General features: G+C 54.9%; 66 protein-coding genes, 1 tRNA gene and 1 pseudogene (1 of these 68 only partly in view). 17 read left to right on the plus strand and 51 right to left on the minus strand.

The window, feature by feature from the left end; all coding sequences use genetic code 11:
• Positions 1-188: hypothetical protein (locus tag Q1A43_RS20865; protein ID WP_299938534.1), on the minus strand; the 188-nt coding region annotated here is incomplete at its 3' end.
• A gap of 1,951 nt (positions 189-2,139) precedes the next feature.
• On the opposite strand from Q1A43_RS20865, the gene Q1A43_RS20870 reads away from it, so the two are divergent.
• On the plus strand, positions 2,140-3,111 hold the full coding sequence (locus Q1A43_RS20870; protein WP_299938536.1) for a toll/interleukin-1 receptor domain-containing protein: 972 nt from the start codon (positions 2,140-2,142) through the stop codon (positions 3,109-3,111).
• Positions 3,112-3,172: 61 nt separating this feature from the next.
• Here Q1A43_RS20870 and Q1A43_RS20875 read toward each other — a convergent pair.
• A pseudogene (locus tag Q1A43_RS20875) lies at positions 3,173-3,570 on the minus strand (IS5/IS1182 family transposase); the annotation flags it as partial.
• Between the two features lie 319 nt (positions 3,571-3,889).
• Here Q1A43_RS20875 and Q1A43_RS20880 point away from each other — a divergent pair.
• Together Q1A43_RS20880 and Q1A43_RS20885 are read left to right on the plus strand one after the other, a co-directional pair.
• Positions 3,890-4,789 (plus strand): DUF1837 domain-containing protein, encoded by a 900-nt coding sequence (locus Q1A43_RS20880; RefSeq protein ID WP_299938538.1) that lies wholly within the window; start codon positions 3,890-3,892, stop codon positions 4,787-4,789.
• Positions 4,786-7,284, plus strand: a complete 2,499-nt coding sequence (locus Q1A43_RS20885) for a DEAD/DEAH box helicase (protein ID WP_299938540.1) — start codon at positions 4,786-4,788, stop codon at positions 7,282-7,284. The genes Q1A43_RS20880 and Q1A43_RS20885 overlap by 4 nt, the downstream gene beginning before the upstream one ends.
• A 2-nt stretch (positions 7,285-7,286) precedes the next feature.
• Here the strand turns inward: Q1A43_RS20885 and Q1A43_RS20890 are convergent, their stop codons facing one another.
• From Q1A43_RS20890 to Q1A43_RS21070, 37 genes are all read right to left on the minus strand, one after another.
• The gene (locus Q1A43_RS20890) at positions 7,287-8,147 is read right to left on the minus strand and encodes a hypothetical protein (RefSeq protein ID WP_299938542.1); all 861 of its coding nucleotides are present in this window, start codon (positions 8,145-8,147) and stop codon (positions 7,287-7,289) included.
• Between the two features lie 336 nt (positions 8,148-8,483).
• Positions 8,484-8,852 (minus strand): thermonuclease family protein, encoded by a 369-nt coding sequence (locus Q1A43_RS20895; protein ID WP_299938544.1) that lies wholly within the window; start codon positions 8,850-8,852, stop codon positions 8,484-8,486.
• 141 nt (positions 8,853-8,993) lie between these two features.
• The gene (locus Q1A43_RS20900; RefSeq protein WP_299938710.1) at positions 8,994-9,800 is read right to left on the minus strand and encodes a DNA adenine methylase; all 807 of its coding nucleotides are present in this window, start codon (positions 9,798-9,800) and stop codon (positions 8,994-8,996) included.
• Positions 9,801-9,965: 165 nt separating this feature from the next.
• Positions 9,966-10,982, minus strand: a complete 1,017-nt coding sequence (locus tag Q1A43_RS20905; protein WP_299938546.1) for a DUF6456 domain-containing protein — start codon at positions 10,980-10,982, stop codon at positions 9,966-9,968.
• A complete protein-coding gene (locus tag Q1A43_RS20910) occupies positions 10,979-11,650 on the minus strand; it encodes a response regulator transcription factor (RefSeq protein ID WP_299938548.1) in 672 nt (223 codons plus the stop codon). Before Q1A43_RS20910 ends, Q1A43_RS20905 begins: the two co-directional genes overlap by 4 nt.
• A 2-nt stretch (positions 11,651-11,652) precedes the next feature.
• Positions 11,653-12,300: a hypothetical protein gene (locus Q1A43_RS20915; protein WP_299938551.1), complete on the minus strand. Its 648-nt coding sequence runs from the start codon at positions 12,298-12,300 to the stop codon at positions 11,653-11,655.
• Positions 12,293-12,589 carry a hypothetical protein gene (locus Q1A43_RS20920; protein WP_299938553.1) on the minus strand — a complete coding sequence of 99 codons (297 nt, stop codon included), beginning with the start codon at positions 12,587-12,589 and terminating at the stop codon, positions 12,293-12,295. Before Q1A43_RS20920 ends, Q1A43_RS20915 begins: the two co-directional genes overlap by 8 nt.
• A gap of 2 nt (positions 12,590-12,591) precedes the next feature.
• Positions 12,592-12,804 carry a hypothetical protein gene (locus Q1A43_RS20925; protein ID WP_299938554.1) on the minus strand — a complete coding sequence of 71 codons (213 nt, stop codon included), beginning with the start codon at positions 12,802-12,804 and terminating at the stop codon, positions 12,592-12,594.
• The gene (locus Q1A43_RS20930; protein ID WP_299938556.1) at positions 12,767-12,994 is read right to left on the minus strand and encodes a hypothetical protein; all 228 of its coding nucleotides are present in this window, start codon (positions 12,992-12,994) and stop codon (positions 12,767-12,769) included. Before Q1A43_RS20930 ends, Q1A43_RS20925 begins: the two co-directional genes overlap by 38 nt.
• A complete protein-coding gene (locus tag Q1A43_RS20935; RefSeq protein WP_299938558.1) occupies positions 12,991-13,473 on the minus strand; it encodes a lysozyme in 483 nt (160 codons plus the stop codon). The genes Q1A43_RS20930 and Q1A43_RS20935 overlap by 4 nt, the downstream gene beginning before the upstream one ends.
• 4 nt (positions 13,474-13,477) lie before the next feature.
• A complete protein-coding gene (locus Q1A43_RS20940) occupies positions 13,478-13,687 on the minus strand; it encodes an HP1 family phage holin (RefSeq protein ID WP_299938560.1) in 210 nt (69 codons plus the stop codon).
• A 93-nt stretch (positions 13,688-13,780) separates the two neighbouring features.
• Complete coding sequence (locus tag Q1A43_RS20945) at positions 13,781-14,749, minus strand: DUF2793 domain-containing protein (RefSeq protein ID WP_299938562.1); 969 nt, start codon at positions 14,747-14,749, stop codon at positions 13,781-13,783.
• A gap of 10 nt (positions 14,750-14,759) precedes the next feature.
• A complete protein-coding gene (locus tag Q1A43_RS20950) occupies positions 14,760-18,740 on the minus strand; it encodes a glycoside hydrolase/phage tail family protein (RefSeq protein WP_299938564.1) in 3,981 nt (1,326 codons plus the stop codon).
• 1 nt (position 18,741) lies between these two features.
• Positions 18,742-19,170, minus strand: a complete 429-nt coding sequence (locus Q1A43_RS20955; RefSeq protein WP_299938566.1) for a peptidase — start codon at positions 19,168-19,170, stop codon at positions 18,742-18,744.
• Complete coding sequence (locus Q1A43_RS20960; RefSeq protein ID WP_299938568.1) at positions 19,167-20,027, minus strand: DUF2163 domain-containing protein; 861 nt, start codon at positions 20,025-20,027, stop codon at positions 19,167-19,169. Before Q1A43_RS20960 ends, Q1A43_RS20955 begins: the two co-directional genes overlap by 4 nt.
• Positions 20,027-20,653, minus strand: a complete 627-nt coding sequence (locus tag Q1A43_RS20965) for a DUF2460 domain-containing protein (RefSeq protein WP_299938570.1) — start codon at positions 20,651-20,653, stop codon at positions 20,027-20,029. The genes Q1A43_RS20960 and Q1A43_RS20965 overlap by 1 nt, the downstream gene beginning before the upstream one ends.
• Positions 20,650-22,851, minus strand: a complete 2,202-nt coding sequence (locus tag Q1A43_RS20970; protein WP_299938572.1) for a hypothetical protein — start codon at positions 22,849-22,851, stop codon at positions 20,650-20,652. Before Q1A43_RS20970 ends, Q1A43_RS20965 begins: the two co-directional genes overlap by 4 nt.
• The gene (locus tag Q1A43_RS20975) at positions 22,848-23,102 is read right to left on the minus strand and encodes a hypothetical protein (RefSeq protein ID WP_299938574.1); all 255 of its coding nucleotides are present in this window, start codon (positions 23,100-23,102) and stop codon (positions 22,848-22,850) included. The genes Q1A43_RS20970 and Q1A43_RS20975 overlap by 4 nt, the downstream gene beginning before the upstream one ends.
• A gap of 62 nt (positions 23,103-23,164) precedes the next feature.
• Complete coding sequence (locus Q1A43_RS20980) at positions 23,165-23,530, minus strand: hypothetical protein (protein WP_299938576.1); 366 nt, start codon at positions 23,528-23,530, stop codon at positions 23,165-23,167.
• 12 nt (positions 23,531-23,542) lie between these two features.
• Positions 23,543-23,962: a phage tail tube protein gene (locus Q1A43_RS20985; RefSeq protein WP_299938578.1), complete on the minus strand. Its 420-nt coding sequence runs from the start codon at positions 23,960-23,962 to the stop codon at positions 23,543-23,545.
• A 2-nt stretch (positions 23,963-23,964) separates the two neighbouring features.
• Complete coding sequence (locus Q1A43_RS20990) at positions 23,965-24,369, minus strand: DUF3168 domain-containing protein (protein ID WP_299938580.1); 405 nt, start codon at positions 24,367-24,369, stop codon at positions 23,965-23,967.
• Positions 24,369-24,806: an HK97-gp10 family putative phage morphogenesis protein gene (locus tag Q1A43_RS20995; protein ID WP_299938581.1), complete on the minus strand. Its 438-nt coding sequence runs from the start codon at positions 24,804-24,806 to the stop codon at positions 24,369-24,371. Before Q1A43_RS20995 ends, Q1A43_RS20990 begins: the two co-directional genes overlap by 1 nt.
• Positions 24,803-25,183, minus strand: coding sequence for a head-tail adaptor protein (locus Q1A43_RS21000; protein WP_299938583.1), 381 nt, complete (start codon positions 25,181-25,183; stop codon positions 24,803-24,805). Before Q1A43_RS21000 ends, Q1A43_RS20995 begins: the two co-directional genes overlap by 4 nt.
• Entirely contained in the window at positions 25,183-25,770 is a 588-nt protein-coding gene (locus Q1A43_RS21005; RefSeq protein WP_299938585.1) for a head-tail connector protein, read from the minus strand. Before Q1A43_RS21005 ends, Q1A43_RS21000 begins: the two co-directional genes overlap by 1 nt.
• Before the next feature lie 6 nt (positions 25,771-25,776).
• Positions 25,777-26,082 carry a hypothetical protein gene (locus Q1A43_RS21010; protein ID WP_299938587.1) on the minus strand — a complete coding sequence of 102 codons (306 nt, stop codon included), beginning with the start codon at positions 26,080-26,082 and terminating at the stop codon, positions 25,777-25,779.
• A gap of 57 nt (positions 26,083-26,139) precedes the next feature.
• Positions 26,140-27,348, minus strand: a complete 1,209-nt coding sequence (locus tag Q1A43_RS21015; protein ID WP_299938589.1) for a phage major capsid protein — start codon at positions 27,346-27,348, stop codon at positions 26,140-26,142.
• A 34-nt stretch (positions 27,349-27,382) separates the two neighbouring features.
• Positions 27,383-28,045, minus strand: a complete 663-nt coding sequence (locus Q1A43_RS21020) for an HK97 family phage prohead protease (protein ID WP_299938591.1) — start codon at positions 28,043-28,045, stop codon at positions 27,383-27,385.
• Entirely contained in the window at positions 28,035-29,264 is a 1,230-nt protein-coding gene (locus tag Q1A43_RS21025) for a phage portal protein (RefSeq protein ID WP_299938593.1), read from the minus strand. The genes Q1A43_RS21020 and Q1A43_RS21025 overlap by 11 nt, the downstream gene beginning before the upstream one ends.
• Positions 29,261-31,030 carry a terminase TerL endonuclease subunit gene (locus Q1A43_RS21030; protein ID WP_299938595.1) on the minus strand — a complete coding sequence of 590 codons (1,770 nt, stop codon included), beginning with the start codon at positions 31,028-31,030 and terminating at the stop codon, positions 29,261-29,263. The genes Q1A43_RS21025 and Q1A43_RS21030 overlap by 4 nt, the downstream gene beginning before the upstream one ends.
• Before the next feature lie 3 nt (positions 31,031-31,033).
• On the minus strand, positions 31,034-31,501 hold the full coding sequence (locus Q1A43_RS21035) for a hypothetical protein (RefSeq protein ID WP_299938597.1): 468 nt from the start codon (positions 31,499-31,501) through the stop codon (positions 31,034-31,036).
• A 36-nt stretch (positions 31,502-31,537) separates the two neighbouring features.
• Positions 31,538-31,969, minus strand: a complete 432-nt coding sequence (locus Q1A43_RS21040; RefSeq protein ID WP_299938599.1) for an HNH endonuclease — start codon at positions 31,967-31,969, stop codon at positions 31,538-31,540.
• 94 nt (positions 31,970-32,063) lie between these two features.
• Positions 32,064-32,714, minus strand: a complete 651-nt coding sequence (locus Q1A43_RS21045; RefSeq protein ID WP_299938601.1) for a hypothetical protein — start codon at positions 32,712-32,714, stop codon at positions 32,064-32,066.
• A 307-nt stretch (positions 32,715-33,021) separates the two neighbouring features.
• Complete coding sequence (locus tag Q1A43_RS21050) at positions 33,022-34,905, minus strand: hypothetical protein (protein ID WP_299938604.1); 1,884 nt, start codon at positions 34,903-34,905, stop codon at positions 33,022-33,024.
• Positions 34,906-34,938: 33 nt separating this feature from the next.
• The gene (locus Q1A43_RS21055; RefSeq protein ID WP_299938608.1) at positions 34,939-36,108 is read right to left on the minus strand and encodes a hypothetical protein; all 1,170 of its coding nucleotides are present in this window, start codon (positions 36,106-36,108) and stop codon (positions 34,939-34,941) included.
• Positions 36,108-36,944 (minus strand): DUF6551 family protein, encoded by an 837-nt coding sequence (locus Q1A43_RS21060; RefSeq protein ID WP_299938610.1) that lies wholly within the window; start codon positions 36,942-36,944, stop codon positions 36,108-36,110. Before Q1A43_RS21060 ends, Q1A43_RS21055 begins: the two co-directional genes overlap by 1 nt.
• Positions 36,941-37,297, minus strand: coding sequence for a hypothetical protein (locus Q1A43_RS21065; protein WP_299938612.1), 357 nt, complete (start codon positions 37,295-37,297; stop codon positions 36,941-36,943). The genes Q1A43_RS21060 and Q1A43_RS21065 overlap by 4 nt, the downstream gene beginning before the upstream one ends.
• Positions 37,290-37,826: a hypothetical protein gene (locus tag Q1A43_RS21070; RefSeq protein ID WP_299938615.1), complete on the minus strand. Its 537-nt coding sequence runs from the start codon at positions 37,824-37,826 to the stop codon at positions 37,290-37,292. Before Q1A43_RS21070 ends, Q1A43_RS21065 begins: the two co-directional genes overlap by 8 nt.
• Positions 37,827-38,320: 494 nt before the next feature.
• Here Q1A43_RS21070 and Q1A43_RS21075 point away from each other — a divergent pair, with 494 nt between their 5' ends.
• The 9 genes from Q1A43_RS21075 to Q1A43_RS21115 all read left to right on the plus strand — a co-directional run bounded on the left by Q1A43_RS21075 (position 38,321) and on the right by Q1A43_RS21115 (position 43,958).
• Positions 38,321-38,656 carry a hypothetical protein gene (locus tag Q1A43_RS21075; RefSeq protein WP_299938616.1) on the plus strand — a complete coding sequence of 112 codons (336 nt, stop codon included), beginning with the start codon at positions 38,321-38,323 and terminating at the stop codon, positions 38,654-38,656.
• A 156-nt stretch (positions 38,657-38,812) separates the two neighbouring features.
• Entirely contained in the window at positions 38,813-39,583 is a 771-nt protein-coding gene (locus Q1A43_RS21080) for a hypothetical protein (RefSeq protein ID WP_299938619.1), read from the plus strand.
• An 858-nt stretch (positions 39,584-40,441) separates the two neighbouring features.
• On the plus strand, positions 40,442-40,759 hold the full coding sequence (locus Q1A43_RS21085) for a hypothetical protein (protein ID WP_299938622.1): 318 nt from the start codon (positions 40,442-40,444) through the stop codon (positions 40,757-40,759).
• A complete protein-coding gene (locus tag Q1A43_RS21090; protein ID WP_299938625.1) occupies positions 40,756-41,106 on the plus strand; it encodes a helix-turn-helix transcriptional regulator in 351 nt (116 codons plus the stop codon). Before Q1A43_RS21085 ends, Q1A43_RS21090 begins: the two co-directional genes overlap by 4 nt.
• On the plus strand, positions 41,103-41,441 hold the full coding sequence (locus Q1A43_RS21095) for a hypothetical protein (protein WP_299938628.1): 339 nt from the start codon (positions 41,103-41,105) through the stop codon (positions 41,439-41,441). Before Q1A43_RS21090 ends, Q1A43_RS21095 begins: the two co-directional genes overlap by 4 nt.
• 217 nt (positions 41,442-41,658) lie before the next feature.
• On the plus strand, positions 41,659-41,880 hold the full coding sequence (locus Q1A43_RS21100) for a hypothetical protein (RefSeq protein ID WP_299938630.1): 222 nt from the start codon (positions 41,659-41,661) through the stop codon (positions 41,878-41,880).
• Between the two features lie 143 nt (positions 41,881-42,023).
• The gene (locus tag Q1A43_RS21105) at positions 42,024-42,170 is read left to right on the plus strand and encodes a hypothetical protein (RefSeq protein WP_299938631.1); all 147 of its coding nucleotides are present in this window, start codon (positions 42,024-42,026) and stop codon (positions 42,168-42,170) included.
• Complete coding sequence (locus Q1A43_RS21110) at positions 42,155-42,469, plus strand: DUF4031 domain-containing protein (RefSeq protein ID WP_299938633.1); 315 nt, start codon at positions 42,155-42,157, stop codon at positions 42,467-42,469. The genes Q1A43_RS21105 and Q1A43_RS21110 overlap by 16 nt, the downstream gene beginning before the upstream one ends.
• 265 nt (positions 42,470-42,734) lie before the next feature.
• On the plus strand, positions 42,735-43,958 hold the full coding sequence (locus Q1A43_RS21115; RefSeq protein ID WP_299938636.1) for a hypothetical protein: 1,224 nt from the start codon (positions 42,735-42,737) through the stop codon (positions 43,956-43,958).
• A gap of 91 nt (positions 43,959-44,049) precedes the next feature.
• Here the strand turns inward: Q1A43_RS21115 and Q1A43_RS21120 are convergent.
• Both Q1A43_RS21120 and Q1A43_RS21125 read right to left on the minus strand, forming a co-directional pair.
• Positions 44,050-44,126: transfer RNA gene (locus tag Q1A43_RS21120), tRNA-His, on the minus strand.
• 64 nt (positions 44,127-44,190) lie between these two features.
• Positions 44,191-44,682, minus strand: a complete 492-nt coding sequence (locus Q1A43_RS21125) for a GNAT family N-acetyltransferase (protein ID WP_299938640.1) — start codon at positions 44,680-44,682, stop codon at positions 44,191-44,193.
• A 93-nt stretch (positions 44,683-44,775) separates the two neighbouring features.
• Here Q1A43_RS21125 and Q1A43_RS21130 point away from each other — a divergent pair, with 93 nt between their 5' ends.
• Positions 44,776-44,964, plus strand: coding sequence for a DUF6324 family protein (locus Q1A43_RS21130; RefSeq protein ID WP_299930105.1), 189 nt, complete (start codon positions 44,776-44,778; stop codon positions 44,962-44,964).
• 27 nt (positions 44,965-44,991) lie between these two features.
• On the opposite strand, the gene Q1A43_RS21135 is transcribed toward Q1A43_RS21130, so the two are convergent.
• Positions 44,992-45,465, minus strand: coding sequence for an MmcB family DNA repair protein (locus Q1A43_RS21135; RefSeq protein WP_299938642.1), 474 nt, complete (start codon positions 45,463-45,465; stop codon positions 44,992-44,994).
• Between the two features lie 149 nt (positions 45,466-45,614).
• On the opposite strand from Q1A43_RS21135, the gene Q1A43_RS21140 reads away from it, so the two are divergent.
• From Q1A43_RS21140 to Q1A43_RS21150, 3 genes are read left to right on the plus strand one after another with little or no spacing between them, the layout of a single operon-like run.
• On the plus strand, positions 45,615-46,043 hold the full coding sequence (locus Q1A43_RS21140) for a DUF4437 domain-containing protein (RefSeq protein WP_299938645.1): 429 nt from the start codon (positions 45,615-45,617) through the stop codon (positions 46,041-46,043).
• On the plus strand, positions 46,040-46,384 hold the full coding sequence (locus tag Q1A43_RS21145) for a metalloregulator ArsR/SmtB family transcription factor (RefSeq protein ID WP_299938648.1): 345 nt from the start codon (positions 46,040-46,042) through the stop codon (positions 46,382-46,384). Before Q1A43_RS21140 ends, Q1A43_RS21145 begins: the two co-directional genes overlap by 4 nt.
• The gene (locus tag Q1A43_RS21150; protein ID WP_299938650.1) at positions 46,381-47,220 is read left to right on the plus strand and encodes an SRPBCC domain-containing protein; all 840 of its coding nucleotides are present in this window, start codon (positions 46,381-46,383) and stop codon (positions 47,218-47,220) included. Before Q1A43_RS21145 ends, Q1A43_RS21150 begins: the two co-directional genes overlap by 4 nt.
• A gap of 316 nt (positions 47,221-47,536) precedes the next feature.
• Here the strand turns inward: Q1A43_RS21150 and Q1A43_RS21155 are convergent, their stop codons facing one another.
• From Q1A43_RS21155 to cobA, 8 genes are all read right to left on the minus strand, one after another.
• The gene (locus Q1A43_RS21155; RefSeq protein ID WP_299930072.1) at positions 47,537-47,857 is read right to left on the minus strand and encodes a hypothetical protein; all 321 of its coding nucleotides are present in this window, start codon (positions 47,855-47,857) and stop codon (positions 47,537-47,539) included.
• 100 nt (positions 47,858-47,957) lie between these two features.
• On the minus strand, positions 47,958-48,191 hold the full coding sequence (locus Q1A43_RS21160; protein ID WP_299930069.1) for a hypothetical protein: 234 nt from the start codon (positions 48,189-48,191) through the stop codon (positions 47,958-47,960).
• Positions 48,188-48,886, minus strand: coding sequence for a CbiX/SirB N-terminal domain-containing protein (locus Q1A43_RS21165; protein WP_299938653.1), 699 nt, complete (start codon positions 48,884-48,886; stop codon positions 48,188-48,190). The genes Q1A43_RS21160 and Q1A43_RS21165 overlap by 4 nt, the downstream gene beginning before the upstream one ends.
• A gap of 122 nt (positions 48,887-49,008) precedes the next feature.
• The gene (gene nirJ, locus Q1A43_RS21170; protein WP_299938656.1) at positions 49,009-50,232 is read right to left on the minus strand and encodes a heme d1 biosynthesis radical SAM protein NirJ; all 1,224 of its coding nucleotides are present in this window, start codon (positions 50,230-50,232) and stop codon (positions 49,009-49,011) included.
• 3 nt (positions 50,233-50,235) lie between these two features.
• On the minus strand, positions 50,236-50,721 hold the full coding sequence (locus Q1A43_RS21175; protein WP_299930060.1) for an Lrp/AsnC family transcriptional regulator: 486 nt from the start codon (positions 50,719-50,721) through the stop codon (positions 50,236-50,238).
• Positions 50,718-51,191 (minus strand): AsnC family transcriptional regulator, encoded by a 474-nt coding sequence (locus Q1A43_RS21180; RefSeq protein WP_299930057.1) that lies wholly within the window; start codon positions 51,189-51,191, stop codon positions 50,718-50,720. Before Q1A43_RS21180 ends, Q1A43_RS21175 begins: the two co-directional genes overlap by 4 nt.
• Positions 51,191-52,183 (minus strand): AsnC family transcriptional regulator, encoded by a 993-nt coding sequence (locus Q1A43_RS21185; RefSeq protein ID WP_299938659.1) that lies wholly within the window; start codon positions 52,181-52,183, stop codon positions 51,191-51,193. Before Q1A43_RS21185 ends, Q1A43_RS21180 begins: the two co-directional genes overlap by 1 nt.
• Positions 52,184-52,285: 102 nt before the next feature.
• Positions 52,286-53,092, minus strand: a complete 807-nt coding sequence (gene cobA, locus Q1A43_RS21190) for a uroporphyrinogen-III C-methyltransferase (RefSeq protein ID WP_366944288.1) — start codon at positions 53,090-53,092, stop codon at positions 52,286-52,288.
• 241 nt (positions 53,093-53,333) lie between these two features.
• On the opposite strand from cobA, the gene Q1A43_RS21195 reads away from it, so the two are divergent.
• Positions 53,334-54,527, plus strand: a complete 1,194-nt coding sequence (locus Q1A43_RS21195) for an NnrS family protein (RefSeq protein WP_299938661.1) — start codon at positions 53,334-53,336, stop codon at positions 54,525-54,527.
• A gap of 94 nt (positions 54,528-54,621) precedes the next feature.
• On the opposite strand, the gene Q1A43_RS21200 is transcribed toward Q1A43_RS21195, so the two are convergent.
• Positions 54,622-55,092, minus strand: the 3' end of a protein-coding gene (locus Q1A43_RS21200; RefSeq protein ID WP_299938715.1) for a PhoX family phosphatase. The gene runs 1,413 nt beyond the window's last position; 471 of the gene's 1,884 nt are visible here — the last part of the coding sequence; the start codon falls outside the window, past its right edge — the gene reads right to left on this strand; it ends in the stop codon at positions 54,622-54,624.

Here is a 55,092-nt window from a genome sequence, read left to right on the forward strand (position 1 = left end):
TAGGAGGTGCTGGTGGAAGAATCGAAATCCCCGTCACCGCTCTCGACCGACGCCGTGCCGCTGATGATCTGAACCGTCACCGTCACATCCCGCGTCGACACCTCGGACAGGCGAAGCGTGTGACTGTGACCGGAAGAAGACTCGATGGCACCAACGGAAGGCGCAGCGTCAAAAAAAACCTCGGGCATAAATTCATTCCCTCTAATAAAAAAGCATTAAGCGTATGATCAGAGAATGGACTTCATTTCCCAATCCATCAATAGGCAAAAGAACCACTCAAAGGTTAACGCTCGTTTTGAGTGTCAGTCGCCGAACAAAACAGAACTTAAAAGCGGCATGTGATTGATCGAGCCACATCCCAGGCTCGAACCGGGGTCTTCTATTTTTGATTCTCCGAGTAGATTCAAATGGTTTAGCAAGCGCTTTTTGAGATTTTGCGACTGCCGGTTTCACAAAACTCACCTCCCAATACGAAAACAGGACACTAGCCGTATTTCTTTTAACAGCTAGAGATTGATAGAAAAAATTACCGCTGATTGACGCGAAATATTGGTTGGGCGCGCGGTGATGCGACGGCACCGAGAAGCACAGGCGGCGCGGTTTCTGAGTTCTCCCTGAGAGGCTACGTCCCGAAAGACCATCCGCAAACTGGCCACTGCACTTAAACAACCTCTGAAAACGTGATCAGAACGGCACTTGCACCCTGTTTTGACAGATACTTTTTTGCAGTATCCGCTTAAATTCTGCCGCTTGAAGTGGCGGCGGGGGTAGCACGTTCCCAGTTTGGATCACGAACGCTTGGCGGTCGAGGTAGGTCGATCAACAGTTGCCGCCGCAAGGGTGACCTTGGCGACAAGCAGGATGAGACCCTAGCAAAACAAAGCTGAGAACTCACTCGTAAATTGTGTACCTAGTGGGACGGCGAAGCCAACAGCTCGATCAAAGCTGGCACTTGGGCTTGTTTGATCAAACGGTACTTGATCGATGAGTATTCAGCCATTTTCGAAGTTTCGCCGGCGAACCGCGACGGATGCAATTCATCTTACCACGTGCCGAAGATGAAATTAGTGAAGTTGCAAATGATGATACCGACTTCGCGCTATGGCCTTCTGGCGCAAAGCCAAGAGAGGCGTCGATATTTACGGCCAGTGGAACCTAGTAGATGAGCGTGAGGAAGCCATTTTCCTTCACGGGTTCATTTGGGCGACGGCCTGACCTGTTAGATGATTGATCCCGATCTCTCAATTTTTCGAAAGGTCACTAATATAACCCAGAAAATGCTAACTGAGCTCAACCACTTCAATCCGACCGCGTCACGTTATTTCCAGGAACGTTTGGCATCTATTCCTACCAGTTGACATTCTAGCCCAGTCATAGCGCTCAAAGACGGAATCTCACAAAAAAGAGATATAAGTGCTCAGGTATTTAGGAGCATTGCGCGAAATCTAGGATTCCCAGATTCGAGATGCCCGATCTGGAGCAATTACCGAAGCCAAAGCCTTGGCCGATCACTTGACCTTTCGCAACGCCGCGCAACTCACACAACTGCAGACCGCTGACAAATACGTCCGGGACCAATCTGAAAGCGCAAACAAAGTTTTGGAGTTGCGACAAGCTCTTGGGCGCGAATCCAAAGAAAACTGATGCCAAGGGAACTCTAAGGGAACTCCGGGGAAACCGACACCAAACCACGCCACAGGAAGTCGCTAAAAAACCCAATAATGTCATGAGAGTGATGGTACCACCTCCCCGGCTCGAACGGGGGACCTCCTGACTTCGTCTTTTTGATCGTTCACAGAGCGAGTTCCCTCACACAATTTCTAACAAAAACTGTAGCTGTGCTGGCGAAGGTTACACGTCATGCAGGCAAAAGCGGCCATTCAAGCCCTCGCAGACTGTTTCCCTCACGTTGCTCTACGCACCAAAGCCAGCTGTGCGCAGTTAGCGATCTCAGAAAACCACGCAACAAGCAGCTAGATGCAAATCGGTCCGCCATAGAAACGCTTACGTGGCTGGGAAAATCCCCCAATTCTATAATGGGGATGTTACCCCGGTAGCGCCACATGCACCCGTAGATTTCACCACCAGAACTGGTAAAGTGCAACATGACGCAACCATGTTCGTACAGAGGCCAATTCATTGACTGTCAAATTATTCATTAGCCACGCATCCGAGGACAAAGAGGATTTTGTTCGCCCCTTGGCTCAGATTCTATCGGAAAAGTTCGACGTTTGGTACGATGAATTCTCACTAAATATCGGAGATAGCTTACTGCATTCGGTACAAAACGGGATCCGAACTGCCGACTATGGAATAATTGTACTAAGCCAGTATTTTTTTTCAAAAAAATGGCCGCTTTCTGAAATGGAAGGGCTATTCAACGAGGAAGTAGTTTTTGGGAAGAAGATAATACCAGTCTGGAAAGATGTGAATCATACAGATGTATCAAATAACGCACCAATATTTGCTGGAAGACTTGCGGCAAACTCTGCCGATGGACATGTTGTAGTTGCCAATCAAATTGAACGTGCGATCTTAACAGACGTGGATAGAAGTGTTCTACGGCCAAACTACGAGGTGGAAATTGAGGAAATCAATAGTTACAATGAAATTTGCGACATTGAGGGTCGAAAATTAGTTCATAAGAATGAGTTCTGCATCAAGGCGATATCGGACCAGGTACATGGCTATACTGAGCAATATCAATCTGATGGCTACATTGAAAATTTTTCTGGAGCTCCGGGCCGCATTGAAAGCATCACCAAGGAACAATCCATATACTATGTAAGAAATACCTTTGATTCGCCCCTGCTATTAGGTGAATCAATGCGGCGAACCGCTTATTGTGAGTATTATGATTCGTTCATGAGTGAAGATGAGTACTGGGTTTTCCGCCAGAGCAACCCTACTCGAAATTTGACAATTCAAATAGTTTTTCCAATTGAAAGGCCACCTAAAAACTGTGCCGGCTATGTTAGAAAATTGAATTATGATGAAGAGTACCACTCTCCACCACGGATTGTTGCTAGAGAGGATCGTCGCAGACAGATTGAGTGGAATATTCCTCGTGTAGGACTCGAGTCCTCATATATCTTGAGATGGAAGTGGTAGGCTGATCCCTTATGACAATCGATCTATTGGATCAAAACAACCTCGGTGTCTTGAGTTTCAGTTAGGGTCTGGCCTCATGAGTTTCAAAGCCAGTAAGTATCAGGGAGGCTAGAGCGAAGGCATAGAGGAAAACCTTCGGGCACCTGTCGTAACGAGTTGGTGCACGCCTCCCGCTTTTGAAACCACTTAACATGATCGCAATCCGGTTGCGTTGTTTGTGTTAAGGGACACAAGTGCCAATCCCTTTGCCCAGCAACACCTCTCTGACTTATCGACATCAGAGCCGCCATCCCCGAGCAGCTAATCGATGTCCAGCAGAGTGCTGAACAAGGCCGTGTACCGATTTAGTCCCTCAGCTGTTACAAGCAAATCAAGTGGACGCCGTTGCCTATGCAGCTTAGTATTCATACCGTATCTGCTTCTCCCAATCAGACGCCCACGCCCTCCCTTTTTTAACGCCCAAAAATGGACGCTGGGCGGTACGCTTGGAGGTGAAAAAAACGTAATTGATCTCTCATTTAAAGCCTTCCTGACTCACAAAGCGCTTCCTGACACCAGTCATTCACTCATATCGCAGCTTGCATGTAACAATTTGCAAGCATGAAGCCTAAATGATTGAGTTTATGGCTTTCAAAAGGCGGCCGACCTACCACCTGGTCCTCCAACAGAGGCTCGGTTCAAAATTACACGTCAATCTGTAAAAAAGGGGTTGTCCAGCCCAGCTCTATCATAGATTGTGCCTACCGAACACACGCTCGCCTTTTACCGGAAATCAAATTTGTCAGACCGTTTAAAAACTCAGCTTGAAAACGCCCATGAAATTCGCCAAGTCCTTCGACAACTTGAAGTGAAGTGTGATCAGCCCGGCACGAAAGACCTTACAACATTAGTAGTTTTCCTCCAGTGGCAGGCAGACCTCAATGACTACGGCCCTTTTTTTGAAGTCATCAAGAACGGAATTCTATCAAACTTCGTTTTCTCATGCACTGAGGTGGAAAAAAAAATTGGAATAAAAGGAAATAGTTCTCCTGAAAAATTACTTCAAAAGGCCATCAGAAAACTTAGCAAACATACCGCAAAAGGTGAGCTAGGGGAGTTAATACTATACACCCTTCTAGATGTCTATTTTCAAGCACCTAAGCTGCTCAGCAAAGTATGCATGAAGACCAACCCGAGAATGCCAGTATTCGGAGCAGACGCTGTACACGGTCAATATATTGATGGTCAATTCAAGCTATACTTGGGGGAATCCAAGATTCATAAAGATTTTGTTGGAGCTGCAACATCAGCCTCAAAATCAATCAAAAATGCGAAATTAAAATATCAAGATGAATTTGATCTACTTGACAGTCACATGGATTTTCCAAACATCACTCAGGATTTGGAAGATAAACTATTATCTCTTTTAGATCCCTTTGAAAACGACGAGTGGCAAGAAACGATTCATTCACCATGCTTCATTGGATTCACTAATCCCAGCGTCTTGTCAAAAACAACCACGGAAGATCAGTTCTTGAAAGAATACGCAAAGTTAGCCGAAGAATATATCAGCACGTTTTCTGAAAAAATTCAGACTCAAGAAATGCAGCTTTCCGAAGTCTCTTTATTGATTTTACCTTTTGCCTGTATTGACCAGCTTGTGAATAGTTTCATCGATCACATGGGAATAAAAAATTGAGCGACTTCACAACCAAACTGTCAAAAAAAATCTCTAGTAGCGAAAAATATGCAGAAGCGACAAACTTGCTATTCAAATCATACATTTTGGATATGATCGGCGAGCCAAAGATTCCAGAAAAGCAAAAGATAAAGAAACTCATTTCCGCCGCCCAAGTTTTCTACAAGTCTTCAAATGAAAAGCACAGGAAAGAAGGAGCAACTGTGCTATCGATGATACTTGACACTTGCGCAACTAAGCACCCTGATATAATCCCTATTGCATACAATATGTTTGCGTTTTCTGGCAACTTCCCAAACACAGACCTGCTTACCAAACGGCATCCAGAAACACATTTCTCCTACAATTTTTATTCCGACGCGCAAATCGAATTTAGAAGAGATTTAAACACAGTTGACGAGCTGAACTTCACACTGACAGACTATCAAAGATCGCTCTGGAATGACCTTGCATCCGACGATGATGTTATTACATCTGCACCCACGTCAGCGGGAAAAACACACATTATTCTCAACTACCTTCTCGAAAAAGTGGGGGGGAGTGATGGAGCATTTGCAGCGATCATTGTGCCTACAAGGGCACTTATCTCTGAGGTGGCTGGGAAAATTTATGAGCTAGCAGAGCAACTAAACTATCTAAGTGAGATCGAGATATGCACAGTCCCCAAAGAAGGTGATTTCAAAGACAAAACTTTCTTCGTGATGACACAAGAAAGACTGTATGAGATCCTCATGAGAGGCGACATCTCATTCAACTACTTCTTTCTAGATGAAGCACACAATATCGCAGACAAGAGTAGAGGGGTATTGCTTCATCTTACGATTGAAAAAATGCTAGATGACAGCAACCCTCAAATTATCATTAGCATGCCATCTGCAAGCTACCAGAACTCGTTCTCTTCCGTTTTTAACAGCATTGAGTTCAAAAAAGAAATAACTAGTGATTCTCCCGTTTCGAAGGTTATCATGTCAATTGTCCCCAAGGGACTCAACTTAGTTGTAAGTCGCGAGGGAACTCAAGACACTGTCACCATTAAAAAAGGTTTCGTCGGGAGAGATGTAGCCGATATCGTCTACAAGTTAGGAAGAGGGCAGAGTAATATCATCTACCGGAACAGGACTGATTATTGCGAAAATATGGCTGACAAAATCGCCGCCCTCATTCCGCAGGAAGAAAAAAACCATTTTCTAGAAGAAGCTGCCGACTACATCGAAAAATTTATACATGAAGACTTTTCACTCGCAGACAACTTAAGAAAAGGTACCGCCTTCCACTACGGCCCTTTACCAGCCTCGGTGAGAGTTATGGTAGAAAACCTCGTAAAAGACAACCATATTAAATTCATCGCCTGCACCAGTACGCTTGCAGAGGGTGTTAATTTACCCGCAAAGAACTTATTCCTGCAGAACCCTTTACAACCCCGAATGATGCAATCTGCGGAGAGGCTCGAGGATGTTAAAATTAGCAACATCACCGGGCGCGCGGGAAGAATGCTCCACCATTTTTCAGGAAATGTGTTTTTAATTGACCCAGAGAGGTGGGATTTTCAAGACTACTTTGATGGCGAGGACAACGAAGCTGACAAAATCCCCACGTACTTCAAAACGTTAAATGAAGATATAAACAAGGTGTTAGATGCCCTGCGCGGCACCTACAATAATGATGAAAACGACAAATACCGCTTCTATTCCATTGCCAATAAGCTAATTAAGGACTTCACCTCGGAACGTTTGGAAGAGACCATACAAGCAGATGAGGTAAGTTTAACAACTGAGCAAAAAGATGAGTTGTCCAACGCAGTCAAGGAAGCCTATAGGAGTTTAACTGTCCCAACGTTTACTTTAGAAATAAATCCCACCACCGGATATATTCAGCAGAATGCGCTATTCAATTTCCTCAACAGACTAGATAACTACAGTGACTGGATAATGCCTCACCCGAGAGCAGGAAATCTGTACGAAGCGCTGGTAAAAATTACAAACCTCCTTCAAGATACAGGTGTATTCTTGCCAAACGAAGGAAATAGCATTGAGCACATCTCGACCATTGCGAAAAAATGGGTTCAAGGTTCCAGCCTGAAAGACATTATTTCAGAGCAAATTCAGTGGGAAAGCAAGCTGCGCACTGTTTCAGTTAACGCGTCGGTCAGAAATGTGATAAAAGTGATAAATAACGATGTCAGGTTCCGCTTATCGAACGCTTTGCGTTGCTACGACCTTTTGCTTACGAGCATTTTAATCCGGAAGGATTTAAAGTTCTCAAACACCAAACTGCATTCATTCATCGAGGTCGGGGGGTGCGACGAAAGGCTAATTAGCCTCATCAACACAGGGCTTTCTCGTGAGGCTGCAATCGAACTTCATGAGACGCTTCCAAGGAGTGTCTCGGTTGCCACCTTAGGTGACTTGTTGAGTATATTGAGATCAGACGGGTTGGGAGAGATTCATCCAATCACCAAAAAAGAAATCTCTCATTTATTCAACACGGCCAACTGATCTCACCCACTGTAACTTACGAATGCTTCCTCAATGACTTGGTGAGCAATGCTTTCATCAATAAAGCTATTTCTGGTGGCTATTGTCGTCTTGTAGCTAACAAAAGTATTGCCAAAATCCAGCGCGACCTTAATTCCTTTGTCACTTTCGCCCTTTACTGTTAAGGCTAAACAACCGTCGTGATCCGCGAAATAGTTGATCAGCTCAACGATGTCTTGCGCCTCCATCGCTGCGCTTTCATCCTCAGAGTACGGTAGCTTTAGCATTAACTGCACGTTGTTCTCAAACAATGTGTCCGACCCAATGCTTCGAATGATCGAAGGTGCGTCATCAATGACATCAGCCAGAGACGACGAGTTGACTTTGAGTGTCAATTCACCTTCTGTCGGTAAAAGCTCTAGACTAGCACTCTTCCTGTCTTTAGGGACAAAGTTTAACTGAACGCGTTGAGAGCGATCATAGTTAAATTGCTCTAGGACTAACCGGGCAACACTTTTAAGGCTGCCTCCAGGTCCAGATGTAAAGCCCAATACCAAGTTACGTTCTGGAACAACTGAAAAGAAGTATGGGTCTCCTATAATCCCTTGATTAAGAGAAATGCTTGAAATCTTGCCACCACTAGTGGCTTTAGCTTGCCACGTATTTCTTTCACGAACTACGGTTATCGAATATGCAGACTGATCAGAGTACCTCGTGTATCCAGTTGTTTTTATTAGATGTTTCTTATCCCGAAGGCTAAATATCCTGGAAGAATCAGAACCTTCGCTGCTTGCAAGGTAGCTCGAAACAAAATTAGAAAAGAAGTTTTCGCCAGCCTCAATATTAAAGAATCCAACCGTTAGTCTCTTGTGTATACGATTCATATTTCCAGACCAAAGGCCTCCCAGCTATGCCGCCCGTGGGCTGTACTGCCGCACTTTTCAATCCTTAAAGGCAAACGCGTGTGCTATCAAATGGTATGTCAACCCGGACGTTTTTGGTCTTTTTACCCCAGGAGCATCCCTGTGTCTCAGCATAGAAATTGAGGTCAGCTTGGTAGCAAGCTTAGCACTTTGCAGACAGAACAGCAGCAACCTGTTTTGGTTCATAGGTGAGTTGTAGCGGTGTGAAAAATATCCTAATTCTCGGTTGATTGAATGTCCGCTCTTTGAAACGAAACCGATAACCTAACAACTTCTGAGAATGCCCGTTTCCCGACTTTATCCGTCATATTTCGCGGCCAAGCCTGCTGAAACCAGCCACTTGTTGACGTTCTCGCCCCCCAAATAGATTTCCGCCAAGTACCTGCCAAAGCTGCCAGTCGCCTCTCTTCCTGATCGCTTGGTCCTGGTTGTGCAGATGTACATCTCTTTGCCCTCGATTCTGGACCGAAGGGCCTCAGTTGTCTTCTTTCCTGCGTCCGTCTTATTTTCTGGTGCATCGACCCCAATTAGCCGAAGGTGTTCGTTTCGCCTTACGGTGTTGAACCCAAGATCGATGTCAGCAACGACCGTGTCACCATCGATAACGCGCACGATCGTTGCCTTGTAGGTGTAGAGCCCACAATCAGGAACAAGGTCCTGCGCCAAGGCATGGCCAGCCCAGACACACACCAAAACCACCCACAAGGACCGACCAAACATATGACACTACCCCCAAACAATTTGGGTCGATCCTTGCAAGTTCGTGGTTAGCAATTGGTAAAGATCAATGGCACTCCGTCGCTTTCCCTACAAAAGAGACAACCTTGGTTCTCGATTGCTGATGATCAGCTCCTGCGCATCGGTCGCCGCTTGGCTGGACACTGTGTATTTCAGGGTGACCTCATGCAGATGTGCCCAGGCGAACAGGTCGCGGATTTCAGAGACGTCATTGATCGACAGGATGAACGCGCCTTCAATCCCTTTCAGCTGATCAGCCATTTGGGCAAACTGATTGCGATCGAACATGCCCCTGCCATAGTCATTTTCACCACCGACATAAGGCGGGTCCAGATAAAACAGACTGTTGGGCCCGTCATAGCGCCGCAACACTTCGGACCAGTCCAAACATTCAAACACCACTCCCTGCAGTCGAGAATGTGCCGCATCCAACAATGGACCGACGCGGCTGAGATCAAAGCGCGAGCCGCGTTCATTGGTGACGCCAAACACACCGCCAAGTTTGCCGCCAAAGGCCAGGCGCTGCAGATACAAAAACCGCGCGGCGCGCTCGATGTCAGTCAGCGTGTCTGGTTCGGTTTTGCGCAGGCGCTCAAATTCACGGCGCGAGGTGATTTGATAGCGCATGTGGTTCATCAGATCGGGATAGTGCCGCTGCAATATCCTGAACAGATTGGTGATTTCTCCATTGAGATCGTTCATCACTTCACATTGCGGCTGCCAAGTCCTGCGCAAGAATACCCCGCCCATACCGACAAACGGCTCGACATAGGTTTTGTGCGGGATGGCCTCAATCCGCTCGATCAAAGTACGATAGAGGGCTTTCTTACCACCCAGCCAAGGAGCGACCGGCGCGGCAGGTGCCACCTTTTTCATTTTACTCATGGTTGATTCCCAAATAAGAAACACCCGCTCTTGCAAGAGTCGGGCGATGCATATCTGGATTCAGGTATCGGTGCAGCGAGTTTCAACGCGTGCTGCATGGTGGCGGTGTTAGAGCACCGCTACCCCCGCCCTGCATGGGCGCGGGAATTTCAGATGTCAGATTGTGGGCGCGTGGCCTGCCCGTTGCGCAGCACGGGATTTCAGGAGGGTGAGGATAGCCGCATCTCCGGTCTGTGCTGTCGCGTTGGACGGCGTTTCAGACGCCCGTCGATAGACAAGCTGCGCGCGGATCAAAGCCTCACGCAGCAGCGCCTTGGCGCTTCGGGTTGGCAGCCCCAATCGGGCTTCGAGTTCTTCGATTGGCTCTTTGGTGACGCAATAGGCCCAGACCACTTCTGGCATGACACCTGGACCGAGGTCTTGGATCACGGACGCCAGACGTGCCGCCGCCATGGCGTCGGATGAATTTGCACTTTCCCCCTGCCCCAATACAGTTTTCAGAGATTTGGCGCGGGTTTGGATTGCGTCCTGCCGGATCCACAACCCAACTTTTTGCAGCTCGGGGTCGATCTTGAATTGGCCCTGCCGGTTCTGACGCTGCCACAGGGTCTCAAGCGGGTCATACTCCTGCGGACCATGGCGCGCGTCTTTAAGCTGTGGTGTGTTTTGGTTCTCGATTTCCGCTGTCTCCGTGATCAAATAGGCGCGGCCGGCTGGCGACAGTTTCAGGCAAAACACTCTTGCTTTGGCGTCGATTGGAACAATCCAACCCGCCATTTGCAGCAGTGCCGCAATGTGGCTTGCGCACCGGGCCAGAACAGTTGGCTCCATGCCGCTTTGGCTGTTCATCACCGCTGCCGTATCCAGACCGCTGGACCAGGCCAACAAAGCCCCTCGCTTACTCAAGCGAGACAGGATCAGCTGACAGGTGCTGTTCCATTCATCCTCACTAGGCAGGTTTGCGACCCACAGCCCCCAGTCCCGATCTGCCGCCTGCAACGCAGCTGCAACCAGCGGACTGCCCGCCTCAATCCTGGTGATCCTGTCGATCTGGCGTTTGATTGTGCTGGCATGTGCTGCGCGTTTTCGGGCGAGATGGCGCATCGGTTTGCCAAACCCGACATGCTCGATAAAGGCGGTCACTGGACCCGGCAGATAGCTGGGCACTCTCATGCCCATTCCCCTTTGAACCTGTAGCCACGTCCCCAAACCGTCTCGATCATCGCAGGACCACCCAATGCCTTGCGGATTTTGCAAATGAAGACATCAACGATTTTGAGCTCTGGCTGAGACAGATGCCCATAGGCGGCATCAAGTATCTCTTGCTTGGACAAAATGCGCCCGCCGGCTCGGATCAATACCGCAAGGATTGCCGCTTCCTTTGGGGTCAGCCGAACCGTCTCTGCTCCAATGGTCACCTCACCGGTTTCCAGATTGAATGAGGACCCATCTTTGAGCACGCGAGGTTCAAATGTTGGTTGCTTCGCCTTGTCGGCTGCGGCCCTCAAACGCGCCACCACCTCTGCGATATGCGCCGCTCCATTGCAAACATCGGCAACATCGCTGGCAAAAGCAGCGGTGATAAGATCAGGCGCAAAACGGTCTCCCCAGATGACCAGAGGCACTGGCCGGCTCAAACGTGAGCAACGCTTTGCAAGCGTGATGGCAGACATATCGCCCAGGTTCGGAGCGGCCAGAACAACGTCATAGGTCAGTGACCGCGCATGGCTGAGCGCATCAGCGCCAGAAGGGGTGATCTCACAAGTGATCCGCTCACTGGCCAAGAGATCAGCCCAAGTCCAGGCAGTGGTGACTTCGGGATTTGCTATGAGAGCAAGCATGGCTAGGCCTCCTCGATCAGCGGCAGGTCCGGATCATCCCACTGGGCCGTTGGCGTGCGTGGAAACGGGTCATCTGGATTGGTTGGCAGTTGCGGTGAGAGGAACTCTGCCCCCTGCCATTCCCCCTGCCCCCAGAAGCTTGTTCGGATCAATATTCCGGCTTGCGCGACATTCACGAAGTGAGGTCGGCCGAGGTAGGTCAGCGACGGGCACCCGAGATCGTAGCCATGCCCGACCGCCAAAATCCCGCCAACACGCACCGGTGCGCCATCAACCGTGCCAGCCGCGCTTTGATTGCCATCGAGCACGCCCCGGATTTCAACCACGGAACCCTCTGATCCCGGTCGGAAGGTGAAGATGCCGGCATAGTGGTTCGATCGATCTGTTAACTGCACGCCGCGCGTCCAGCTCGGAGTGTCGATCATTGAGACCGTGACGCCGGGCGCGATTTTGAGATGCACGGGGCGATCGATCAACACATCACCTGCCAAACTGAGATCGCTGTCAATCAGAGCGATCACCCCGTCCTTCGCCGCCCGCCGGATCAATGCTTCAACCCGGTCGGCTGGAACAGCACCACCTCCCAAATGTTTGGACAGCATCAGTGGTCCAGAGCTGGCCTTGGCATGTGGAAACATCGTGTTACGCATCTTCAATATCCCCATATTGAACCGCCAGCGTGGTTTGCCCTTCGCTCAACACCCAAAGGTAGCACGCGCCAGGAACACCGGGCATCAGAGCCGCCACGTCGAGGCTTTCAGGCGCATCGGTGCGATAGCGCCAACCACCAGCGAAGTCGGCTGGCGTAGTGGCATCCGTGGTCGCCATAACTCGGATGGCATTGGCCCCGAGGTTCTGGAAAAACACTGCACCGCTGACTGGCCCTGCAATCAGGACCGGCACACCAGCGGGCGCAGGAATGTCGCCTTTGAAGGCCATGACTAATGCTCCTCTTTGGGACAGCTGCGCCAATGGCACGACAGGATGGTGATCAGCAAAAGTCCGGTGTCGCGGGCCTCTTCCAACGTGCCATCAGCCAATGCAGCAGCATGGGTTTTGGCCGGCGTTTGCGCCGCGTCCAAAATGGCGGCAGCCGTGCCTTGCGGGTTTTGCGGTTCATTGCGCCAGGTCGCGCAACCGCTGACGCTGGACATCAGCAACAACAGGCAAATCAGAGGTTTCATCATCGATCCCTTTGCGAGTTTGAATGTAGGATTGGGAGCGCTGCAGATCGCGGCTCGTCTGATCGAGCGCGGCTTTCGTACTCGCGCGATCGGAGCCAAGGGCAATGCCGATCGCGATCAACAGCAGTGGAATGGAGCCAAATAGAAGCCAGCGGATCACCGGGCAGGTTCCAGCGATGACAGGCACAGCTTTTGCTCAGCGGCACGTCGGTTTGAAAGGCCCGGCACCACCCGGCCGCCGGCCCGATTCCAGCGCGGCAGCTCGTTGCAGGCCCCGACCAGATCACCAGCATTGGCCTTGCGCATCAAGGTTGATCCGCAGGCGGCCCCAGTGCCGACATTGTAGGACCAGCTATAAAGAGCAACCTTCATGCCCTGGGGCATCACCGCCTCGATCTCATCGTCGATGCATTTATTGAGACGCCCGGCAAAGGCTGCAACCTGCTCGCCAAGCATCTGATCACACTGCGCTTTGGAGTAGTGATCACCGGGCTTCACCCCATGGGTTTCACCATAACAAACCGTCCAAACCCCAACGATGTCGGGATAGGCCTTTGTGCGCAGCCCTTCCCAGGGCGCAATAAAAGAAACGGCCGCTGCGATGGCAGCGGCCGCTCCAGCCAGAACAGGTTTTTTCATGGGTCTATCCTTTGTTGCCGTATTTCAATTCGATCTCGAGCCGGGCCAAGCGGCGCATTTCGCGCTTGTGCAGCACGTTGGAGATGTACCCTCCTACCGCGCAGAGGCAGCCAACCACCGCCATCCAATCGGTGAGCGTCAATGTCCCCGTCACCGCCATCACCGCCCCGCTCCATGTTGTGGAAGAGATCATTCCACCAACCTTGTCATCCATATGCATACCTCCTTGGTTCAGCTCAGCTGCTCGCGTCTTGCCGATGTTGTGCCCTCCAAAGTCGAGGGCGTTTTGTGTCGGTTTTCAGCTCTGTTAGTTGATCAAAAACCACCGAAACGCTCGTTGGCTTCCCAATCTGTTTTCAACATGGATTTGACGGGTGTCGACTGCGATCGTCATACGTCCATCGGCCCCGGTGTCCCCTGACAGTACGCCGGTTGTTAGATCAACTCTGCTCCCGACACTGATCGGAGCAAAGCTCAAGCTCAGGCCAACGTCGAACCAAAGCGCCGCATTTACGCCCGGCTGGGGATAGTTTTGATCTTCAGAAAAGATAAAGATGACACCCGAGGCAAGTTGTTCAGCAGGGATTGGAATGCCGAACGCCGTGTTATCTCCAACACCAGAGATCATACCGGAGTTCATGCCCTGTGGGGCTGTGACAATCCCCGTGCCTGCGGCAATTGAGAGCCCTGTTTTCCAGCTGTTTCCGTCATCAGATACTTTGATCGCAAAACCATCGGATCCAGCGGTGCCCATTTCAGCACGGCCCGACCAGCCGGTTTGAAACAACAGGCTGGCGGTATCGGTAGCGGCGTTTTTGTTGACCTTGATTTGATGCCCGGCCCCACTGTGGGTAAACAGCGTTGCGGGCGATGATACCGCCAGCCGGTTCGTGTCATCTGCAGTTGTGTTGACCCCCAGCCGGTTGGTCTGGTCCGACATAGGCAATTGCGCCCAGGCCGCTATAAACCGATACGGGCGATCTTCGTCGATGACATAGGCGATCCATCCCTCACCGGGCACAAAAAAAATCCATTGCCCAGCCTGTAAAACGGCAATTTGGTTATCATGTCCAAGCCAGTCACCAGTGGCCCCTGTCGCCACGATATAGGCGTTTCCATCACCCGCAGACACTGGCGGGCTGGTTTCCAACTTTGAGAGAACGGACAGCTGGACTTGCGCATCTAACAAACGCAGAGCCTCATTATGGGTCACGTGTTTTTGCGCCTGGCCTGCAGCTATCAACGGCAAGCCCAAGCGGTCAGTTGTGTCAGCCAATGGCCTTCTCCTATGTCAGATTGATTGAAACGCTTCGCGCCCGACCCGGTCCAAGCGCACCGATCTGCGCGACGCGGAACCGCGCGGCTCCGATGTCAGCGGCCTGCATCGCCGCCGACCAAGTGAAGCCGGGCTGGTTGGTTTGAACCGTCCGGAGCACCGCGCCGGCCGCTGTCAAAATCTCGACCTGATAGAGCCCGCTGCTTTCAGAGACCGGCACCTCGCTCAGCGCCCAGCTCTCTGAAGACAACAGCCGGTCACGACGCACCCAGCTCAGATCGATGTCAGCGCCACTTGCCGCTGCCTTGAGATGCGCTGGCGCAAAGGGGATCAAACCTGTGCCTTTGGGCGTGACCGCGAGTTCAGTCACTTTCGCCGCTGCGGAATAGCCAGAGACCTGCCAGTTTGTCGGCACGCCGATGTCAGCCATCGAGATCGGCAAAGGCACCAAGTTTTCATCGAGCAGCACAATCATCGCCCCGGCGGCGATCACGTCAGGCATCAGCCATTCGGTGCCGCGCTGACCGCGAAGCAGATGGGACAAGCGATAGCGCCGCGTGCCAATCAACGCGACATGCCCGGCCTGCAGGATTTCCCAGTGATCAGGCGCAACCTCGATCGCCAGGGCATTGGCGCCGGCGAACAGCTCTGTGTCCGAGACCGCCGTCAGGCTACCGGACAACAGCTCGATCTCAAACGCATTGGCCTCATCAAAGAGCCAAAGCGGCCCGGCTGGCAGGTCACTTTTCAGCACGCCAATCGAGGCGCGGGTTTCCACCGTTGCGATCGAGGTGAAGCCATCCTCGGATGTGCTGCGACGGATGTCATAGCCGCCGCCCCATGGGTCCGCCCAAACAGCCGCAAAGGGGCGATGCGCCGGCACATCCTCATGGATTTGGGGCAGGTCCAAAATCCGCACCAATGGGGCCCCTTCGATCAGCGCGCGCGGTCGCATCTTGGTTTGCCGCGCCGCACCGGGCGGCATGTCGTGCAGCTCGGGATCATGGCGCACCGCCTCAACCTTCAGCGCATCGCCCTGGTTCAAACGCTGGATGCGCCAGCGCTCAAACCCATCGCGCTCAGGCAGCGAGATCACATCCCCAGCCCGCAGTGCCTGACGATTTGGCGGCAGGCTCAGGCTGATTGCCTCACGCCCAACAATCTGCTCCCAAAACGCCACCCGGCAACGTTGCTCTGCCCCACCTGACCATGTGGCCAGCATCATGCTGGTGGCGCTTTCCCGCACATTTTGCGCCGCCCCTTTGCGCTCCTCAACCGGCATCGCCTCATAGCCGGCTTGGCTATTGAGCACCGTCCATTTGAGCGCGCGCGGCAGCTCGGTTTCTTGGGCGCGGGTAATCTCAAACGGATCATCCTCGTGGCCATGCACAAGTTCCCCCAAGTGAAGAGGAACATGTGCCTGCTGATCACGGTTGCGGAAGACAATTTTACCGTCACTCTCTACCGCATCAATGCCAAAATACTGCGCCAGCACCGAGATCGAGGCCCGCGCACTCTCGATCGAGCTAATGTAATAGCCATCAATAACCTGCCAGATTTCTGAGGTATCGATGCGCGCCAAATCCATGCCGGAACGTTGGCAGAGGAGCTGGAGCAAATCCGCCACCGGCATCGCCCCTGCCCGGCCATTGAGCCAATGACCGCGATCATGGTTGGGTCCATCAGACCAGACATCCGACAGCGCCGGGAACCAGGGAAACGGCCGCGCATCCCAGGCCCAGGCGGCGCAACGGCTGACATCAATCATCGGGCCAGCATAAACGGGCGAGACCGGGTTGTTTGCCGGATCATTCCAATAGCCAAGCACCGCCTCAAAGTAGCGCCGCTGGATCGCCTCATCACGCCAGCCGCGCGAGAAGTACGGCAGATAGCTCTCCGAGCCGCCATCTTCGAGATAAAAGACATTGGGTTGATTGGTGCCCTTGTCGATGGCCGCACAGCCGATTTCTGTGAAGGTGATTGGCTTGGATTGCGGCACCCAGGTACTGGCACTGGAGACCTCGATGCCGCCTATGCGATCAACATGTGGATTAGACCACCAGGCGCGCATATTCTTGTTGGCAAAGACCCATGGCTTGCCCTGCCCATCTGTGATCGGCGTGCGGATCTGGCTCTCGCGATCAGCGGCGCTGGCATAAAACCAATCGGCGTATTCGCCCCCCTCAATGCCCGCCTGCAGATAGTCGAGATCATAGATCGAATTGGCGATGCCGGCATCGAAATGATCCGATCCATCCCGCCAATCTGTGAGCGGCAGATAATTGTCCACGCCAACAAAGGCGATATTGGGATCAGACCACAGCGGATCGAGGTGGAAGAAGACATCGCCAGAGCCGTCATCGGGGCGATAGCTGTGATATTCCGACCAATCAGCGGCATAGCTGAGCTGCACACCGGGCAGGATTGCCGCGACATCTGCGGCCAGAGCAATCAACGCATCCACTGCTGGAAAGCTGTTCCCCGGCCCGCGGATTTGCGTCAGCCCGCGCAGCTCAGACCCGATCAGAAAGGCTTCAACTCCGCCCGCAATCTGACACAAAAACGCATTGTGCAGGATCATCCGGCGATAGCCCCAATCATTGGGATCGCCGGTATAGGCGACGCTGTCGCCACTGATCGCAAAATCAGACACCTGCGCCGTGCCAAAGAACGCCGCGACTTGATCAGCGGCTGTTTGGCTTTGATCGACACTGCCAGCATAGCCCATGCTTGGGCTGCAGGTGATGCGGCCGCGCCAGGGCATGTCGGGCTGCTCAATCGCACTCGCATTGTCACTATAGGGATCGGGCAGGATGTTGCCCTTTGGGATGTCCATCATCACAAAGGGGTAAAACGTCACGGCTTTGCCCACCGACACCAAGTGCCGCACGCCTTGGATCACCGCAAAATCCGCCGGTGTGCCGCCATAGTTGGCCGAGCCATCGAGCTTTTTGCTGACCTGATAAGCTTGCGAGCGCAGCAACCCACCAACAGTCCAGCTCGGTTCGCTGACCTTGGTGGCATGGTTCACACCCGGCTGCACCAAACACTCCCCCGCCCGCAGGTCTGATCCGTACCAGGTCACCACCAGACTGACGCTTTCCACATTCGGCAGATGCGCATTGAGCTGTTCCAGCGAGACTTCAAAATCCGTTGCATCGCGGCGCGCGTGATTGACCTCAGGCGTGGAATGGCCCCGATTGAGGAGATTTCCCTCAAAGCCCAGCTGGTTGAAGAAATCATCAAAGCCAGCGAGCCCATTTGGAGCTTGATCACTCATCACGTTCTCAGTGGCAAAGACAAATTCGCCATCCGGGATCATCGCCACCGCTTGCAGCTGACCTTCCATCGAGGTGCTGGATGTCGGAGCTTTGAATACCTCGATCGACATCTGCGGGATGGTTCCATAGTTGTGAACCGGGAAGTTTTCGAACACCACATAGGCGATGCCGCGATAGGCCGGCACCGGGCCTTGGGTCTTCTCAACGATCAGCGGATCGGGGTCTTGAATCTCGCTCCCATGATAGACCCGCAAGGTGAACTCATCACGTGAGACCTCTTCGCCCTCGATCCAAATGCGGCCGATGCCGGTGATCTCACCCTCACAAAGTGCGGCCGCAAAATCCGCCCAATAGCGATGGGTGATCTCTTTGACTTTCGGCTTTGGCCCACCCTTGCCACCACCGCGCGTTTTACTCTTGCGATCATGCTCATAATCCGTCGCCCAAAGCAGCTGCACCCCGCATTTCATCCGGCCATAGATGCGCGGGATCGCCTCGCCCTCGGTTGAGCTGGTGGCGGTCAGGTTTTCCAGCTTGGGCCCTTCGACCTTTTGCGCCGGCGCAAGACTGGCCGCGACCCAATTGTCGACATAGGAGCCAGCCATACGGCCAACAGCGGTGCCGATCGCCATGGCCGAAACGCCCAAGATGCTGCCCCCGATCGAGCCGCCAATCATTCCGCCAATGGCCCCCAATGCGATTGTTGCCATCTCAAGACACCTCCGGAAAGCGGAACACAAAGGCGATGCGCCCGCGCCATTCAACCGGCATACGCATCTCGACCACGCCGCGCCGCTCATAGGCATGAATGATCATCCCCGGCCCGGCTTGGAACGCGCAATGTTTGGCGACCCTCATATGCGGCATGCGGAACAAGAGCACATCACCGGGCTGTCGATCTTGCAGCACCACTTCATTCATGAAGCCCCGCACCGGATCGGCGATCAGCTCAACAGACCCCGCCTCGCCTGCATCGCGGGCATAGGGGCGCATATCCACAGGCTCCGGTCCAATCAATTCGCGCCACACGCCGCGCAACAGCCCAAGGCAATCACAGCCCACACTTTTGAGCGAAGCCTGGTCGTGATAGGGCGTGCCAATCCAAGCCCGCGCGGCCTGCACAATTTCTTCCTGTCTCACAGCACTTTCCCCGTATTTGCGCCGCCCTCACTTGGACGAATGAACGGGGTTTCTGGGGGCGGAATATGTGGGCAGCCTCGGAAGTTCGCGGCGTTGTTAAACACCGCGTGACAGGTATCGATCGCGCCATCACAGCCGCGTTGCAGCTCGAATGTATCGCCCGGCTCAATCATGGCGGCCGGCGCTTCGACCATGACCAACTCACCAGCGCGATGATCCAGCACATCACGGGTCAGGCCAACATTGGCCCCGCTGGTCCAGGTCAATTGCCCGCGCGAGAACACCCCGTCAGCAAATCCTCCCAGCCCAGAGACCGACAAGCGCCGCGCCCCATTGCGCGCCACAACCTGCCCCACCGCTGGCGGCCCAAGCGTCACGCCGCATCGCACATCGCCCAGCACCGCATCACATTTGGGTTGGAATATCCGGCCAACCGGTTGTTGCAGCTCATGCGCCAGAGATCGCATTTCTGCTTCAAAGCTTTGCGAACCGCGTCGCAGCTCGCCAATCGCCCCAAGTCGCGCCAAATAGCGCTGATCCGGATCGGCCCAATTGACCCGCCAAATCTCAACCTCAGCCCCATCCCAAAGACCGGCGCGAATATCCTCTTCGCGGATCCGATCCGAGCTGATCGCCCCTTCGGCCGCATGGCTATCCACCTCAAGCCCGGTGCCCTCGCGCAACTCGGTTGGCGCAAACCCCGATTGCGGCTCAAATGCAACGCCATCGAAAGCGATCTCTTCATCGAAATTGGTGAAGCCAAAGGTGGTTCCATTTTTCAACGCCACCCGCCAGCACACGCACATGGTCGTGGCGCGACCATCAAGATGCACCTGCAAATCATTGGGCAAAGACATCAAACACGCACCTCGATCAGTTGAATTTCACCAGCCGAGCCAATCCATGTGGTCGACAATTGCACCGGCAAACGGTCGACATCGAAACGCACCGGTACCTCGAACGCAAAACCGGCCGTGATCTGCGCGCCGGCCTCTGGTGCCGTGTCAAAACTCACCACTCCGGACGTCGTATCCACCGACCATCCGGACGCTGGGGCCCCGTCGATGGCGATTTGCACCGTACCCGCGATCGGCTTGTTGATCGCCCGCACCCATGATCCCAAGGCATCCGCATAGAGTTTGACCATCTGAAAGCTGGTGACCGAACCGCCCCCCGTTCCGATCACCTGATCGTTCGGTGAGATTGCCTGCATTGGCGGGCAGCTTTGAAAGTCGCTGTAATCTTTGAACCGGAAGCCAAAGAGCTTGCCGCCACGCGCCTCAAAGAAGGTTTTGAGCTCATGCAGCTCATCAGCATCACGATTGATCAGCGGCACCGAATAACGGCATCGGCTGTTGCGGCGCGCGGAATTGCGATGCTCAAACCCATTGCTGGTCTCGACAATATTGACATGGCGCTCCGGCCCACCTTCAGCCTCAAGGCCAATGGCCACCGGAAAGCTCACCTCATGAAAGTCGCTCATCGCGTGCGACCTGCCCGGTTCAACATCCGCGACATGTCACTGGCGATTTGTGGCTGACTACGCTGGAAGCCCTGCACATCCGGCGTCTGGATGTTCATCACCACATTCATACCGCCGCCACTGCCCATGTTGGCAAATGCCTTTTCCTGCGCAGGCGTGGTGATGCGCACCCGCTCATTGGGCGATGCGCGAAACGCCACCAACTGGCTGTCCATGCCACCAACACCGCCAACATCAAACGCGCCGCCGGTTTTGAAGCCGGGTAGACCTCCAAAGAGTGAGCCAACCAAGTTTTGTGCCATTCCGGAAAAGACCGACCCAGCCTGCGACATGCCGCTGCTGGCGATTGAAGAAAACACATTTGAGAGCACTTCACCCAGCGACTTGCCCTCAAAGATCAGCCCCTTGATCGCATCGCCCAAGGCCGAGAACACATCACCCGCCGTATCGCCAATCCCCTCGATGGCCTGATCGACCTCGCCAAAGGCCCCGGCCATATCGGTCTCGCGCAAAATGCCCGCCAATCCATCCGCCGAAGATTGGATCGATGCCTGACCGCCCTGCAGGCCTTGGACCAGGCCGTCGACAATAAACCCACCGATTTCGGCAAAGACCCGACTTGGAGAATGAATGCCCAGCGGTTTGCGGATCCATTCGGGCAGTTCCATGGCAAGGCTATGGATGTAGTCTTTGATACCTGCCCAGCCGTCTTTGATGCCCTGTTTGATCCCTTCGATGATCGCCGCGCCGATTTTGAGCGCTGCCGCGACAACATTCTGGATTTCCGCTTCAATCGCCGCCGCGATATCCAGCGCCATTTGCTTGATGGCCGCAACAGCTTGCGTGGCTGCCCCGCTGACACTGGTGGTGATCGAGGTCAGGAGCTTTTTGCCAAATTCCAGGGTTGCCCGGACCGCATCGCCAAACAACACATCCAGCACCGCCACCACGGTCTTGATCGCGTTTTGCAACATCGCTGCGATCTTGGTGGCAAAACCGCTGAAATCTCCATTGATCAAAGCTTCAATCGCACCAAACAACAGCGTGACCTGTGTCATCACCCCATCGGCAAACACCTTCACAGCCTCAAACCCACGCGTAAACGTCGCCTGCAAGACGCCGATCGCCGCCTCGATCCCGCCGGTGATCGTCGGGAACTTCTGCTTGAGCTCATCCCAATGGGTATAGATCGCAACCGCCGCCGCTGCGGCCCCGGCCGCAAGCAACCCAAGTGGTGAGACAACCGCCAGAATAACCCCGGCTAGCGGAGCTATCGCCGTCACCAAGAGACCAGCACCGGCAATCAGCGGCCCCAACACCGCCGCCAGACCAACACCCGCCGCGATGAAGCCTTGGGTTTCAGGCGACAGATTAGCAAAGCCCGACGCCAGCCTCGAGATAAACCCGACCAGCTTTTTCAACAGCGGCACCGCTACGCGGGCCAGATCAGCAAAGACCGGCACCAGTTCCACCAGCGCGCTTTGCAGTTGGGTTTTCAGCACCTCGGAGACAATGCTAAAATCACGGCCCGCCGCGCGCGCCGCCTCAATCGTTTTGTCGTTCAGGGTCAGCCCTAGTTCTTCGGCGCGTTTGGAGACCTCTTTGATCGCGGCCGCGTTGTCTTTGAACAGCGACAGCAACATCGTGGAATCCGAAGCCAAGGCCTCCATGTAAAAGGTCATCTCGGCTTGCGACAGATTGGCATCCTGCAGCGCTTGCACATATTTGCCCATCGCCTCTTCGGAGCTCAAGCCTTTGAACGCATCCGCCGTCAAGCCAACCTTGGGCGCGACATTGTCAAAGAAGTCCTTGAGCGGCCCGGCACCTGTCTGGAAATAGTCGCCAAACTTGTCATTCACGTCCTTGAGGATATCCGACAGCTTGTCTTGCCCAATGCCAAAATCCTTGGCGGCGATCGACAGAACCTTGAACCGTTTGGCGCTGATACCAGCGACATTGGCGAGGTCTTGCAGCTCAGACATCGAGCGGGTTGAGGCAACCGACAGGCCCGCCAGACCAACCAGCGGCGCGGTGATGCCAAGCGACATGCGCCGACCTATGCTTTGCATTTTGTTGCCCGTCGCTTCCATGGATTTGCGAAACGAGGTGACGCGTTTTTGCGCCTTGCCGATCCCATCGGTGAAGGCGGCGCTATCCATGCCAAGCACGGCCCGAAGCGCCCCAATGACTGAGTTCATTTTTTCCGCACCTCTCCACCCATGGCCGTGTTCATCATGCGCGCCACGGTTTTCATATCCTGCCAGTTTTGCTGTTGTGGCTTGCGCCGCCGCCCCAGAAACTTGTTCAAATCCGGGAAGTCTTTGGGCTTGTGAAACCCAACCCGAACAAGGGCACCGATCTGCCAGGCGGCGACATCCAGAAACATCTGTTCGCGCTCAATCCGCTTGGCAGCGCCGGTCATGATGCGCTCGATCGAGCGCAGTGTCATATGCCAGAAGCGATCCGGATCCTGCCCGGCCTCGATCCAGTTTTCCCAAAGGGACGCCCAGTCTAGGACGTCCCTTCGGCGTTTCCCGAGCCACCATCGCCGCCGCCATCTTTGCCCTGCGGCATGCTGGCTTTGACTGCTTCGCCAAGCTTTTGAAACACCACCTCAAGACCACCGGCGTCTTTGATCACCCTGCCCGCCTCTTTCAGGGTGATGCCATCATGATGCTCGATCAGCCCGGCCCACATCAGCAGGCGTACATCGCGGAAGTTGAGCTTTTCCTCTGCTTCTTCGAGACGTTTGAGGAACTCCATAGTGCCACAACCAACGACATCTTCGAGCTCGCACCAGCCATTGGGTGTGAACTCGATTTTGTAAGTTGTGGCACCGGCTGGCAGATCAAACTGCCCCATCACTTTGTTGCCCATAGGATCCTCGCTTTAATCAACAAATGCAGGCTTGCCGGTCAGCTTGCCTGTGAAGGTTGCGGTCATTTTGTCATCCATCGGCACCCCCGGCTCAAACCCGGTGGCTAGTGCCGAGAACTCCCATTCGGTGTTGTCGGGGAAGGTGATGCGATAGGTGATCGGCCCGTCTTCAATGATGTCGGCCATCATTTGAGCCGCAGTCGGTCCATCCGGATCAAAGTGGATCTCGACCGAGAACTCACCCGCATCGAGCAGCCCCTTGATGAACTCGCGCCACTTTTCTGGCGACTGGAAATGCGTCGCGTCTTTGGTTTCCCGCGAAATCCCCGGCGCGCTGAGATTGATCACCTCGCCCAGCTCTGCAAACACTTCGGGGTCTGCTCCGTTGCCGCGCTCGAACTTGGTGTCGAACCCGATTTGTGCGTCACTCATGATTAGCTCTCCAATGCCCAGCTGACATCAAAATCCACAGATCGACGGAAGAGCTGGTGCTCCCGCCCTGCGGTCTCGCCCGACAGATCACGCGCCTGCCGGACAAATATTCCTTGGAACACCACCCCGGCCACCGTGCCCCGATATCCCGAGAGCACGTCAGTAAGCGCACGCGTTACCGCGACGCCATCGGCGTAAGTTTTGGCCCAGACATCCGCCTGGACCGACGTGCGCGTCAGGCCTGATCGACCGCGGAAATGATATCCTTCAGACGACCAAACCTCCTGCAGGTTCACATAAGGCCGAGCCTTGACCTGTTTGGGCAGACGCATCCAATGCACCCGCGTTCCAACCAGGTTGGTGATTGGAGCCTGCGCCAATAACAGCGCCGTCAATGCTTCCTGCATTACTTGGTCTTTTTCTTGGCTAGGCGGCGCTTTTGGCGCGTGATGGTTTTTTGAATGTCAGCCATGAATTCAGCACCAATGATGCGCAGCGCCTCATACTTTTTCGCCTCAAAGGCCGGGCGCAAATGCGGCTGCGCGGCTTGGTGTTCATTGCCAAACTCGGTTTGCACAGCAGATGGATCATTGGGTCCAACAAAGACCTCAACCTCGCTTTGCTTCACATACTGACGGCGCTGGCGCTTGGTCAGCTTGGTGCCCACACCGTAGCTTTCTTTCAGATGGCCCTGATCTTCAGGTGCATTGCGCGCCCCAGCCTCGGCCATGGGTTTGCCGGCCTTTTTCAAAATCCGACGCGATGACGCTTTGGCCGCAGGTTTGGACAATTCCATCAGCATCGCTTCCAGCTCGCGCAGCCCATCCATGCGAAACTTGATCATGCTGGATCGCTCCGGACCTGAGCTGATATTTCAATCTCGGTCAGAGCATTCAGCGCAGCGACTTCTTTGATTCCGGTGATTTCCCAAATCTCACCAGATTGCAGCGCGCCCTGTTCATCCCAAACCCCATTCAAAACCAGCCGGTCATCAGAGGTCAGCGTGCGCGCATTGGCATTTGAGCGGATGACGAACCGGCTACGTTTGAGGCCGGTTTGATCACCACCGGCCCAACGTTCGGCATCCGAGACATCGCGACGCGCGCCCCAGGCACGAAACGCCAATGCAAAATCTTCACTCAGCTCATTGAACCCATTTGGGACCCCTGCCCCCAAGCGTTCAAAGCCAAGCTTGCGATCGTATTTCGAAGGATTGGCCATCAGATTGCGAATGCCTTGTAGCGCGTCGTTAGTCGCTCGACGCCAAGCGCGATTTCGGCCGATGGCCCATCAACAACCGCCGTTCGGTTTTCAAAGAAATGCCCGATCAACAACCGCGCCGCCGCTTTGATATCGCCAGGAACCGCATCCACATCGGGCCAACCAGCGGTGAAGCGGATGGTGACAGCATCAGGTCGGTCAGCCACATTTGGCCAAGACGCGCCGGAAGTCAGAACCACTTGTTTCAAACGACCGGAGCCAGTCAGCATGTAATCAGCGGGCGGAACACTTGCTGGCACATCATCTGCACCGATCACCTCGATCGCATCCACCGACGTCACGCGGGCAAAGGGCAGACGTGTCATCACCTCGGCAAAACCCGGCACCCGCAACTTCCATTGCTGAGATACCAGCGGAAACCCAAGCCCGCCAAACCCGTCTTCATCGACATCGAGATAAGCCGTTGCTGCGACGATCGCCGCTTCGATCTCGGCGTCATTGTCTTGATCAAGGATGCGCAGATGATCCCGCGCATCCTCAATCTCGATTAGGTCTGCAAATGGTTGTGATACCCGTTCAAGCCACATGCCGAGTTAGTCTTTCGCGTCCAAGGCGTCGGTTTTTTGATCATCCGCCTCTTTGGCTGCCTGACCCACACCGTCTTCAGCTTTGTCGGCTGGTACCTGCGCTGCTTTGTTTTCCGGCTTTGCTTTGGCCTTTTTGTCAGCGGCTTTCACCACGGCCTGTTTGACCGTTTCGACAGGGTCCTCATCTGCAGGCTTCACAACCAAAACCCCGCGATCAACCAAGTGTTTCACGGTCTGCGGATTGGCCTCACGGATGTCCCCGGGATTGTACCACTTGTCACCCTCATGCGGGCGTTTCACCAAATATTCCATGTCATTCTCCTCAAAAAGAAAAAAGGGGCCAAGCGGCCCCTTTGATTGGTTCGTGGATTAGGCGACAAAGCCCAGATCGCCGTAGATAAAGGCCTCGGGGCGGTAGATCGCCAGCGCCAAGCGTTCTTCGAACAAGATGGTGATCAAGTTGCGCACAAAGTCATCATCGACATAACCGGTCTCAACCGAGGCCAGCCAGCGATCAAAGATTTGCGCGCCCATCTGGAACGCCCCGGTCAAGAACTTGTCGACCTGCATCGCTTGGGTTTCCACCACCGGCAAACGCCACAAGGTTGGGGCCAAAGCATCCCCCGTTGGACCGCCAACAATGTAGTTGTTGTCGCCATCTTTGGTCAGCTCAATGCGCGCCCAATCGATCGGATTGAGCACATGGCCCGTTGCTGGATATTCCGCCAATGCGGCCTGCAACATCGCCAGACGCAGCTTGTCGATGATGGTTTCAGCCGTAACCGCGAAGGCCGCTGCATAGGCTGTAGCGCTAGGGATCAGACCCATCAGGTTTTGCCCGGTGCCATCGCCATTCAGAAGCTGCCCCTCTTCTTTCAGCTTCAGGCCCATGCGCCCGCGCTGATCGATCAAGGACCGCAGTTGCGCAACATCACTCAGCGACTGACGCGAGGCTTTGAAGTGATGCGCAATGACCTTGGCCGAGGTCGAAATATCTGCCAGTTTGATATCCGACTGCGGCTTCACCGCGCCTTCGGCCACCATGGCAGCATTGTTGTTGAACCCGGTTTCTTGGACGTATTCCAGCGTGTTGCCGTCCATGCGCCCCGGCATCAGCAAATCGCGAATGGTCATCCGGCGTTGCGGCAATTCCTGAATGCCAGGCAGACGTGTAGCGCGAACACCAGCGCCAACCGCACCATCGGTATCCGTGGTTGCCAGCGTGATTGTCGCCTTGGCTTCGATGCGCGCCTTGTTGTTGCGGCTAAACCCATCAGCTTCAAAGCTTTTGAATTCATCGCTTTCAACAAACATCTGGCCAATCGACTTGGCTTCATCAGCATCATTATTCCCGCCACGATCGAGCTTTTGCTCCAGCTCGGTCATCCCAGCCTTCAACTCATTCATAGTGACCAGCGCTTCATCGGCCTTGTCCTTGGCCTTTTGCGACAGCTGCTCACCGGCTTCAGCCTTGCCGGCAGCGGCCTCGGCAATCTCTTTCACCGCGTCGAGGCTTTTGTCGAACGCAGCTTTGGTTTCCGCTGCCAGCTCGGCTGCGGATTTGGTTTCACCAGACATGGCGAACCTCCGTTTTAAATGTCAGAAAGTGGGGTCAGGCCCCGTTCAACGCCGCAAAGAATGCACGCGCTTCGGTTTCCGCTGCAGCAGGTTCCCCCTGCCCCTTCAGGTGAATGCGCGCGGCACGCTCCGCCTGTGAGTTCGAACAACCAAGCCCCTTGGTCATACGTTCGAACTCCCGCTCAGTCAGCCGATCCCCGGCTTTGAGCTTTTCCAAAATCTCATCTGGCACTGCCATTTTTGGCGCGATCGTTGCGCTTGGCAGCATTGGGAAGGTTACGATTGAGACCTCCCAAAGCTCGAGCTCCTGCAAAACTCGATGCCCCTTGGTGTTTTTGCTGGCTTTCACCGTCCGGTAGCCGATCGACAAGCCGTCCAGCGCGCCCGCCTCGATCAAGGCTCGCGCCTCGCGCCCCTTTTCCACCGTGTCCAAAATCCGGCCTTTGACGCGCAGTCCTTTGCCATCTTCAGCCACCTCATCCCAAACCCCGATGGGTTGCTCAGGATCATGCTGCCAAAGCATTTTGACCTTGCGTCCAGCGCGTTCAAGCTTGCTCAGGCTCGTTTTATAGGCCCCCTGTGCAACCACATCGCCGCCGCCGTCAACCTCATCAAACAGGCTAGCATAGCCTTCAATAACGCCTGTCTCAGCGGCCTTGCTCAGATCGACAGCCATTTCTTTTGTCTCAAGCCCCATCTTGGTCCTGCGCCCCTTCTGTTTGAGTAATCGGGATGTTTTGCGATTGCATGCGCGGTACATCGCCGCCTGGGATTGGCGGTTTGCCTTCGAGCTGGCGCACTTCATTGATGGTGAATGTCCCGATTTGCACCATGGTTTGATAGAAGCTCGCCCGGCTGGCACTGTCGCCCCGCAGCATGCTTTCCATATTGAACCGCGCCGCATATCCGCCAGCGCGATCGGCGGGCGTCAAAAGTTGCTTTTTTACAGCCTGTTCAATGCGTTTCACCCGGCGGCGCAGGTAGAACTTCACAAACATCAGCACCTGTTGATCGACGCTTGTGGGCCAGGCGGTCGAGCTACCGGCATGGCCAATCAGTGCTGGCGGTACTTGGAAAAACCGGCAGATTTCTTCGACCGAGAATTGCCGAGTTTCCAACATCTGCGCATCCTCGGGATTGATGCTAATGGGCGTGTATTGCATGCCACCTTCGGCCACGAAGGGTTTGCCAGCATTCTGCGCGCCAACGTATTTCTCGACCAGCTTGTCGACCACGTCGCGCTGCGACACACTCAACCAATCCGCAAAGGTGATCACACCAGAGGGGCGCAGCCCATTGCGGAAAATCTCTGCCGCCGATCGATCCGCCGCCAGCGCCGAAGAAAAGGCATTCATGCCAAAACTCAATACCGACATGCCGCCCAATGCACTGCCGCCGGGCCCGCGAATATGGAACACATCGCGATCGAGCTTGGTGTAGCTTTTGCCCTCATCCACCCAGCGGTATTCGATCCGGCCGTTTTGCAGCCGGCGCACAAGCATCACCTCGGGATGGATCGGATAGAGAGCTTTGATCTCGCCATTGTCCTTGCGCGCGATCGAAGCATAGGCGTTGCCCCAAAGCTCGATCGACAGGCTCATGAAATCCCAAAAATCCAAAGCCGTCTGATCAAAGTTCGGGCTTTCATAGATCACGCTGTGAAGCGGATGATTTGCATCGACCTGGGCAAACCCATCCGCATCACTTTTGGTCACTTCAAAGGGCAAAGATGACAGCGAGCCGCTGATCAAATTCGAACAGGCCCAAACCGCCGACAGGCCGAGGCTTGATTTTGCGGTCACGGTTTCGCCTGCATAGCCCGAACCATGCGCGTTCCCCCGGCCATCGGTGAACTGCACCAATGCGGATTTGCGCACCAGACCAACCGCCCCCAGGGCTTTGTTCAAAATGCTCATGCCTGCTCCATCAACCGCTTGAAATAACTGTCGCGGTTTGCTGCGCTCTCATCGACCTCTTCGACTTGGCTTAACGGCCACAACCCGGTGATCGCCGCCGAGATGCCATCAATCTTGTCTTCGGGCACCAGCTTGGCCGGATAGATGAAGTCGCCACCCTGCACTTTCTTCATCAGCGTATTGGCCGCCATCCAGCGCAGCACAGGATTGCCATCCGTGATCCAGCGTTTGTCCTCAACCGCCGAGATCAGCTTTTCAAATGGCACATGCATGTTGGTGGCGCGCTGGCGCAGCTCAACCACATCGATGCCGGCACCTTCCCAATTGGCAGCCATCTGCGCAGCGTAAGTCGGATCATAGGTGACCATTTGCACATCCAGTTTGGCGAGGTCTTTGAAGACCCAATCGCCCGCCAACTCAGGCATGCCCGCCAGCTGAAACACCAGCGCCTCGACATAGTTCAGGTTCAGCTCGGCCCCCGGCGTGTGAAAAACCAGCCCCTCTTGCGCCCATGCCCAGACATGCTCGTTGCCCGGTGCCTGCACCTTGTTTTCTGGCCAGAAGTGCCAGGAGAAATTGAAGAAGCGATCACCATCGGGAATGATGGCCATGACGCTGGCGAAGTCCTCGCGCGTCGCCAGATCGACACCGATATAGGCTTTGCGCCCGGTAAAATCGCGCAACCGCAACGTCTCATCTTCAGCATCGCGCCACATATCCATATCCAGCGCCGCCGCCCCCACCGAGGTCCAGATGTCCAAATGCTTGCGCAGAAACTCCCCCATCCGCGCTGGCGTCGCTTGGGCTTTGGCCCATTCACCTTCCATATAATCAAGGCGTTTGGCTTTCCCGAGGCTCGGATTGGCCTTGGCCCAAGTCTCCGGATCACCGGGTTCGTCGCCTTCATCGGCCTCAAAGATCAGGCCAAAATACATGTCGTTGCTCAGCACCCCATCAAGGATGCGTTCCACCATCCGGCGCTGCTCAAAACAAACGCCCGCCGTGTTGTAGCCCGCTGTGGTGATCGCAATTAACAACGGGTGTTCGCGCGCGCCCAAGGCGGATTCCATTGAATCCCAGACGTCACGCTTTTCGTGTTCATGCAGCTCATCGATGATCGCGCAATGTGGGTTCTTGCCGTCTTTCGATTTGGTCTGGCTGGCGACGGGGCGAAACACAGCCGCCGGGTCGGCCGACTTGATCTTGTGCTGCTCAACGGACAGCTCGACCTCATCTTCCAACGTTGAGCCACTTGGCATTTCTGCCTGGGCAATCACGCGGGCCCGATCAAACACCTCGCGCGCCTGGTCAGAGCTCGCCGCCGCCGAATAGACTTTGGCCCCCGGCTCACCATCCACCGATAGGAAATACAGACCAACACCAGCCAGCAAGGTCGATTTGCCGTTCTTGCGCGCCACCTCAATGTAAGCAGTGCGGAACCGGCGCAGCCCGGTGACCATGTGACGCCAGCCACCGATCTGGCAAATCAGAAACGCCTGCCAGCCGATCAGCTCAAAGGTTTCGCCGCGCGCCGCCCAAGCCCCTTCGATATGAGGCAGGGTTTCCAGAAAAGCGCACATATGTTCTGAGGCTTCAAAGTCGAAGACATAGGGAAACTGATCGGTGCCGGCGCGTTTCAGATCATCTTTGAACCGCTTGCAAGCCTGTTTGACGCGTTTGCAGGCTGGGATTTTGCTAGACAAAACATCCTCGGCCCATTCAATCCCGCGCGCTGTGATGGGGGCGAAGTCAGGACAATCAAGCATGTGTTAGCCTTGGCCTCGACGTTTCATCGACCGGAATGGCGTCACGGTTTTGGACCCATGTGGCGCGGATTCTGGCGGCGCATCAAACAGATCGAGGAAATCTGTCTGCGCCGATCCGCCAGCCTTGGCCCGCGCATAGGGCGTCGCCAGTAACTCTCGCTGTAGCTTCATGACCTTGTTTTCGTGAAACGCCTGCTGCTGTTCCAAGCCCGACAGGTATTTGTTTTCTGTCGGCTTAAAGCCCTGGTCTTCGATCTTGGCCGCAACGCGATCATGCGCCGCCATGTGACCCGCCCAAAGGCACACCACACGAAACACTGGCTCATCAATGACCTTGGCGCGGATCACCGCCGCCAGCATCGCCAGTGCATGCTGTTCTTCGGCCAATCCAAAGTAGTCAGGCCAGCCGCCGAGACGGGCAACAACTTGGTGTTCAAAGCTGAGTTCAGTCTCAGCAGTCAGATCAGGCATACCCCCCCCTATAAAATTGCGCGCGAAAAAATCTCATTACCCACGCCGGTCTTCTTTCTGCAGGGTCTGAACTTTTTCAGGCCCCCCACCCTTGATTGCGGTGCGGCGTTCTTCGCGCTGTTTCTTGCTGTCGTGGCAGCTCTTGCAGAGGCTTTGCAGCGCTCCGAACCAGAACTTGCCGTGGTCTTCGCGGTGTGGCTCGACATGATCCGCAACCGTCGCGACTTGTTTCGAATGATCAGGGCACATCTTACACAAAGGCTCTGCCTTCAGCTGGCGCGCGCGCCGGCCATTCTTTCCCTTCCACGCCGCCAGATTGTACCAGCGCCGCGACGGTCGATCCGATCGCTTCGCATCGGCAAAGCGACCACGTTCCTGCTTTTCCGCCTTGGCATGCTGGTCACAATAGGTGCGCGTCACATCAAGCAGCCGGGAACATCCCGGATGCGCACAAGGCTTCTTCGGCAAAGCAGTCTCCAATGATGATGAGCCAAAAGAAAAGCGCCCAGAAGTTTCCTTCGGGCGCAGCTCGGTCGACTGTTAGGTGTCAACGAAGTGACATTTAGGTCAAGGATTTTTTCCATGGCTGCAATGATGGAATGTCATCGATCAGATTGAACGCCGACAGGTTTCCGCATGATTGCAGCATGTTACGCAGTTCAAGCAATGCGCCAAACCATAGCAGGTAATTTCGGCGCGCTTTCGCAATGAGTGAGGCCGTATCAGAAAACACAACCGGGCAGACATATCCCCAATCTTTGCCTGCCGTTTGATGCGCGGGCCAACGTGTTCCGAGATCACGGTTAAATTCACGCACCCCGAAGCGCCCATGTTTGCTATTGCGCCAAGCAACCGGCTCGCACTTTGGCACGGCTCCCTGCCCCCAATTCGGGCAGGCACCAAACCGGGCCAGCTCAGCAATCTGCAGCGCCATTTGCCGACCGCCCACATTTTCTGGCAAGACCATCAGCATTGCGGCCACCAGCTGAGCATCATCATGGGGTTCCGATTTGCCACCGCCATCGACGCGGCATCCAAGGCGGGCGCGCTCAATCATGATCCATTCCATCCCAAAGCCCGGCGCAGACCCGGTTTCCGAGGCGATTTCATCAAAGTCGAGTGACACCATTTCACGCTGAAAAGCCCAAGCCAATAGTTCCAGAATGCTAACATCGCGCTTGCCGATGCGCGGCACCGTCCCTGTGAAGCTCATCTGTTTGCCCATTTTGCCCCCGTTACACTTTCCTTGTGCGCGTAACGCCACCGTAACGGAGAGCGTAGCGCAGCTAACCCACTGCTTCTTTTATATATTTCTATCTTTCATGAGATAGAGTTACAGAGTTACACCCAATTCCATGATGAGATCGCAGGTGCGCACGCCTTATGTGTTCCGCTCCAAGCGTAACACCGTAACAACCAACCATTTTTCGCGACCTTATCCTATTCATTCAAACCCTTAGACCTGCTACGCGCTCCGTTACGCTTGCGTTACACTCATGCCAAAACCGTTACACCCAAGCTCAAACCGCATGGTCATATCCGCCCCCTTCAGGGGCCTTGACTCTAAATCCCGGTAGAAACCGCGCGGGGATGATGCGCCCGCGCATAGCCCGGCCTGCCACTCTGATTGGCTTTGGGGATTTGGTCACCGCCGTCATGGTGTCGAGCGCCGCTGTGTGGCCACCACCACGCCACCTGGTCCCTGCCATGGCGCGGTCCAAGAGTGGGTTATGTCCGTTGATGACAAACAGCTCGCGCTGGCCTTGATCACCGCCGAGAACGCGCGCGCCCACGCGGCCAAGCAGCTTGTTGTTATACTCGAGGTCCGGGCTGTCTTGCAGCGCCTCGATCAGCTCTGCGACCGTGACAGCGCCACCGTGATCCTTGCTGATATAGGTGCCAAACAAGGTGCGCAGAAACCGCTCCCCTTCGCTTTCCTCTTCGGCCTCTTGCGTCATCGCAATCAAAGGCTGTGCAATAGCCTTGGCCAGGTCCAATCGATCGCGCAGCGGCTCCCCCGAAGTGGGGCAAATCAAAGGCGCGTCAAACAGCATCAAATCCCAGCCCGCCAAGATTGCACCAATGGTATCGCCCGATCGCGCCACGCCGCCGATGCCCTGCACCAGCCCATTGTAAATCCGAAACGTCCGATCCCATCGATCCGGAGCCAGAGACAACATCCGCGCCCAAATGCTTGCCCCGAGCCGCTTGGCGTCTGATTGCAGCTCATCGAGAAGCAAGGCCTGGTCAGCTGGATCGAGGTCGGATTCGCGCTCGCCCATCGACAACATGACAAAGCGCGATTGATCCTGCGGGGCCATGCCACCAGGTATGATCGAGGCCAACAACCCTGCCCCGTATAGCTCAAAGCGCACACCGGAATGATCGCTGGTGCCCCGTTCCACCTGGGCCCCATCCGCGCCCGACATCAGGCGAAACAGCGCGATCACTTCTTCAACCGCACCGCCGGCCGTCTTTTCCGCTTCGTCGAAGATACGCGCGACGGCCATCCTGTTGGTGGTCTGGCGCATCGCGGCGGCACTGGTCGAGTTCTTCACCCCGATCGACATGCCGCCCATCAGCGAAGACACCACATCGAGCAAGGTCGACTTGCCGCTGCCATGTTTGCCCTTGATCCAACAATGCGCCCGCCAATCTGGATATTGGCCAAGCACCGCCTGCCCGATGAAGCCCATCAGAACATCCGCATCACTCTCGCAACCCCAATTCCAGAATTGCCGGATGCGGTCGCGGGTCCATTCCAGATCAGCCTGGGAACAAATCTCGTTGGATGGCGCGGGCCGCGCCGGCACCGCAGGGTAGAGCGCTTTGTTGATCATCCGGCCAATGCGCGGCTCACTTGGGGCGGTAATCAGCTGCTCGCCAAGATGCACAATCGGGTGGCCATTGGCCCCGCGCCAGGTTCCGCAATGCCGGATTTGCATCGCGTCATCAAAGAGCGGCAAATCACTGCAGGCCTGCATCAGTTTGTCAGCAGCTGAGGCCACGTTGAAGCCATTGTCACGCCGGTTTTCTGGTGGGGCGATACCCGCCAAATGATCGATAGCATCGGCTGCGCCGGCAACCAAGGCGACCAGATTGGCGCGGTTGTTCATCGCGCCGGCCGTCAGCTCGATCTTTTCGCCTCGCGCTGTCAGAAAGTGGAACTTGCCCGCCGCCATGCCAAGCGGCTGCACCGGAAACGATCGTGGCAATCGGGCCGAGCCACCGCCACCGTCATCGATCAGGTCTGGGCCATCAATATCAGGGGAGGCACTTCCCCCCCGAGATGAGCGGTCACTAGGCGGCTCATTGTGGACCTCAGAAGCATCCTTTTGCCTGATCGGCCCCACCTGTTCCGCCTGGTCAAACGCGCGGCGGACCGCGCCAATATCTTGGCCCATGCTCTCTTCCCGTCACTTGTTTTGGAGAAAGGCCTAAACGCCTTCCTCGGTCTTTGAAGGCTTGCCAACCAGCATGTCATTGAGATCGGCACCGGGCTTGGTCGGCACAATCAGGCCCTCCAGTTCCGGATTGACCAGCTGGGCACGGCGGATACCGCATTCCAACTTGGCCCGCGTCATGTTGGGTTCACTGTCCCCATCCATGATAAAAACCAGGCGTTTGACCCAAGGGGGTGGCACAAAACAGGGTTTGGCCGGATCCTCAATCGGAAGGCCGGAATGCTTGACGCCCTGCAGCTTTTGCATTGGCCCGGCCATATTGCCGAGGTCGACACCCGCCCAATAGGCCGCGGATTCCATGCCCACCGGCTGCGCCACCAAGGCGGTCAGTGTGGTTTCAATCCCCTCACCCATGATCAACGTGTCAGTGCCGTTGGGCGTGCGCAGCCGGATGGCACCGCCCTGCTTTGACCCGAGGGTTTTCTTGACCTTCAGTCGATTGCCTTTGTCATCGACAATCGGATTGCCATCCTTGCCGCGCAGCACCATTTTGCCGCCTGGCTCATTCAGGTCCAACCAGGTGCGATGCACACACATGGCCCGCTCTTGTTGGCTCTGCACAGCTGCCAACATCGCCGGACCGCGATGCAGCTCAACCCACTGTCGCCCCTCTTTTACCATGTAGGGCAGATTTGGATGGTAGCGCAGGCACTTGCTCAGACGGGGCAAGACACCAGTCAACCCGCGCAGGTTCAAATATGTCTCAACAGCGGTCCCTTCAGGCGCAACGCCTTCTTGCCAAATACTGCGCGCCATATCGACGGCACGCTTGCGTTGTTTCTCGGCAAAACTGTCCTGACGCTCACGATCGCGCTTGGCCTTTGCCCGGCGTCGCTCCGCTTCCTTGGGGTCGAGGTCAGGCGGCAACTCCCCACAAATCCAATCCAACGCTTGCGGAAATGCCTTGTTCAACACACCCATGACCAGGGCAATGGTGTCGCCGCCCTTGAGATCACAGCGTCGGCAGTTAAACGCCTTGGTGGTCAGGTTGATGCCAAACCGATCGGAGCCACCGCAAAGCGGACACGGCCCGATCAGTTCATGAGACACCCGCACCAGACCTTGGATTGCCAAGCGATCAACCAAGCCGATCACATCCTTGGCTTTGGCTTCATCAATGCGAGGATCATCAGGAAAGGACATCAGGCCACCTTGTCTCTCAGGCCCTTGTTGATCCGCTGGAGCAACTGATCCGCACCATGTTTGGCCAGCTTGCCACCGCGCACTTTGACGATTTGGGCAGCCTCTTCTTTGAGGGTGTCAAAATCCAATTCAGTGATCACGGCATCGAGGCGCGACAGGTCTCGCTCTGCATCGATCATCCGCGCAACCACCATCGCCACCGCTTCGATGGTAAAGGCGGTCAACAGGTTCGCTGCGGCTGGCTGTTGCTCGATCAAAGTTTCCAAAGTGACAAACACAACACCCTCGGGTAGGCGCTTGATCAGGCGTTCCAAAGCCAAAACCGCGCGAGTCTGTTTGGGTTTGAGCGGATAGCCAGGAACAACATCGGTCGTGATCTCCAGCTCGCGCAGCACCTCATCGACCTTCATCGCGGTTTCGTCCTGGGCAACCACGCGGGCACGAAACTTGTCGATCGAGGGCACACCGCTTCGCACGGTGTTGATCGCCACAAAGTCCGCTGCCTGTTTGACCTGATCCCCCTGCCCGATGACGCAAGGCACGCGCGACACGCCCAAAACGCGCGCCGCCAACAAACGATGCTGACCATCCGTCACGTTCAAATCAGAATTGTCGGGATCCTGTGACACACTCAAAGCACCAAAGCGCGACCAATCAAAGCCGCTGACCATCTTGGCAATTTTCTTGCGCCCGGTATCGGTCACCTTGCGCTGATACTCTGGATCAACCGAAAGCAGCTCAACCGACACCATCTGAAGTTTGAGCGCCACCTCCGGAGCCGGCACTTCAGGAAGCCCTTTAGCCTTTTTGCGAATGTCTTCGATCAGGTCGTTCATTGGCTTCCCTTCCGATGGATTGAAACAACGTTGCAATCTTCCAAAACGCTCGACGCACTGGCCTCCTGCCAAGCCGAAACCCGCGCGCCGGCCGCTTCTGCGCAATAGGCAAAGACCTCTACCCGCAACCGCGCCATGGCCAAACCTCGGTCATGCTGTCGTTCGGCTTCGGTCAAAATACGAGCTGCCGATCGTATTTGGGCCAAGGCGAGCGGGCATTCCTGACAATCGGGCAGCAGGTCCTGCAAAACGGCCAACCACATGTCATCGTTCTCGGTGCCAAGGCCGGTCAGCACCAGATGCACGCAGGTCGATACCAAAGCCCGCTCTGCCAGTGTTCGCCGGTCAGTCATGGGGAGTTCCATCAAACAAGGGGACCGGTGCTTGCTCGGACTGGTCGGTGGGATAGTCAGACAGCTGTTCCAAGCGGTCACGACAGGGAGCGATCCATTCCAATTGGCCGGTCAAACCGGGTCGCTGTTCCCAGATCAACCAGCAATAGCTGGTGGCGCTCGATCCCTTTCGATCAAGCCGGCCTTTGAACATCGGTACCCGTTCCGTGAATTGCAAAATCAACGACGGTGGTCGTTTTGAAAACAAAGACTTGTGTCGCGCCTTCCCTTCGAGAAAAGAGGTGCGTACCAGAATGGCGCAGCCTTCGCGGGCGCGACGCAAAGCCGTCCAAACAAACTCTTCAGCTGCGTTGAACGGTGGGTTGGTGATGATCCAATCCGGCCCACATTCCCGATCCATGTAGTGCGGTGGGTGATCCCAACATGTCAGGAAATCACCTTCGTAGTCCTGCGCTGGAAAGGTGGCAGAATAGTCGTGCACATCGCTGGCAAAGACCTGGTGAAAGTATTCCGCCAATGGGCGTACCATATGACCTTCACCGCAAGCAGGCTCCCAGCACGTCAACTGTGTCAAAGGCTGGAGGCGCATTAAACGCTCGCAAAGTGCACGGGTCGCCCAGGGCGGCGTCGGAAAATAATCAAGGCTGTCATGCGCCTCAACCCGCTGTTGCATAACGGCGCTGGAACGGTTTTGAGTCATGAGACAACTCCGCTTTCAGCGTCGATGAACTCTTCTATCCGAGCCATCAAAGTCGCAGTGACGCGCCCATTTGTTCTAAGGCGATGAACAACCGAAACATCTCCAGCTGCCTTTTTGCTGAAGTACCCATCCGACCAACGCCTATTTTTGCAAAATGTGTCGATCTTACTCAGGAGCGTTACAACATGCTCATGTGTTGCTGTTTCAGGGCTTTCCAACCAACTTGATGAGGGTGTGTCCGATAAATCAACCATGCGCAAGACGTATATCCGATATTTCGGACAGTCAACGTCCGAAATAAAGGACGTGCGGTTTTATCCGATATGTCGGATAGTGCCGCTATGGATGAAAGCTACGATATTGCTGCCATGCGCAACCGTTTGAAGGCCAAGCTAGATGAAGCAGGCCTTTCTATGCGTGCAGCATCCATCAACGCAGGTCTTGGCGCTGGCTGGGTGCAAGCGACTCTGCAAGAGGATGGACCTGAACCCTCTATCGTCAAACTAGCTCAAATGTGCGCAAAGAATGGAATTAGTCTTCCTTACGTTCTCTTTGGGTTTGAAATGTCTTCGGAAACTCGGCAGATTCTTGAGATGATGGAAAGCGATCCTCAAAAGCGCGACGGCCTTTTGGCATTGATGGCGTCTCAGAACCGCTAGAAAGTGTCAGGCGTAAGGAGCGTTTTTCGGCTTCGCTCAACTCTTCCAACAGAGCTACAAAAACGCTCACTCGCATTAGTCAATTCCTATTTTTGTGTCAGCCGTCACAACCTATGGTTATCTGAGGCTTGAATCGATACGTCAAGCGACATAGATATGTTTCCTGAATTTAGGAACGCAGGTGTTTTAATGATTGGCTTTAGAGGGCGCTTAGAGCGCGCCATTTCAGGCAATTCCGAATATAAAAACAACGTTTGGAAACTGTCCGAAGATGCGGGATTGGGAACCAAAACCGTCTACAACATACTGAATGATGACAGGCTGGATACCTCGAAAACAGGTCCGGGGTTCTTTGGGATCTCAAGGGTCGCAAACCTGTTAGGGGTATCGCTAGATGGGCTTGCAGGCATGTCTCAACACTCCATCTCAACACCAGATAACAACCTTCAGACGGCCCTTTCCCAACACGCCTTAGAAACCATCGCTAGTCAAATGAATGATGGTTCCGACAACCTTTCTGCTGATTTTCTACTTAGGATTTACGCAAAATCAGGCGGTCGGATCGAAGCATTTTCAAAATACTTCGATCGTTGCGACCAGTACCTTCCTCCAGCTATGGAAGACCACTACTCTAGAGTTAAAATCGTTGGGACCAAGAGCCTTTCTGCGATCACCATGGGGACCCCGTCACAACCTTTGCTGCAAGAAGCTCTTAAAAACATGGGCGACAAGGACCTGCAAGCCAGAGTTATTCAAGACTACCGGAACGCCATGCAGCGCGGAACCCTAGTGACCGTAGAGACCTTGGATATCCAGATGCCAAACCACCCGGTTCGGGTCAAAATGGACTTCATAAGGGTCCTATTGGCGGTCAAGGACGCCGCTTCGAACCAAACGCTTCTAAACTTCTCGCTTCTCGTAGTTTGAAGACGATGTTTGCAACACGGTTCGTATAGTCGCCTCGCAGCTGGTCGATACATCCGATCGAGGAACCGCAACCAACCATTCAGTTCCATTTCTCGGTGGCGGCGGCTTTTCGCCCCAATCAAATGGGTTTCCAAAAACACGAGTAAACCCGTAAAGCGAAGAAGCACCTCGCATGACATCTCGTTCCCTGATGAAGCAATAGGTCCAATCCGGGTCCCATTTTAAGGAAACAGCAGAGTGACCAATTGCGACGAAGGCTCGGAGCGCTGGAAGCGACCCACGAAACTGCCTGCTAACGAACAGATCACCAAAATACACCAGTCGCCCCCTCAACTCCCTATCAACCATAGGGAGAGAGTGAGTAATCTCACCATGTCGACCGTAGTGCCTTTTGAATAACCTAGACCAATACTGAGTTACTTCCTCATCGAGGAGATCCTCAAGTTTCGCACACCCAACAAACGCTGGTACTCCATTTTTCCTGGCAACCAACCACAATGAGTTCGCTCTGGTAAAATCGTTTTGCAGAGGAGAGTTCATCGACGTGAGGTATGGCTTTTCAGCTTCCGCAACTATCCCCTCGACGTCCGCTAACTCCGTCACCTCTTCCACAGAGAACCCCTTGCTCTCCAAATAACTGGAGAGGCGGCCGATCCTTTTTGCCGTACTGACTATAGACATTTTTTCCCCATTTTTCTGTCCGGTTTAACCGATTGATTTTTAGAGAAGATGCAAGCCACCACCCGCAATTCGAGCACGCGTTAACCATGATGTATATGATATTTCGGATATTGCATGTTGACTATCCGATATTTCGGATACTATCACTGACACAACTACCGTGTCAGGAGAATGGTAATGTTCCAATACCCCAGTGGTCGCATTTCGACCCATATCCCCGCCAGTATTCGCCCGTGGTTGGTTGTGCCAAAATCTGGCGACATACCGCACCCGGTTCTAATCCAAGATGCTTGGCTGCGCGCCAAAGAATGCCAAACTCTAGAAGATGGCACTTCAGCCCGAATCCCACCTGAACAGCTTGCCCGGTTGGAGGCATCCATCAATGGCACGCCCCTGTCCAAGGCCGGTTCAGCCGAAATCTTTTTCCTGTCCCGCCACAACAACCTTTGCCGCAAGCTTGGCTACTTGGCCCGCTTGAAAGGCGGTGCGCAATGAGCCATCCAACTGACACGCATGTTGGCAAGCGCATTCGGCATCAGCGCTGGCTTGCGGGACTAACCCAGCAACAGCTCGCAGACGCCTGCGGCATCAAGTTTCAGCAAATCCAGAAATACGAAACCGGGGCCAATCGGGTTGCCGCCTCGCGCCTCAAGGAAATTGCCGACGCTCTGAACGTTTCGATCGCCTTCTTCTTTGAAGGGCTTGATGCAGAGACCCCGACCCTCGAACCCGAAAACCAGGTTGAAGCTGCACTCATCCGTCTGTTTCGACAAATCCCATCATCTGGCGCGCGCCAAAACGTTTTGCGCTTGGCGCGGGACTTGACCGGGGCAACCACATGACCGCCCTCTCCTCCTCCCTTGGGGCGGTCACCAGCGGCGAGGGTGTGCCGTACTCACATGCCCTCGCCCAAGAACCGGACCCCGTCACGTTGCGGACAGGCATTGCCTTGCTTCAGGATATTCCGGCTGAGCATCAGCTGCTCGCCTTCAAAAACCTGATCCTCAACAATGGCGGCACCTGGACGGTTCCTGAGAACCCCGTTGCTCATCAACCCGTGTTGTATGAAGCGCAATATGGCGGCGTGTCGGCCATTGCCTCCGACCCAAGCGAACTGCCCCGCAATTGGATACGCGCCGCGCTCAACACTTTGTCTGCGCTCGAGCCGATCACATGAGCCTTCCAGTTCACTCCCCGCATCGTTTTGCGCACCGCCTGTGCCAAGCCTCGGATGCCGGGCACCTCGCCGGGGGATGCTCCCTCATGCATTCCCCGGTGCTTTTCGACATTTCCAATATGGGCTGACGCCACCAGCCCATTCGACGGCGCGCACGGCAAACACACTCACACTCACGGACAAATGCCGTGCGCGCAAAAGCCCAAACGAGGATCACATGACTCTGATCTCACACATCCCAAAAACCCGCGAAAACCGCGACGACAGCCTGATCCGCCTCCGCGATCCAGTCGCTCGGAGCTACCTGCACCTCTCCGGATCCGGCACGACCAAAGACATCAACTATTCGTGGCTTGGATCGCGGGCCCAGGCAAAGCGCCTGCAGGCCCAAGCCGAAAGGCGCGGCCAAGATTGGCCATTTTGCAAAGTTCACCGCTGACAGTTTCGGATCATTCCATCAACACCCTCTCGGTCAGCGGCCTGATCCACCGCGCACCCGAGATGACAACATGAAAGATCTCTTGCTTGGCGGCAGCCCCCGGCCCTTGGGCAAGGCGCGGGGATCACATCAAAGGAAACCAAATGTCACGATTTCACTTTTCCCCCAGCGGGTTGTTCACTTTGGCCGTCTTGATCGGCAGCGCAACCCTGGCAACCATTGGCCTGCCCTATGCATTCTGGAAGCTGGTCGCGTGGGTCAACAGCCTTGGCCCATGGTGGCCGCTGTGAGCGTTTATGTCGACAAACCGCAGCACCGCGTCGGCCGAATGATCATGTGTCACATGCTGGCTGATAGCATGGCCGAACTGCTTGCCATGGCCGACACCATCGGAGTCGACCGAAAGTGGTTCCAACCCCAAAGCCACCCACATTTCGACATCTGCAAATCCAAACGCGCCTTGGCTGTCAAAGCCGGTGCGATCGAAGTCGACCGTCTCACCCTAGTCGATGTCAAACGCCGCTACCGCAAGAAATGGTTCGCCGACCTGGACGAACGCGCGGCCGTCGTGGCTGCCACACTCACCTGACCGAACGAAAGGCTTGACGACGTGCCAAAATTTTCGCCCAACCCAATCTATTTGTCAGAACGTCAGGTGGCTGAATTATTGGGCTACGGCATAGATTGGTTACGCAGACACGCGGCTGAACTTGAGCGGCAGTTTGGGTTCCCCGGAATCGACCCCGCAATTGGCAAACGTCACCGCCCCTCAATTGAAGCATGGGCGAGTGAACGGAACAACCGCAGTCGCAAGGTCGAACCACCAAGGCAAAAACCAACACAAGGTAACATCAATGCATTCTGATTTCTCAGAGGCGCTCTGGGACAACAGCGACCCACTTTACGCCCCATTTCTCAAAAAGAAAAAGGGAAGGTATGCCTATTGGCAGCCTTCCCAGAAATACATCGATCATGGCTGGTCGATCAAAAGCTATCGCCTTCAGGGCGTGATTGGCGACGGCCTGGATGAAACCCGAGCGAAACAGTGCCGGGAGCTTACACGAGAATTGTGCACCTGGTGGGAAGGCGAAGCGGACACTTCGATCAAAGCGGGAACTTGGGGCTGGTTGATCAAACGATACTTGACCGATGAGCATTCAGCCATTTTCGAAGTGTCGCCAGCAACGCGCGACGGGTACAAAAAATTCTTACCACGCATCGAGGATGCGATAGGAGATGTGGCAATTGATGACACCGATTTCGCCGCGATGGCCTCGTGGCGCAAAGCCATGGAGAGCAAGGGCCGCTCTACCCATTTCGTCAAAAAATGGTTTCGCCATTTTGGCATCGTGGTCAGCCACGGCATCAAGCTTGAAGTTGAACGTTGTCGCACAATTAAGTCCATCACTCGTGAAATGCGCATCACGTCGCCCCCCCGCCGTGCAGTCTATGCTGACAGGTCTCAAATCGAAGCAGTGGTCGCACAAGCCGATGCAGACGGCAAACTCTACCTGTCCCTAGCGGTGTTATTGCGATTTGAGTTCGCATTACGGGGGGTCGATGTGTACGGTCAGTGGAGCCCTGCAGACGGGCGCGAAGAAGGGATTTTCCATCATGGGCTCATTTGGAGCGACGGCCTGACCTGGGAAATGATTGAGCCTGATCTCTCCAGTTTTTGCAAAGTCATCAACAAGACCAAAAAAACTTTGCCTGAACCCTACCAATTCGATTTGACCGCAACACCACACATCCAAGAACGTTTTGCATCCACCCCTGCCAGTAGACGTTTTGGTCCGGTGATCGTTCTTGAAGATGGAACGCCACCAAAAAAAGATGTAATTCCTCAATCGTTTAGGCGCATTGCGCGAAACCTCGGGTTTCCAGATTTACAAATTCGCGATGCTCGTTCAGGCGCAATTACGGAAGCCAAAGCTCTGGTCGATCCGATGACCCTTCGCAACGCGGCGCAACATACCCAAATGCAAACCACAGATATCTACGTCCGAGATAGATCTGAAAGCGCAAACAAGGTGGTCAAATTGCGTCAGGAACTCGGGCGCGAATCCAAGGAAAAATGAGGTCGAGGGAACTCCGAGGGAACTCCGAGGGAACCGACACCAATCCATGCCACAGGAAGTCGCTAAAAAACCAATAGTGTCATGGGATTGATGGTACCACCTCCCCGGCTCGAACGGGGGACCTCCTGATCCACAATCAGGCGCTCTAACCTACTGAGCTAAGGCGGCACTGGCGGTGGATTTACCCCTAGCCTCCTTTGAATGCAAGAGCGAATTCACGAGAAAATTGATATCATACTTCTGGGGTTAAATCGATCCGCCAAGCTTGCTCGACCAGATCCACCCCAAAGCTGTGCACCGGCTTGGAACTAAGGAGTTGCCATCCGTTTCTAGCATACAGAGCGCAGGCCGCTTTGTGGCTTTCGTGGGTCCATAGCTGCATTTCATCATACCCGGAATCGCGGGCAAATTGAGTGCACGCGTCTAGCAAGCGCTGCCCAAGCCCATGCCCCCGCGCGTCTTCGACTAAGTAGAACAGTCGCAGTTTGGCGATCTTTGCCGTCACACGAACGCAAAAGACCGACCCAAGCCGCTTGGTGCCCGCCCACGCAACAAATGCCCGTTCGCAAGTTTCATCATGCCCTGCTTCAAAATCCGTCAAAATTTGCGCAACTAAAACGGCAAAGGTGTCGTCAAACCCTTCTGATGAGGCATAGGCTTGACCGTGCTGATCAACCAACCATTCTGCGTCACCGGGCCCAAGGCCTCTCAATTCTATATCCATATCTCAAACTTACCGCTGTACGCTTGCAACTCAAGCCTCTTGGCTTTACCCCCTGAACCCCGCAGTATGGGCCAAACAGAATTGGACAAGACCATGGGTATCAACACCGAACGCGAGATCGAAGCCAACCTTCAAATTGGCCCGACGGACCAGGGAATGATCCGCTTGTTCATTTTTGCCGGTGACATGGAAATCCCCATGGATTTTGAACCTGATGAGGCTGAAGAGATCATTGAAGAGCTAAAATCAGCCATCGCCACGGCCCAAAAGGTTCGCAAGTAACCCGTTTCGCGGTGTTACAATTGAGGCTTAATCGGCACCCAAAAGGCCCGACAACCTTGGGTCACGCAAGGATTGCAACCGTCGCGCTGCGTGAAAGGCGAATTTCCGGACAAGCTTATTGCGCCGCGCCCCGGCCAATTTGTCTTCGGGGGACATACGCAAAATTTCCGCATCATAACCATCGGCGATGATCAGGCCGGTGTCCTCTGGTAACAAATCGACATCAAAATCCTGATCCACAGCCCAAAAATAGCGGTCACACCATTCCAAATAACCCTGCCATTTGCCGTCGCTCATAAAATCGGCGCGGCTGGATTTGCACTCGACAATCCACAGCTCCCCCTTGGGGCCAAGGGCCATGACATCCACCCGCAAGCCACGATCAGGAACAAATTCCTCAATCGTTGCATAGCCATGGCTGGCCAAATGGCGCGCCACGCCGCGTGCCAAAACCTGACCGGGTTGCATGTTTTCGAATTCTGACAGATTGCGCGTATCCATGGCAAACAATATGAACATTTCATGAACAAAAACAAGCCAACATCCCAAACTGTATAGGAGATGAGTGGTTAGAAAAGTTTGACCCTTGACAGGATACCATTTAGCACCCTATCGATAGGATACCAAATAGAATCCTATTGGAGGTCTACATGCCCCGCCTTTTGCCCATCCTCATCACAGCCTGCAGCCTGACCCAAGCGCCGGTCGCGGTGCAGGCCGACATCACCCTCATCCCTTCCGCGTCATTTGACTGGGCACAGACACCCCAAGGGGTTGGGTTTGCCCCTTTGCGCGGTGATCGGATGCTTGAACCCTATTTTGCAATGGTGCGCCTTCCGGCTGGGTTGCAAAGCCCTGCTCATACCAAATCAGCTGCGATGATTGGCTTGATGGTGTCGGGTGAAATGACCCACGTCACCGCCGACCAAGACCCCGTCAGCGCCACGCGCATTGGTCCGGGTGGCTACTATGAAATCCCTGCGAACCTTGCGCATATTTCGTCCTGCGTGTCGGCAGAACCCTGTGTGACTCTGCTCTATCAAGACGGGGCCTTTGACTTTGTTCCGGTGACGCCATGAGCGCGCAACTCACCCCCGCGCCCGACCTGCAACCGGCCTTTCGCGCCCTTGCCGATCCGACACGCCGGGACATTTTGCGCCGGTTGTCGGCCCGCGAAATGACCTTGGCTGAGATCACCGCCCATTGTGACATGACCCGCGCCGCTGTGAAAAAACACTTGGTTGTATTGCAAGATGGCAACCTGATCCAAATGCGCCGATCCGGGCGGGAAACCCTATCGTCTCTGAACCCAGACGCGCTCAAACCCGTCGTTAACTGGTTGAATTACTTCGAAACCTTCTGGGACGGTCATCTATCCGCCCTGCATGATACCCTTTCTGAATTGGAGACCAAAGAATGACCCTGACACTTCGCAAAACCGTCTTCCTCCCCGCCTCGCCATCCATCGTTTGGGATCATCTTACCAAGTCCGAGCTGATGGGAAAATGGTTCCATCCCGCCGCTGACGATCTGCGCGAGGGACACCCCTATACGCTTCTCTCTGCGGCCGATGGCGAACGCATGTGCTGGGGCACCGTTGAAAAGGCCACGCCGCACGAACACATGCGCTGGAGCTTTACCGTTGGTCCAATGCAAGGCATGATGTCGACCGTTGATTGGCGTCTGGCCGCGGCCCCCGGCGGCACTGAACTAACGCTCGAACACTCTGGCCTACCCGACGACGGCGAGGGCTATGGCCTTGTCCTTGCGCTCGACAAAGGCTGGCACGGGTTTCTTGGCCATCTTCACGCCATGGGCGACGATTACACCGCGACCATCCGGACCCCCGCCACACCGGAGGCAGCCCGCAAAGCCATTTTCGACGAGATGGACATTTGGTGGTCAACACGGGTTGAAAAAACGCCAACCGGTGCGACCGTTCGGTTTGGAAATTCGCATGTCACCTTTGACTTTGGCACCCGTGATGGCACCTATGTCTGGACTTGCACCGACGCCCATATGATCATTGAAGACGTGGCTGATACCACTGAGTGGCAAGGGACGTCCTTGATTTGGCAAATCCTGCCGGATGGTGACGGGTCCCGCATCACGCTGTCACATCTGGGCCTGACGCCCCAGCTTGCCTGCAATGATGTTTGCACCCGCGGCTGGCAGCATTTCTTTGAAAGCTCGCTTTTGGCACATCTTTCTGGTCAAACCGCGTCTCCCGAAGACAAGCAGCCCTTGTCGGCGTGATCCCCCTACCCTATGTCAGAGCTTGGCGGGTTCTATACTACGCGTGAACGGGTCCATTCCGGTGGCCTTAAGCAAATCCGAGGGAGCTGGCTCTGTCGTTGCCGTGGCTTCGTTACCTGGCACCCACCTGTACATACAGGTCCTCGGGAATGCACGACCCACACGGTAGACTTGGTTCCCGCCGCTTTTCCCACATAGAAATGCGGTGGGAAGTTGTCCTTGCCAAGCTCGGTTTTACCTCACCTTAACGCCGACCTACCCCCCAAAAAAACCGGCCCCAATAGAACCGGCTTACATGGTTTTTTATGTCGAAACATCACTTGCGACCGAGCATCTCCGGACGCTTTTCTTCGGCAACTTTGACACGTGCGCGTTCGCCGGTCACCCGAGGTTCGCGTTTCCCACCAGACGGGTCTCGCCCTTCCATGCGCATGATAACAATCGCAAATTGTACCCCGGCGAAAACGATGCCGTTAAAAACCCAGAGCATGACAACTGCGACCCAGCCAATATCAGACGCGCCGATCAACGAACCAAGATTGGCAACGTTCATCCAAAGCAACATCCCAACAAACAACGCCGCAAGGCCAAAGCCCGTTATGACTTGTTGTATATAGAGTCTGATCAAACCTGGCATCTAAACGCCCTCCAAGATATTCTGTAAATAGAATACATATTCCCAGCCCGAAAGCAAGCCAAAGCGGTTTGTCGACCTTTGGCCGCCTTGGCCTACGCGATTACGCGCGGCCTTCGCCCTCATCGATCAACCCTTGGACCCAATGCGCCGTGAGATAGGTCGCCGGAACGCCAAGCGGGATTGAGATGAGAAGCGCCGTCAATGATGACATGATCGGCAACCCCACCGCCTGGCCGAGCAAGAACAGCATGAACAGGTTGATCGCCACGGCAGCGGCAACAAACGGGTACAGGATTAGTTTCAATTTTAGTGTTGTTTGGCGAAGCTGCATCATGCTGCCTCCTCTTGCTTTATGCGCAAAGCCTGCGCAATCACTTGGGCCGTTTCGGACCAATCTATAAAGGATGGCAACACCGGCCCGTCAAAACCAGCGGCGGCAAGTGCGTTTGGCACATCCTCGATCATATGGCCGGCGACTAGCGCAAAAAACGGCAGGCAAATCGCCTGTCCCAATCCTTTGGCCATCGGCTCCAAGAACGGTTCTTCTTCGACAAATCCGGTGCGAATATCGCGAAACTTTAGACGTTTCTGGAGAGCCGCCGCAAAATCATTGGCCGCGTCTGCGCTTCGTTTTGACACCGCAGACCCATGGGCTGCCACCAAAAGTGCGGTTTCATCCGCTTGCCACGCTTTGTCCCGAAGACAGGCCACAAGCCGCGCCTCGACCACATCCAACAACGCCGGGTCCACACCAAACGGGCGCATTGGCGAGAGGCCGTAGTCGACCAAACGTTTGGGCAAAACACGACCGGTGAAATAGCCCTGCGCCATGAAATAGGGATAGACCAAGGGGCCATCCATGGCGTCCAACACCTCTTCAAACCGCCCCGGAGCCGCCAAAGTGGCACTCCGAATATCCCAGCCCGGTAGGAACCCGGCAACCTTTTGCGCCAGATCGGCCAAGGCTTGTTCCTGTGTCTCGGCGTCAGAGGGGCTGCCATGGGTTACGATCAGGGCGGTCTTTGTCATTGCGAGGCTCTTTTTCACTGCGTCGCCAAAGGATATAGCCCCCGCATGTCGTGCATCAACGCCAATTGTTGCCTGCGACACGGCCACAGGCGACACAGGAAGAGATGAGGCCATCGCCGGTGTCACAGGAACTGGTGTTTGGGATCGTGACGTTTGCCGCGGAATGGGGTCACGACAACGCCATCACCAACGTGTTCGTCAATACCGACCTCTTGGTTTGACATATAACACGCCGGATCTTCGGCCCATGGATCACCGGTAACTTGCAGGGCACGAATGCGGGTGTTGCCACCGCAGACGTCCTTGAATGTACATTCGCCACAGCGCCCTTTGAGCGGACGCGGGCGTTGACGAAGGGTTGCCAACATCGGATCATCGCCAGTCCACAACTGGGTGAAGGGTGTCGATTTGACGTTGCCGATTGTGTAATCGGACCAATAGGTATCGGGGTGAACCCGGCCTAGCGGATCAATGTTCGCCACTCCCAAACCAGAAGAGTTGCCGCCCCAAGCCTCAAGATGCGATTGCACCTGAGCGGCCTGTTCGGCGCTGAAATTCTCTTGGACCCATTTCAGGAAATACACCGCATCCGCGTCGTTGTTCCCGGTGACAAGCTCTAGCGGTTTGTCGTTTTGGATCGCATCCCAGCCACGCTGGATCAATGTATCCATCGCCTTGCGGGTGCGTTTGTGTTCGGTGTCGTCACCGCGATGTTTGTCACCCCGCCCGGCATAAACAAGATGGGAAAGATAAAACTTATCAACCCCTTCCGCGTCGCAGAGATCAAGCATATCGTCCAACATATGGGCGCTGTCTTCGGTGATGGTGAACCGCAGACCTACCTTGATACCACGTTTTTTGCATTCGCGAATGCCATGAAGCGCTTCGTCATAAGCGCCTTCTTGGCCGCGAAACCAATCGTTGAAATCTTTGACGCCATCGATGGAAATCCCGACATAGTCAAAGTTCAGATCGGCCACCTTGGCCACCGCGTCGCCGGTCAGCTTGGTGCCATTGGTCGAGAGTGCCAGATAGCGGAAATCCAATTCCCGCGCACGCTTGGCCAGATCAAAGAAATCAAACCGCGACAAGGGTTCACCGCCCGATAAGATCAGCGCCGGGATTTTGAAATCATTGAGGTCATCCAAAACCCCCATCGCCTGGTCGTGGCTTAGCTCGCCGGGGAACTGCACATCGGCCGATGTTGTATAACAGTGGCGGCATTTCAAGTTGCAGCGCCGGGTCATATTCCAGATCACCACCGGTTTCACCCCACCCGATCCACGGCGCACACGTACCGGTGTCGGGGTCTTAAGCTGTTGCATATATTGGGAAAGGCGGAACATAGCTCAGCGTCCTTTGGTCAGGCGCATCCCGGTTTTTTTCAAGATGCGCGTGGAATAGAGAATATCGTTGGATCGGCAGGCATCGCCCAAAATGGCAATCACCTCGGCGCGATGTGCCTCAACCTCGTCTCGGGTCGAGCCATGAAGCATCGCGAACAGGTTATAGGGCCATTCCGGCAGGGCACGCGGGCGCAAATAGCAATGGCTGACAAAATCGAGCGCGCCAACCTGCGCCCCCAACTCTTCGGACACGGCATCATCGACGTCCCAAACCGACATGCCATTGGCCACCATGCCCAGCGCATAATGGTTGGGCGCAACGGCAATCCGGCGGATCACGCCACTGTCGATCATTGTTTGGATGCGCGACACAACCTCTGCCTCTTCAAGGCCAAGCCAACCCGCCACCTCGGCATAAGGCTGTGCCGTCAAAGGCAAACCGCCTTGCGTGGCGGTGAGGATTTTGCGGTCAATAGTGTCAATCGTCATGCCGAGACCTTGAAGCCGATAAAGAACTCTTTGAGTTTCGGAAAGCGCTTCACCTCGATATCGGTTTCCGCCTCAATCCGGTCCGCCACCTCGTCAATGCCGCTCGGTTGGTCACAGGCCAAAACGAACCACATATTAAGGTGATGTACGCGTTCATAATTATGCGCCACTTCCTTGTGGGCATTGACCAAAGTCATGACAGTTTCGAATCTTTCTTCGGGCACCGCCATCGCGCAAAGACAAAACGCCCCGCCCATCGCCGCCGCATCAATAAACGGGCCAAAGCGGGTGATCGCTCCGATTTCACGCAGATTAGCCAGACGTTTCAATACGTCATCTTCGTCGGTGCCCAGCGCCTCGCCGACCTCGGCAAAGGGGCGATTGGACAGCGGAAAACCGTCTTGCAACTGGTTGATCAATTGCCGGTCAATGTCATCCAGCGCGTCGGGGGCAAGGGGTTTGCGGCGCATTAGGCGGCCCTTTCTCGTCGATCTTGCAACACCGCTCCTGTCTGTTTAAAACAGCGGACAGAGAATAGCGGCTGATGCTCAATGTCCAACAGCTCAGGCAAGGCTGCGGCAGATTTCAAAATGTCCAGTGCTTCGCTACGCGACCGCGCATGGATCATAGAATAAAGGCTGTAATCCCAGACACCTGGAACCGTCACCCGTTCGTAACACAAGGTCACACCGGGATGCTGCGCAAGAGCTTCGCCCGCAGCGATCATGCGGTCTTGGGGGACTTTCCACACCACCATGGCGTTAGATGACCACCCAACGGAACGGTGCCGAACAATGACGCCAATGCGGGTTAGCAATCCGGCACGATAGAGGATGTCCAACCGGCTGATGATGTCGGTTTCGGAACGGCCCAACCGATTGCCCAAGGCCTCATAGGGGCGCTCAACCAACGGTAGACCTTGCGACATGGCATGTAACAGCGGACGATCGCTTTCTAGGAAGACAGACATATCTGCCTCTCCCCGCCGCGGTGTGGTTTTGCGCGCGCCAGACAAGCGGAAGCCAAGATCAATATTGAACGGCCGGCGCAACCGAAGGTCCAGCACCTCAAGCCCGGTATCGGTGCGAATAGCATCCAAACTGTTTTCTAATTTCGCAACATTGGGAGCCGTGGCTACAAACCAAAGATTCCAAGCATTTTCACGCAAATAGGAGTGGTTCACCCCTGTTTCACATCCAACCCGCGCGGCAACTTCACTTAGTCGTTCTTCGGGAACGGACATGGCGGCCAAGGTCGACGCACCGGCGGTGTTGGGTCTTACTGTGCCGCCAACACGCGCAATCCGACCAGCAGATAGCAACGCCTTTAGTCGGTCAAGCACATCGGCTTCGCTCAACTCTAACGTCTTGCCAATTTCGACGAAAGGTTGGGAGACCAACGGAAAGTCTCGCTGAAATTCATCCAGCAAACGTTGGTCAATTGGATCAAGACGAGAGATCATAACGTCGCTCTCCTTTTGGGAAGCAGGATTGGAAGGGGGGAGGAAATATGGTCAAAAGATTGGTGAATCTGACATCTTTTTTGACAAATGGACCACAGGAGATCAGCCATAAGCCACGGCCTTTGCATCATCTTTTGTGCCCGAGGCCAGCTGTTGAGCGGCCACAGGGTTTAGTGTCACCACATGACCGATGACAAACAACAAAGGCGCGTCTAGGTCGCTGGCACCAACAGTTTCAGCAATATGGCCTAAGTCGGAAAACACTTGTTTTTGACGCGGAGTGGTTGCGGCTGAAACCGCCATGACTGGCAGGGACGATGCCATGCCATGGCGGATCAGCTTGGACGTGATGTCTGCGATATTCATCGCGCCCATATAAACGACCAAGGTCGTGTCTTCGTTGGACAGGCTCGCCCAATCCAAATTCAAGGGGGCATCCTTGGCGCGATGCCCGGTCACATAGCGCACCCCGGTTGCCAGTCCGCGATGTGTTAGCGGAACGCCGGTCGCTGCTGCCGCCCCCTGTGCCGAGGTGATCCCCGGCAGATATTCAAACGCCACTCCGGCTTTGTGCAACTCGGCGGCCTCTTCGCTACCGCGTCCAAAAATCAAAGGGTCGCCCCCTTTGAGCCGCGCCACGCGCATGCCGCGCCGCGCCAAATCTATCAGCAGGGTGTTGGTTTCCTCTTGCGTCAGCTTGTGATCGCCGGGGGCCTTGCCCACGTCTATCCGCAAAACATCCTCGGGCACCAAACCCATAATCTCAGGCGACACCAACCGATCATAGACTACAACATCGGCACGTTGCATGGCCAGCAGCGCACCGCGTGTCAGCAATTCCGGATCCCCCGGCCCTGCCCCAATTAGCAAAACCTGTCCGGCGTTGGCTCCTGTTGTGTCTTTCATCATGGCTCACTCTCTTGCGGAGATGGCTGGCAATTGGTTGCGCCCGTCGAGGGATTCTTTCCCCGTTCGAGTTGAGCTCAACCCTGCCTAGATCGTGATCGACCCTCCTTGACTTTGGTCAAAGCACTTTGCCCCCTCCTCCCTGAGGGTGACGTCAGACGCTTTTTGCCTCTCACGAGGCGCTCATCGGTACGAGTCTTATGCACACAATTCACCTCCCCCCCTCTGGCCAAGGAAACACCCAATGACTGCGTCAGACTGGAAACGCCTGTTCTCCGCCGGGTACCGGGTCTTCTTTTTACTCGCAGGGCTTTGCGCCATCTGGGTCATTCTTGTCTGGGAAATTTGGCAGGCCAGTTTTGGTGCACTATCCCTTCCCACGGCCCAGCCGCCGCACCTTTGGCACGCTCATGAAATGATCTTTGGCTATGGCGCAGCGGCGATTGCCGGTTTCCTTCTCACCGCCGCCCCGAGTTGGACCAAATCCGGGCCGGAACCAACTAGCTTTTTTGCCGTCACGTCCGGCCTTTGGCTCGCCGGTCGTCTCGCTATCTGGTGGTCAGGGAGCTTGCCTTTGACCTTGGTTGCCATCATTGATTTGCTGTTTTTGCCTATCCTTGCGGGCCGCATTCTTCAAACCCTGCTCAAACGCCCCAAGCCACAACAGCTGATCCTGTTGGTTGCCATTCTGGTCTTTTGGTCGGGCAACGTTTTGGTGCATTTGGAATGGGCTGGCCTAACACAGGATACCGCTGACCAGGGGATGCGCGGAGGTTTGGCGGCGCTTTGCGCGTTGATTGTGATCTTGGGCGGCCGTGTCACCCCGGCTTTTACCCGCAATGCCATGTTGCGCGTGGGGCGCGAGGAAAACCTACCGTCGAACCCAACACCTCTGGCTGTTGCCTCAATCGCGCCCGCTCTTTTGGTTCCGCTCGCTTTGCTCACGGGTGCCCCCAATTGGGTCATGGGCATTGTCGCGCTCGTTGCTGGCTGCGCTGCTCTTGTACGTGTCGGGCTTTGGCACGGCGCTTGGACCCTGCGCCAACCGATTTTGTGGACCTTGCATCTTTCCTACGCGCTCAATGCCATTGGTTTTGTGATGCTAGGTCTGGCGGCGTTTGACATTGGGAGCGAGATCGCTGCGCTGCATGTCCTTGGTATTGGCGGCGTCGGCGGCATGACATTGTCGGTGATGTCGCGTGCAGCCTTGGGCCATTCGGGGCGCGACTTGATTGCCCCTAAGCCCGTTGCCATTGCCTATGTTCTGGTACCTCTTGCCGCCCTGATCCGCGTGGCCGCCACGATTTGGCCCGACCTTTATATGACTGGCATCCTGATCTCGGGCGCGTTGTGGATTGTGGCCTTTGCGCTTTACACAATCGCGCTTTGGCCGATTTTCTGGGGCGAACGGATCAAAAAACAACCAGTTTCCGCCTAGATTAGGCACTTCTTGATCGACCTACGAGGCGTCTCAGTCCAAAGAAAAACGGCCCCCGCAAGGAGGGCCGTTTTATCAGTCTCAAAACATCGGTTTAACCAAACGCGGCCTTGTCTTGACGCCAAACTGCAACCACAGAAGACCGTGGCTTGCCTGCTCCATCTGGCCAAGATCCGCCGGGGTGCTGAACACCGACAAAGGCAACGGTTTTGTCAGCCGACCAGCAAAGACCGGTGACTTCGGCACCATTTGGAACGGTCATAAAGCGTATGATTTCACCGCTTTCCGGGTCGCCAACCAACATCTGGTTATTGCCCATTCCGGCAAAGTCACCTTCGTTCTTGTAGTTGCCATCGGTCTGGATCCACAAAAGGCCATCCGACGAGAACGCCATGCCATCGGGCGAGTTGAACATGTTGCCTTCGTTGACGTTGTCCGAGCCACCATATTCATTGTCATACACGGTTGGATTGCCCGCCATGACATAGAGGTCCCAAGTGAACCCATCAGCAGCGTGGTTTTCACCAGCAGGAGTCCAACGCACGATCTGGCCGTATTTGTTGGT

It is taken from the genome of uncultured Pelagimonas sp. (assembly GCF_947498515.1).
Lineage (GTDB): Bacteria > Pseudomonadota > Alphaproteobacteria > Rhodobacterales > Rhodobacteraceae > Pelagimonas.

Bases quoted from the DNA above. Each gene is read 5' to 3' on its own strand.
- Q1A43_RS20890 (WP_299938542.1), bottom strand. From the start codon at position 8,147: ATGAATCGTATACACAAGAGACTAACGGTTGGATTCTTTAATATTGAG.
- Q1A43_RS20900 (WP_299938710.1), bottom strand. From the start codon at position 9,800: ATGAAAAAGGTGGCACCTGCCGCGCCGGTCGCTCCTTGGCTGGGTGGT.
- Q1A43_RS20905 (WP_299938546.1), bottom strand. From the start codon at position 10,982: ATGAGAGTGCCCAGCTATCTGCCGGGTCCAGTGACCGCCTTTATCGAG.
- Q1A43_RS20910 (WP_299938548.1), bottom strand. From the start codon at position 11,650: ATGCTTGCTCTCATAGCAAATCCCGAAGTCACCACTGCCTGGACTTGG.
- Q1A43_RS20915 (WP_299938551.1), bottom strand. From the start codon at position 12,300: ATGCGTAACACGATGTTTCCACATGCCAAGGCCAGCTCTGGACCACTG.
- Q1A43_RS20920 (WP_299938553.1), bottom strand. From the start codon at position 12,589: ATGGCCTTCAAAGGCGACATTCCTGCGCCCGCTGGTGTGCCGGTCCTG.
- Q1A43_RS20925 (WP_299938554.1), bottom strand. From the start codon at position 12,804: ATGTCCAGCGTCAGCGGTTGCGCGACCTGGCGCAATGAACCGCAAAAC.
- Q1A43_RS20935 (WP_299938558.1), bottom strand. From the start codon at position 13,473: ATGAAAAAACCTGTTCTGGCTGGAGCGGCCGCTGCCATCGCAGCGGCC.
- Q1A43_RS20940 (WP_299938560.1), bottom strand. From the start codon at position 13,687: ATGGATGACAAGGTTGGTGGAATGATCTCTTCCACAACATGGAGCGGG.
- Q1A43_RS20950 (WP_299938564.1), bottom strand. From the start codon at position 18,740: ATGGCAACAATCGCATTGGGGGCCATTGGCGGAATGATTGGCGGCTCG.
- Q1A43_RS20960 (WP_299938568.1), bottom strand. From the start codon at position 20,027: ATGTCTTTGCCCAATGATTTGCAGGTGCATCTTGATGGTCGCGCCACG.
- Q1A43_RS20965 (WP_299938570.1), bottom strand. From the start codon at position 20,653: ATGAGCGACTTTCATGAGGTGAGCTTTCCGGTGGCCATTGGCCTTGAG.
- Q1A43_RS20970 (WP_299938572.1), bottom strand. From the start codon at position 22,851: ATGAACTCAGTCATTGGGGCGCTTCGGGCCGTGCTTGGCATGGATAGC.
- Q1A43_RS20975 (WP_299938574.1), bottom strand. From the start codon at position 23,102: ATGACACTGCGCTCGATCGAGCGCATCATGACCGGCGCTGCCAAGCGG.
- Q1A43_RS20980 (WP_299938576.1), bottom strand. From the start codon at position 23,530: ATGGGCAACAAAGTGATGGGGCAGTTTGATCTGCCAGCCGGTGCCACA.
- Q1A43_RS20985 (WP_299938578.1), bottom strand. From the start codon at position 23,962: ATGAGTGACGCACAAATCGGGTTCGACACCAAGTTCGAGCGCGGCAAC.
- Q1A43_RS20990 (WP_299938580.1), bottom strand. From the start codon at position 24,369: ATGCAGGAAGCATTGACGGCGCTGTTATTGGCGCAGGCTCCAATCACC.
- Q1A43_RS20995 (WP_299938581.1), bottom strand. From the start codon at position 24,806: ATGATCAAGTTTCGCATGGATGGGCTGCGCGAGCTGGAAGCGATGCTG.
- Q1A43_RS21000 (WP_299938583.1), bottom strand. From the start codon at position 25,183: ATGGCCAATCCTTCGAAATACGATCGCAAGCTTGGCTTTGAACGCTTG.
- Q1A43_RS21005 (WP_299938585.1), bottom strand. From the start codon at position 25,770: ATGTGGCTTGAACGGGTATCACAACCATTTGCAGACCTAATCGAGATT.
- Q1A43_RS21010 (WP_299938587.1), bottom strand. From the start codon at position 26,082: ATGGAATATTTGGTGAAACGCCCGCATGAGGGTGACAAGTGGTACAAT.
- Q1A43_RS21015 (WP_299938589.1), bottom strand. From the start codon at position 27,348: ATGTCTGGTGAAACCAAATCCGCAGCCGAGCTGGCAGCGGAAACCAAA.
- Q1A43_RS21020 (WP_299938591.1), bottom strand. From the start codon at position 28,045: ATGGGGCTTGAGACAAAAGAAATGGCTGTCGATCTGAGCAAGGCCGCT.
- Q1A43_RS21025 (WP_299938593.1), bottom strand. From the start codon at position 29,264: ATGAGCATTTTGAACAAAGCCCTGGGGGCGGTTGGTCTGGTGCGCAAA.
- Q1A43_RS21030 (WP_299938595.1), bottom strand. From the start codon at position 31,030: ATGCTTGATTGTCCTGACTTCGCCCCCATCACAGCGCGCGGGATTGAA.
- Q1A43_RS21035 (WP_299938597.1), bottom strand. From the start codon at position 31,501: ATGCCTGATCTGACTGCTGAGACTGAACTCAGCTTTGAACACCAAGTT.
- Q1A43_RS21045 (WP_299938601.1), bottom strand. From the start codon at position 32,714: ATGAGCTTCACAGGGACGGTGCCGCGCATCGGCAAGCGCGATGTTAGC.
- Q1A43_RS21050 (WP_299938604.1), bottom strand. From the start codon at position 34,905: ATGGGCCAAGATATTGGCGCGGTCCGCCGCGCGTTTGACCAGGCGGAA.
- Q1A43_RS21055 (WP_299938608.1), bottom strand. From the start codon at position 36,108: ATGTCCTTTCCTGATGATCCTCGCATTGATGAAGCCAAAGCCAAGGAT.
- Q1A43_RS21060 (WP_299938610.1), bottom strand. From the start codon at position 36,944: ATGAACGACCTGATCGAAGACATTCGCAAAAAGGCTAAAGGGCTTCCT.
- Q1A43_RS21065 (WP_299938612.1), bottom strand. From the start codon at position 37,297: ATGACTGACCGGCGAACACTGGCAGAGCGGGCTTTGGTATCGACCTGC.
- Q1A43_RS21070 (WP_299938615.1), bottom strand. From the start codon at position 37,826: ATGGTACGCCCATTGGCGGAATACTTTCACCAGGTCTTTGCCAGCGAT.
- Q1A43_RS21075 (WP_299938616.1), top strand. From the start codon at position 38,321: ATGTCGGATAGTGCCGCTATGGATGAAAGCTACGATATTGCTGCCATG.
- Q1A43_RS21080 (WP_299938619.1), top strand. From the start codon at position 38,813: ATGTTTCCTGAATTTAGGAACGCAGGTGTTTTAATGATTGGCTTTAGA.
- Q1A43_RS21085 (WP_299938622.1), top strand. From the start codon at position 40,442: ATGTTCCAATACCCCAGTGGTCGCATTTCGACCCATATCCCCGCCAGT.
- Q1A43_RS21090 (WP_299938625.1), top strand. From the start codon at position 40,756: ATGAGCCATCCAACTGACACGCATGTTGGCAAGCGCATTCGGCATCAG.
- Q1A43_RS21095 (WP_299938628.1), top strand. From the start codon at position 41,103: ATGACCGCCCTCTCCTCCTCCCTTGGGGCGGTCACCAGCGGCGAGGGT.
- Q1A43_RS21100 (WP_299938630.1), top strand. From the start codon at position 41,659: ATGACTCTGATCTCACACATCCCAAAAACCCGCGAAAACCGCGACGAC.
- Q1A43_RS21105 (WP_299938631.1), top strand. From the start codon at position 42,024: ATGTCACGATTTCACTTTTCCCCCAGCGGGTTGTTCACTTTGGCCGTC.
- Q1A43_RS21110 (WP_299938633.1), top strand. From the start codon at position 42,155: ATGGTGGCCGCTGTGAGCGTTTATGTCGACAAACCGCAGCACCGCGTC.
- Q1A43_RS21115 (WP_299938636.1), top strand. From the start codon at position 42,735: ATGCATTCTGATTTCTCAGAGGCGCTCTGGGACAACAGCGACCCACTT.
- Q1A43_RS21125 (WP_299938640.1), bottom strand. From the start codon at position 44,682: ATGGATATAGAATTGAGAGGCCTTGGGCCCGGTGACGCAGAATGGTTG.
- Q1A43_RS21130 (WP_299930105.1), top strand. From the start codon at position 44,776: ATGGGTATCAACACCGAACGCGAGATCGAAGCCAACCTTCAAATTGGC.
- Q1A43_RS21135 (WP_299938642.1), bottom strand. From the start codon at position 45,465: ATGGATACGCGCAATCTGTCAGAATTCGAAAACATGCAACCCGGTCAG.
- Q1A43_RS21140 (WP_299938645.1), top strand. From the start codon at position 45,615: ATGCCCCGCCTTTTGCCCATCCTCATCACAGCCTGCAGCCTGACCCAA.
- Q1A43_RS21145 (WP_299938648.1), top strand. From the start codon at position 46,040: ATGAGCGCGCAACTCACCCCCGCGCCCGACCTGCAACCGGCCTTTCGC.
- Q1A43_RS21150 (WP_299938650.1), top strand. From the start codon at position 46,381: ATGACCCTGACACTTCGCAAAACCGTCTTCCTCCCCGCCTCGCCATCC.
- Q1A43_RS21155 (WP_299930072.1), bottom strand. From the start codon at position 47,857: ATGCCAGGTTTGATCAGACTCTATATACAACAAGTCATAACGGGCTTT.
- Q1A43_RS21160 (WP_299930069.1), bottom strand. From the start codon at position 48,191: ATGATGCAGCTTCGCCAAACAACACTAAAATTGAAACTAATCCTGTAC.
- Q1A43_RS21165 (WP_299938653.1), bottom strand. From the start codon at position 48,886: ATGACAAAGACCGCCCTGATCGTAACCCATGGCAGCCCCTCTGACGCC.
- nirJ (WP_299938656.1), bottom strand. From the start codon at position 50,232: ATGTTCCGCCTTTCCCAATATATGCAACAGCTTAAGACCCCGACACCG.
- Q1A43_RS21175 (WP_299930060.1), bottom strand. From the start codon at position 50,721: ATGACGATTGACACTATTGACCGCAAAATCCTCACCGCCACGCAAGGC.
- Q1A43_RS21180 (WP_299930057.1), bottom strand. From the start codon at position 51,191: ATGCGCCGCAAACCCCTTGCCCCCGACGCGCTGGATGACATTGACCGG.
- Q1A43_RS21185 (WP_299938659.1), bottom strand. From the start codon at position 52,183: ATGATCTCTCGTCTTGATCCAATTGACCAACGTTTGCTGGATGAATTT.
- cobA (WP_366944288.1), bottom strand. From the start codon at position 53,092: ATGATGAAAGACACAACAGGAGCCAACGCCGGACAGGTTTTGCTAATT.
- Q1A43_RS21195 (WP_299938661.1), top strand. From the start codon at position 53,334: ATGACTGCGTCAGACTGGAAACGCCTGTTCTCCGCCGGGTACCGGGTC.